The sequence below is a fragment of the Sphingobacterium siyangense genome (assembly GCF_023277505.1).
Classification (GTDB): domain Bacteria; phylum Bacteroidota; class Bacteroidia; order Sphingobacteriales; family Sphingobacteriaceae; genus Sphingobacterium; species Sphingobacterium siyangense.
On the sequence record NZ_CP080574.1, the window covers coordinates 4,610,374 to 4,668,044 of the forward strand.

Sequence of the window (57,671 nt, forward strand, 5' to 3'; positions counted from 1 at the left end):
CCTACAGCCGTGATCATAATAATATCCGTTGGTTTGATATCGTAAATCAGAAAGCGGCCGTTTTCATCACTTTTTGCACCTTTCCGCGTGTCTTTTACCCATACACTCGCTAACGGTATAGGTTTACCTCCTGTGGAAAGCACGGTTCCAGCGACCCGGTCCATCAATTCATTATCGGCCCCATACTTTACAGGGCTGGCTTCGCGATCCTCCGTAGCGCGACGAACAATTGAATAAGACCTGTCATCTACATAAAGAAATACCAACTGGTTGGGGTAAAGTACTTTTTTAAGAACTTCTTCCAGACGATTTCCTTTCAGCATTTCGGGGTCTACAGTTTTTCCATTCAACAGGTTATGCTCGTAGCTCAAATTGGCGTTGAAGCGCTGTTCGATCTGTTTGATCGCTTGCGCAAGGGATAATTTTTGTTGGCCGAGTGCCTGTTGACCAGCAGTAAATAGTAGCGAAGTGACCGGGACCATCAACAAGCACCGTATCGGTTGCCACCTGTTTTCTGTGATTTTCATTTTTTGTTAGGTTAGATGTTTATTTAGTATAGATTGATCGTGTTTTTCTTATTTTGGATCGAGGTAAATGGTATCTTTTTCCATCCGGATATTCGCTTGTAATATATTCGCAATCGAATAAATAATGCTTTCTTGGGAATTGAGGGATATGCGACCGTCGATTTTTCGGTTCAAAAGCGTCGTATCGCTTAAAATGATTTCTTTACCGTATACATAGCGAAATTCATTGATTAGATCAGCCACCATTAAGTTTTCGCCTGTCAAGCTCTTCCGCGTCCATGAAACCGATTCCTGCGCTGCTTTTCTGTTAGCGCTCAAATTGCGGAAGCCCGGGCTTCCGTCGACAACGACATCTCCTGGTACGAGTATTTTGGTTTCGCCGCCATATTTGTGGTTGCGTAGTGCGATGCGTCCTTCCAATAACGATACGATCACTTTATTGTCCCTATTTTTAAGGTTAAACTTTGTTCCCAGCACCTCCACGGTGATGTCGCCGGTGTAGGCCATAAAGCGCTCCCCTGCCTGAATGTCTGTCGTATCTTTGTTGAGATGTTTAACCTCCAATAGAACCTCGCCGGTTGTATATACTTCGCGTTTGGATAACCATTTCCAAGCACGACGATAAGCAACAGAAGAATTCGCATTTAAATGTACAGTACTGCTATCAGGCAATACCACTGTTTGTAAGACACCGCTTCCGGTCTGTATCACAATCATGGATTGGTAATACCAAGCTGCAGTTACAAAAAGCGCTACCGCAGCTGCAGCAACAGTTGCGGCCCACAAACGGATAATCTGATTTTTTTGTTTCTTTCTGTTTCCGGCTATGCCCCGTTCAATATCGCGAAACAGATTCTCCGCAAATAACTGGCTAGGTTTTATGCGCGAAATGCCATACAAAGCACGAAGATAAGCGAGCGCTTCATCATATGCAGCAGCATTTTCTGGATTTGTAGCACGCCATAATTTCCAATTCCCGAAATCATCCCGGTCCGGATATTTAGCAAAGCGGACAAAATCCAGATCATCTAAGAAATCCTGCGTACTGTAACTCGTATATTTCTCCATTATTAAGCCTTTGTTAAATACAAGACAAATGGACATTAAATTTTATCCCATGGATGTTGATTTTTTTTTAAAAAAAATCAAAAGACGATTTCAATACTTACCAATTTCATAATTTAGCACGCAAATTAATGTTCAAAAGCCTATTTTTGAACCAATGAAAGATAATAATGTGCTACTATTATTATTTAAAATAAGCGTTTCATTATTGTTATTAAATCTTTACTATTTTTGGAGAAGCAAATGATCTATTTCATTTAATGGTATAAATTCGGAGATGAACAACACCATAGATCGGTACTGGAATGAATTCATTGAGGGCGACAAACAAGCTTTCGAGCAGATCTATCGTGCGTTATTACCCAGTCTTTATGAATATGGCATGCGTCGGGTAAAAGACGAGGATTATGTCAGAGACTCCATTCAGGATGTATTTATCAAGTTTTGGGAAAACCGGAGCAAGCTACGAAGCATTTCCAATCCGAAACATTATTTGCTTGTCGCTTTAAAAAATAGCCTACTGAATACCCAATTGCGAGACGGCAGACTTTCTTCGTTCGGCGAAAAAGATGATTTCCAGCTCACCTATGATGTTGAATCCACTTATATCGCTGCTGAAGAACAACAAGCCACAGCTTTAAAGCTAATTCAAGCATTAGAACAGCTAACAGCCAAACAAAAAGAAGTTATTTTTCTTCGTTATTTCGAAGAACTGAGCTATGAAGAAATCAGTGTACTGACCAACATATCTGTCAAAAGCTTATACAAACTAAATAATCGTGCCATGGAAGCGCTGAAAGATATCATGGGTATTCCAAAGCAGCATCTCCTCGTCCTGCTCTACATGATCAAATTTTTGCACTTGTAGCGAAAATAATCCCTTTCAATCTGTTGATCTAAACAAATACCCAGCAATCCCCTTCTAGCTCCCATTAATATCATTTCAGGGTAATAATAAAAGGTAAAAACTGTGCTTTCGTTCGTTAAAACTTACTTTTGGGTTCAAAAAGTCAATAAAAGAATTAAAATGAAAAAGCGCTATAAACTCATCGCACTAGCTTCTCTCTCTTTTCTTACCAACAGTTGCAACATGTTTGACATCCACCCTTATTCAGGAAAAATCGATGGAAGGAAACATATTAATGCAGATAATATCGCCAAAATCGAACATGATTATGCTAATCAGGATACCATCCGCTACGCTTTTATCAGTGATTCACAGCGCTGGCACGATGAACTTGACGATTTTGTAAAAATAGTCAATAAAAGAAATGACATCGATTTTATTGTACACGGCGGCGATATTAGCGATTTTGGACTTACCAAGGAATTTTTGTGGCAGCGCGATATTTTGGATAAGCTGAAACAGCCCTATGTCGCCCTTTTGGGGAATCACGATTGTCTCGCCAATGGCGAAGAGATCTTCGAACAAGTGTTTGGCACAGCCAATTATAGTTTTATTGCAGGTAAAACAAAATTCTTATGTCTAAATACCAATGCGCTGGAATCAGATTACTCTAATCCCGTTCCCGACTTTTCATTTATTGAGCAAGAGCGTCAAAAAGATACCACACGTTTTGAACAAACAGTTGTCGTCATGCACGCCAGACCCACATCCGATCAGTTCAACAACAATGTAGCTTCGGTCTTCCAATACAGTATAAAACAATTCCCCAATCTCCTTTATTGTACCAATGGCCACGATCATATCTATCAAGAAGAAGATATTTTTAAGGATGGTATCATCTATTACGGTACTCCCAATATCGGTAAACGTCAATTTCTAATTTTTACAATCACTAAGGACCACTATACCCATGAACTTGTTTCTTACTAAATCAAAAATACGATCTTTCGCGCTTGTTACCCTTTTCTTTTCAGTTCACAATATGGCTCAGGCTTCCGAACACCAATATCTCCCACGAACAAGCTTGGCTGGCAACAAAACGGACACCCTCCAGGAGAATAACATCACAACGGACAGCATCAAAACGGGAAACATGAGCACTAAAGAACTAAAAAAAGCCGCCTTTAGCCTTGTTCCATCAAGTTATATGCTTCAATACGCAGGATCCATAGGACTGCTTTCTGCCGGAGCAGGCTGGGATTATGGCCGACGTAAGCAGTGGTCGACAGATTTCCTGCTTGGCTATGTACCGAAATATGATACAGACCGGGCAAAACTTACCTTAACGCTGCGTCAATCGTATACACCTTGGGAAATTAAACTCAATAAACAGTTTACCTATCATCCCCTCCGTACCGGCGCTTATCTCAATACGACCTTGGGTAAACAATTTTGGTATAAAGAACCTGACAAATACCCGAATAGCTATTATCGGTTTTCGACCAGGCTACGCATCAATATCTTTGTGGGACAGGACTTCAGCTATAAAATCAAATCCAACAGTTCTTATTTTGAAGGCCTAAAATTCTATTATGATCTTCATACCAGTGATCTTTACCTCGTTAGCGGCGTACAGAACAAGTATCTTAAATTTGATGATTATATTGGACTCGCCCTAGGTGTCAAGCTACAGATTAGGCGAAAATAATGCGCAAAAAAGGCTAGATCGATATCGATCTAGCCTTTCTGTTAAAATACAATCAACTCACTAACTTACTTAAGATATCATTTAAACAAAAGCTACGGTCAAAACGTTTTAGAATTTACGGTCTGTACGTTTAATACCCCCTCTTTTAAACCTTTGCATTTCGCCTTTATCTGAATCTTTCCCGATTTTTCGCCTGCCTGAACAATCAAGGTAAGCTGTCCATTGAATAAATGCATCTGCGGTTTGTGAAAAGCTTCTAGATTCGTTGGATCACCGTTAGCCAAGGCTTTAAATGTACCATCGCCAACTACGTCAAATTGGATCAGTTCTGCGGCCCGTGGGCAGAGGTTCCCCGCTTTGTCCACTGCTTTGACACGGATGTAGGCTAATGCACGGCCATCAGCAGAAATGGAATCATGAACCGCATCCATTTCAATCCTGAACGGTTTTCCCGCCGTCCGGATTATTTTTTCGGCCGCTGGTTTTCCAGATTCATCGTAAGCCACGACTTTGACTTCTCCGAGTTCGTATACCGTATTCATCCACATGAGGCGGTAACGCTCCTGTAAAGAAGCCTTACTCTTGCGCTGTATTCCCTGACTTTTCCCATTGATAAAAAGTTCGGCACTTGGATAATCTGTATACACGAAGACAGGGGTTTCTTGCCCCACACGCTCAGGCCATGTCCAATGTGGAAGTATATGCAGGGTATGCTCATTTCTATTCCATAAACTTCGGTACAGATAATAACGGTCCTTGGGAATGCTTGCCAGATCAATAATACCGAACATGGAACTATGGTTGGGCCAGGCATCTGTATCGTAAGGGGAAGGTTCGCCAAGATAATCAAAGCCTGTCCAGACAAATTGCCCCATGGTCCAATGATGATCTTCCGCCAGGGCAAAATCCTCATCCGGAAGGTTGGACCAAGAGCAATATTCCATATCGTAAGAAGACGACTGATGATCGGAATACAACATATCACCTTTTTTTAGCACCGGAAATTTATAAACGCCCCTTGAGCTCACTGTTGATGCCGTTTCAGAACCCAACACTAGATTTTGGGGTAATTTGGCATACGCCTCTTCGTAACGGTGCGCGCGATAGTTTAATCCCGGAACATCCAACAGACTAGCAAAACCATTTTCCAGCACACAGCTTACCTGATCCATACCGCAGGTCACTGGTCGGGACGGATCCTCACGATGGCATATATCCTGTAAAAACGAAGCTACTTTATAGCCTTCGGCACTACATTGTGTGGGCACTTCATTTCCAATGCTCCACATCACGACAGATGGGCTATTTCTAAAATGACGGATCATGTTGACCATATCCCGTTCGGCCCAATCAGCAAAAAATCGATGATATCCATTTTTACATTTCGCAATATCCCATTCGTCAAAAGGTTCAATCATCAGCATAAAGCCCAATTCGTCACATAGGGCAACCAATTCCGGAGCCGGCATATTATGTGCCGTACGAATGGCATCGCAGCCCATATCTTTGAGTAATTCCAATTGATAACGAAGAGCCGAAACATTGATTGCAGCCCCCAAGGGTCCAAGATCATGATGATTACATACCCCCTGAAACTTTCGGACCTTTCCATTTAACATAAATCCCCGGTCGGCAATGATACGTACCTCCCGAATCCCAAAACGGGTTTCAAAACTGTCTGTCAATTTACCGTCTACAAATACTTGCGTGGAGGCCCGATACAGATTTGGATGTTCGGGGCTCCAGAGAGCAGGGTTTATCACTTCAAGATTTTGCACGAAAGGCTTGCCATAATTTAGTTTCTGTTGGTTTTCCTTTTGTGCAACCACCTGTCCCGCCGCATCCAGAATCGCAGTTACCATACGTACCAACTTACCATCGGCATTTTTTAAACTTGTTTCAAGCTTAACTGAGGCTAGACTGTCCGATACAAAAGGCGTCGTGATATACGTCCCCCAAACAGGTACATGGATCTCCTCCGTCACGATTACATGCACATTGCGATAAAGTCCTGCACCGGGATACCAGCGTGATGACTGTGCTTTATTTTCCAACCGCACAGCAACCGTATTATCCATCCCGTCCTGATGTAGAAATTCGGTCACATCACAATGAAAAGCATTGTAACCGTAGGGCCAAAAGCAGGCTTCCTTTCCATTGACATAGACCCGGGCTTCGCTCATTGCACCATCAAATTTCAGGACCACGCGTTTATTGACGGGATTGAATTGTGGAATATCAAAGTTGGTACGATACCAACCCACCCCCACATAAGGCAAACCGCCAGTCCGGCCCGTTTTTACAGTTGCCTTTTTCTCTCCATTTTGTGTCACAGCAACATCCTGCAGATCGTGTGACCGGTCAAAGGGCCCGAAAATAGCCCAATCATGCGGTACAGTGACCTTCTTCCAGGCCTTATCATCTAGTGCTGCTGATTCCCCATGAACAACCTCACCCTGAAAAAAACGCCAGTTTTTCTCCAACAAGAAGGATTGGCGTGCAGACTGTCCGTGCGAATTGCCCGGAACAAGTAGGAATAAAAGAAACAAAAAGTAAGTCGTACGCAGTAATCTCATCATCAAATCAGGTGTTTATAGTCTACAGTTCAATTTTTTCATTGTCATTCAGCGGTTTAAATATACCTTATTTAAAAGCATTCAATGCTTTTGTTGGGCGCCCATTATTGTCAAATGCGCCTAGGGTATAACCATTCCAGCCACCATACGCCAAAGGCTCCCAATAGAATATACCCAGTACTTTCTGATCGGGCACACTATTGACCGCGTTGAAGAGATCCTTTAACCATATTTCAGCAATATCTGCTTCATCCCAGCTCATCCCCACCTCGCAGATCATCACTTCTGAATTGTATCGGGCAACCATATCTTTGATGTTGCTGATGCAGGCCGCATTGCGCTCTTCCCAGTTTTCTGGGGTCGGATAAAGTGACATGCCAATCACATCCCATTTCCCACCGTTGTTTTTCAGACCATCGAACATCCAACGAAACAAGTTATTGTCAAATCCATTGTGCAGATGTACGATCACTTTTGCTGCCGGAAACACCGCTTTTACCGCATCATAGCCGGCATTATTCAATGTGGCATAATTAGCCATACTGACAGAGGCTTTTCCATCTTCCCAAAGCATTCCGTTGCCCGTTTCATTACCGACCTGCACCCATTCAGGTGAGATACCGCTATCTTTTAGCAATTGAAGCACCTCCGTTGTATGATCACTAACAGCCTTCTTTAAACCATCAAACGATAAGCTCTTCCAGGCTGCAGGCTTTGTCTGCTGTCCCGGATCCGCCCAGGTGTCACTGTAATGAAAATCCACCATAATACGCATGCCCAGATGATGCGCCCGACGAGCTTTCACCAGTACGTCATTCTTGTTGCACCAGCCTTGTTGGGGATCCACCCAAACACGCAGACGTACCGCATCCATGCCCAGTCCACGCAAGATTTTCAGCCCATCCACTGCGCTGCCTCCTGCATTAAAAAATTGCACACCTGAGGCTTCCATTTCAGTAATCCAGCTCACGTCCGCACCTTTTGCCAAATGTGTTTTAGGTACATCCACCTTAAGATTATCTTTGTCGTTGCAGCCAGACAAGCCCAAACACAAGCCTATTAGGGCCAACATTATTTTTATTTTTTTCATCCGATTATTTCATTTAAGAACCCGTCCCTATCTATTTTATTCCACATAATATTTGAATTGTTTTGGATCGCTTAGATCAAGAATCAAGGTATGTGTACCGATCTTATCATAAGCGAAGCCAGTTCCATCGGCCGTATACAAAGCACAGTTTCCATCGCCCTCTGCTGCGCCAAAAAACCAAGTCCAGCTGCCATTGATCAATACCTTAATTCCCCATTGTTCAGCTACCGTTGTCGTGATGGTTGCTTTCCAAACCTTCGCCGTCTGGTCATATATCATTGGTGTTGCTGTTGCACTCCAACCATTAAAATCGCCCGTTACGGTCATGGATTCTACGGATGTCTCTTTCCAGGCCAATTTATTGACATCGGCTGTCAAGTATAAGTATCCACCTTTACTCGTCCAGCAATTCCAGCGATCAGCTCCGCTATACAAGATATATTGGCTACCATCCAGGGGATAAGAACCATAGATGAGCGGTGCACTCGCACTTTCCGCATTGGTTAAATAGAAGTTGTACCATTGGTCGAGACGCACAAAACCATCGTAAAAACCATCTTCCTTTCTCGAACACAGTTTCCATGGAAATTGCGTAAACTCTTTATTCGATAGATAGAGATAGGCAGCATCCTGAACGGGCTGGTAAGCGGTCACAGTCAGGGCGATCACATTGCTGTAGAGCCAATCTGTATTGGTTCCCAATCGCGAAGCAATACGTACATAAAACACGTTCTTTTCATCGGGCAAAAATCCCATTCCCGTGACAAGGCTATTCAATTGTTCATGCGTATAGCTGAGCGAGCTTGCTACCTGCTCGATACTTTTGGTGACAGCAGAAAAAGATGGATCAGCAGCAATTTCTATTTTATTTTTTAAAGCCGACTGCGCCATTGGTTCATCGCTGGCCAAAATCGCCTCATCCCAGACAAGCTGCAGGGCCACGGCCTTTCGGTCAGTAGATTTTAAGACCAGTTCTGTTGTACTGCTGTACAATACCGCAGGTTTTATCCCACTGACAGCCGGTGTCCCGCCCTCCTTTTTACAGGCAACGAAAAGCAACACCAGAATATAGAGTGTCAATTGTTTCATAGGTATCATTATCTTTAAAAGTCCATATGGGAATACCTGGATACTCTCCGCAGCATGTGTGCTCAAATAGCCGTATATCCCCATAGATTTAGTTATTAATGCCAGCCACCGCTAGTAGCCAGGATTTTGGATCAAATTCGGGTTAGCGCTCATATCGGTGGTTGGAATCGGATACAGATTGAAGTTCGCATCCACAGAGCGGCCGTTCATGTCACCGCCTTTCCATTGCCAGAGGTAATCGCTACCGGTAAATTTCCCAAATCGAATCAGGTCTGTGCGACGCGTACACTCCCAAAACAGTTCACGGCCGCGTTCTGCAAGGATAAAATCCAGTGTCAGCTGCGCTTGGTCAATGGCTCCGGCCGAACTACCATATCCCCGCTGACGGATACTGTTTACCAATTTGATCGCTTCCTGTACACTTCCTCCCCCACCGCGCAGTACAGCCTCAGCATACATTAGATACACGTCGGCCAAGCGGATCATCGGGAAATCAGTACTTACCAAACCTTCATCTGTGGTATAGGTACCATCATCTTTCAAATTTGTAAACTTAACAAGCCCATATCCCTGGCTCGAGGCAGCGGGGTCTTCGACATCCAGGGACTGGCCGTTTTTCCAAAAATCACCTCTTTTGTCTTCCGCCTGAAAGAGTGCCACAAATTCGCGAAGTGTACGAAAACTATTCCAACCGGAAAGCACACCGTAATCCGATGATTTCATGCTTCCAACAATAGGTCCGTTGACAAGATACGTTGTCGCTCCCCAAGTCGTTGTATGTGCTACGTCGGCCTCTATCGGGAAAATAATTTCATTGGTCCGTTTATCATTATCAGCATTAAATACCTGCTTATAATTCGCATTTAAGGAATATCCGGCATCAATCACTTTTTTAGCATAATTCAGGCATTCCGTATTTCGTGCTGTACCCGTATAAACCTGAGCATTCAGATAATTTTTGGCCAATAGGGACCAGGCGGCAGCACGGCTTACCCGGCCATACTCATTTTGACGTGCTTCCGGTAAGATCGTTTCGATCTCTGTCAATTCTTTTTCAATAAATGCAAAGAGATCAGCTCTCGTCATCCGTGGTGGAAAAAATGCAGCAACCGGGTCCTTTTCAGTCACAAAAGGAACGTTCCCATAAAGGTCCATGGCATGACTATAGGCCAATGCACGCAGAAAACGCGCTTCGGCTGCAAACTCCAAAATTTGTGTCTGCTCGGCCGAATTAAAAGTCGCCAGCTTCTCTGTTGTTGCATTCCGTAGAAATTCATTACAGATGGCTACCGTATAATAGATCCGATAATACATGGCATTGACCCAGGTATCGGAAGCTCCCCAGGTCATATACTGGATATCGGTCATATTGTCGCCTCCTGCCCAAGTATAGATCACTTCATCAGTCGGTACCTCCTGCAAGTTAAAGTAAACCCGAAGGTAACCCCAAGAGGCCGTGCTGCCCGCCATATCCGGATCGGCATCACCACGTCCATTGCCCGCAACGGCAAATGAGGCATACAATTTAGCAAGTACAGCCCGGTAACCATCCACAGAGGTGTATACCGACTCCGAAGTAGTTTCTACAGTGGGATACTGGTTTAAGTCTTTTGTACAGGATTGCAGTAATGCGATTATACTCAACAATCCAAAACAATATCTTTTTATATTTTTCATCGCTATATAAGTTTTCTTTTTTGAGACAGCCATTAAAAATCCATATTGAGACTCAAGGAGAAAGTTCTTGAGCGTGGGTAGAACGAACTGTCGAAGCCACTCGGAACCTCAGGGTCCATACCGCTATATTTGCTCACAATAAAAACATTCTGAGCTACCGCACCCACACGTAGATTGGAGATCTTCCCCACCTGACCAAAATTATAGTTCACCGAAAGGTTTTCCATCCGAAGGAAAGATGCATTTTCGACATAATAATCCGAATAATATTGTCTGGTCTGGAATTGGGTATTCAAGTAATCCCGATGTAAGTTATTGATAGACGCATCCACATATTGAACTGTCTCCCAAGCACTAAGATTCATTTTGGTATTATTGAATACGTAGTTACCCAAATTTGCGCGTAGCGTCGTTGCTGCAGTCCATTTTTTGTAGGTTAACTGCGTATTGAAACCGAAGAGCCATTTTGCCGCGGGCGATTGATAGCGGTATAAGTCTTTTTCGTTGATCGCTCCATCACCATTCAGATCCGCATATACACCTTCTAGTGGCTTGCCAGCCTCATTGTACAACTGTTTGTAGACATAAAACATGTAAGGCTGATACCCCGTTGTCAGAATCTGTATACCACGACCACTGACATTCGGTCCCACATAAGTTCCCACGGCATTGGCATCCTGCACCAGAGCTATATTGGTCACTTTTGTATGTTGATTAGTCGCATTGAAATTGACTTCCCAGCGCAAATCATCCTTTTGTATGGGCACGGTATTCAGTTGAAATTCGAAGCCACTGCTTTCGACATTACCTACGTTAATAGTCGCATTCTGATCAAAATTGGTTCCCGCGGCTACAGGCACATTAGCCAATAGATCATGCGTTTTTCTTGTGTAATATTCTATTGCACCAGACAGCCTGTTTTTCCACAAAGCGAAATCCAGGCCGTAGTTAAATGCTTTGGTCGTTTCCCAGCGTAAGTCCCTATTGTAAACCGATGGTCTATACACCAGATGGTACTGATCGCCGAAACGATACTGTGCATAGGCTGTTCCCAAATTGTATACCGGCAAATATTCGTAATTTCCGATCCCTTCCTGCTGACCTGTAACGCCGTAACTCGCACGGAGCTTTAGATCGTCCAGGAAAGAGATTCCTTTCATGAAAGACTCCTGCGAAAGACGCCAGGCCAAGGCGACTGACGGAAATGTTCCCCAACGATTTTCGGGGCTGAATCGGGAAGTTCCATCCTTACGGACCGTAGCGGTCAATAAATAACGGCTATCGTAATTGTAGTTGATCCGTCCGTACCAGGAAATCAGCGTATGTCGTTCGTCAGATGCAATAGCAGTCGAGCGTATATCACCAGCTTCGTTATAGTATACTATAGGTGGCCGTCGGGCACTCCAATATTGATAATCGTGACCTGCTGTCACGTCAATTGTACTTTTAATTTCCGGGAAGAACTTGTTGTAGTTTAGATAGCCTGTAAACAATTTATTTTTAAGCGTCTGTTCATAACGGTCAAAAGCACCTCCAATCGTAAAATTATTGGCCGCACTTGCCGGAATAAGATTCGATCCATTTCCTTTGGCATAGTCATATCCGAGTGTTACGTGCGCTTTCAATTCAGGCAGCAGATGGAATTTATAATCGAGGTCAAGATTACCCACGGCTCTATTGACTGTACTACGGTGTTTTTCCTGCTTGAGCAATCCAAGTGGATTGAGGTTTGCACCTGTTGCCGGAAGACCGGCATTATCCAAACTCTCGTAATAACCACCATACGCATCTGCCCCAGAATAAATCGGTTGTGTTGGATTAAAAGCTACAGCAGACCATATCGCATCGGTATTGGCAAAACCGTTGTTGTTATGGGCACCTTTAATATTTAAATTTACGGTCAGGTGTTTATTAAAAAAAGTGGGATTTAACACCAAAGCGCCCGTCACGCGCTCCGTTTTGTCGGTACGCAAAGTCCCTTGCTGATTATAATAGCCCACTGATGTACGAAAAGGCAAGGTTTTGCCGATCTTTCCCTGTAGACTTAAGTTATTATCCGTCCCGATGGCATCCTGAAAAACCTCAGACAGCCAATCTGTTGAGGCATTGCCCAATAACGCCTTTTGGGCAGTGCTCCCTTTGGTATTGATGAGCGAGGCAAATTCATCGCGCGACATCATATCAGCCACTCCCATAGCCTGCTGCATGGACACGATTGAAGAGAAAGAAAGCCGTAAAGCATCTCCTTTACCCTTCTTTGTTGTTATCAATAATACCCCGTTTGACGCTCGGGACCCATATATTGCGGTCGATGATGCATCTTTGAGCACCGTCATGCTTTCGATATCATTCGGATTGATCAGACTGAGAAAATTGCCACTATTGCCGCTAATACCACCAGTCTCTAGCGGTACCCCGTCCAATACGATCAATGGATCGTTGCTGGCACTCAAGGAGGCTCCCCCACGGATACGTATCGTACTCCCGGAAGAAGGAGAACCGCTGTTGGACATCACCTGCACACCAGCTGTTTTTCCATTGATCAGCTGTTCGGGAGAGCCGACAAGTCCACTGTTAAAATCCTTGCTTCCGACCGTATTTACGGCACCGGTTAGATCCTTTTTTGTTGTACTACCATAACCTACGATGACGAGCTCTTCCAGCACATTTCCCGCAGGCACCATGCTGACATCCACGGATGTTCCCCCTGCAACCGTCAAGGTTTGGCTACTGTAGCCTACAACAGAGAATAGAAGTTGGGATTTACCCTTGGGCAATGAGATACGGTACGAGCCATCGCTCGCTGTTGAAGTACCCACCGTAGTTCCGGCCACCAATACTGTAACACCTGCCATCACCTGCCCATGCTCGTTGCGGACCACCCCACGGACATCCTGTTGTTGCATCGACCTGATCCACTTGCTTTCCCCTTTCGTTGCAGCATAAAGCTGCGTTTCCCCAAGACAGGATAGCAAGGACAAGCCCAATAAACTTGTTTTAAATGCAAAACCCTTCATTGTTTAAAATTTAGATGTGTTTATAATTGTTTTCTTTCCCTTTATTATATTTTTTGTATTCCTTATCGCTTTGTTAAGCCTTCCCCTAAAAAACGTAGCCGTTTTTTTCAGGTCGTCGTCCTGCTCCAAACCTTGATCCTTACAGCCTGACGGATTATTATCCATGCCCTACTAATCGGTGGCATTAAGCAGCTGTATCGCTATTCGAGCCATATCGCAGCTATGGATAGTGCCACCCCTTCCATCTTTTCGCCTGAAACGATTAGTTTTTCGATATCCCTTTTGTCAAATTGAACCGGAACCGTGGGCTTAAAAAACCGTTCAAGAAATACAGGATAAGGAGCAGGTAGCAAAGCCGTAGGCACGAGCTTTAAGTCGGCTAGATCCATACGGACCACTGTTTCGCCGGATGCCCCAATAGCTATATTATCCACATAGGTATACCCTTTTTTTGTCACAAACCCAGCATTCAGTAGCGGATTCCCGCCCTCATGTTTCAAGAGTATACAGAGCTTTGTGGCAGCAGCAATATCCGCAGGCCGTTCAGCAATTGTCGATTTGATATCTTTTACCCAAAAATACTGTACCCTCGAATCCTTGGCATGAAAGGTATAGGTCCAAAAAGGAACTTTACTGAGATCATGATGCTCCCGTTGCGCAGTCATGTAAGCCGTTTCTGGAATAGCGAAAGTTTCCAAAGAAGAGACTTTGGACAAGGACTCAAAAAGCCCTATAGATGCGCGCTGTTCATATAAGCCAACCGTCCAATAACTATTGACGCGATAATTCCATTCCAGTGGGGCTCCAGTCTGATTGTCTGGGTAGGTGATTTTTTCACCACCCACAAACACAGTAGCTGTATATTTCAATTCATTGCCCACTAATAAGGATGCCGGGATGTCCGCTTCATAGGTACAGTTATCTTTGGAGATCAACTTGATGTAGGGATTATGATCTTTCCAAAACGAAACCTGATCCGTTTGTATAATAATGGAATCGGGCTGTTTTTCAAAAACATAACGGAACTGCAATTTAGTAGAGCGCCCTTTTTCCAATATTTCGGGCTGCTGGTGTATCAATAAAGGCTGCTTCAGCGCTTCAGTTTTTGGCGCGTAATATTCGCCCAAATGGCCATTTTTCCAGGGCGAGGAAGCTAGCCAGCTATTTTTCAGCTGGAGATTCTTACGTTTTAACAGATATACTCCAGGCTCAACGCTAAAACTTGTTTTAGCGACTGAAATAGCTTCATCGGTGTCATTTTTCCCTAACAGTGACCGGACGGTAAAAAGGTCGCCTAGATCAGGAATCCGAATATCGATCATCTGTGACCGGTACAGGATATGTACCACCTCACGATCGAGCGATGGCTTTGCAAAAGGATCAGCGATTTTTTCTGCATCCGGCATAACCTCCAAACGCCATAGACCATCTTCCAGACGATCTAAAAAATAAGCACCAGATCCGCCATACTCCACCACAGGTGATGAACCATGACCGGCAATATGTTGCAATTTTGTTGGATTTAAAGGGCTTACAGTCGTATTATTGGTGTAAAAATACTTATCCTGCGCATTCATCAGGGAGAGATCCTGCTCATAACTAACGCTAAAATCGCCAAATAGGGTGTCTTGAGGGTAATGTTCAAACTTTTTATTTCTCGGTATCGTATAAGCCACCTCTGCAGCAATCATGGTACTCAGTGCTTTTGCCGGTGTATAAGCCAAATTGAGATAATGTGTCTGATATTCGGTATTATAGGCTGCAATATCCATCGGATCGTAAGCAAACTGAGTGATCCACTGAAATCCCGCCGAACGAAATGTGCGGCTCATCGCGGGATGCATATAGCTGTAAAGATTATCAGCAGGATCATATTCGTAAACTGCTTTCGCTTTGTTGGCGAAGCCTTTCAAGTTTGAAAAAGGGATGTCGTACTGATCAATGTAAGGAAGAAAATTCCCTTGACGTTCCCGTCCAGCAACCAGTCCCACAGGATACCATTGATAAGTTGTGCCTTGGATATCAGCATCAAAATAAGCCTTAACATGTTCCATATTATGACTTACATTGTAGAAAATCGGTTTTTTATTCCCGCTTTTCTTCATGGCCTTCACCATTCGACCGATATAGTCCGACGTCGTCTGAATGGCACCTGTATGGCAAGGTTCATTATTTATTTCAAAGCCTATGATGTAAGGGTCCGTCCGATAAGCATTTCCGGTATACGGGTTGACATGATGAAGTAATTGGGTAATGTATTTTTCCTGTGCAGCTATCGCCTGTGGGTTAGCATGAACCGCACACTTATCATAATGGTACGTAAATGCATCTGTATTTATATTTCTTTCTGGATAACCATTACCAAAATTGGTCATTCCCGTAATCAGGATCCTAATTCCCCTCTCCTGAAGTTTAAAGAACAGATAGTCCAATAGATCAAGGTGCTCATTGTTGATCAGGTTACCATTTTTATCGGAGATTTCTACATCCCAGATATGGATACGATAAGCATTATATCCCAAACGGGCGAAGTGGTAAACGTCGCGATCAATAGCCTGCTTTCGATCGAAGCCTTTATCGTGCAAAGCCCGAAAGGCATGGGCAAAAGGAACGGTATAATTGACGCCATAAAATGAAGCTTCAGCTTTGGAGTCGGACCAGCGCATGACACCTTCACGGTCGACAAAAACTGTAGGGACCTTTTTAATAGCCTTCGATTGAGCGTAAGAATTGACATAGCCCAAAAGAGCAAAGCAGCATAAAATAATTACACGCATGGATTGTATCGATTTATAATTTTTTGGTTATTACTCTTACAAACCTATCAAACGTGATTATTTTTTAAGGCCACATATCGGACAAAGAACAACACAAATTGGACATCTCTCAGCACCCAACACAACAAAAAGCACTAAAAATCAGTAATTTACAAATAACCCTCCATATAAACCTTTGGTGACATCCCAAATTCCGATTGAAAGCATTTTGAGAAATAAGAAGCATTGGAGAATCCAACCATATACATCACCTCGGAAACGGTAAACTTTTTTTGCTGTAAAAACAGCGCTGCTTTTTTGATACGAATGCTGCGTATATACTCCACCGGTGTATAGCCTGTTAGTTGCTTAATTTTACGATGGAGTTGTCTGGCGGCGACATCAGTGAGCTCACTGAGCCGCTGTACCGAAAATTCCGAATCGTCCAAATTTTCTTCGATCAGCTGCGTCACATTAGTCAGGAATTTCTCATCCGGTGAATGTACAGCTATTGCTTCTGTGGGTTTACTGATTTCGTCGATACGCAATTGAGCGACAATCTTATCTTTCCTATCCAGGAGCTGCAATAGCTGTATCTGGAGCAGGTCCAGATCAAAAGGTTTCGCCATATAAGCATCTATGCCGACGGCAACCCACTCGCGTCTGATCAGCTCATCGTCTTGTGCTGTCAGCAAAATGATCGGAATAGTTGCCGTCACGATATTCTGTCGTAGTTTTTTCACCATTTCAATTCCTCCCATATTGGGCATCATGGCATCCGTGAGAATAATGTCGGGCACAAAACTATGTCCGTCGATCAAGCGTAAGCCCTCGCTACCATCACTCACAATGCGGCAATCGTAATGCGACTGCATGGCATTTCGTAAAAAATCAGCGAGTTCGGCATTATCTTCTACGATGAGCAGTTTTCGTTTACCCCCTACCGGTATGCTATCGGTCGCATCCTTATCGTTTACATGGTCATGTTTCCAACTAAGCGTTACGGCTGTGCCCTTTTGATCGCTCGCTATATCAATGCTCCAGCCCAACTGCTCACAATAACTTTTGACCAGGTACAGACCAACGCCCGTCCCCTGTACAGCACTCACTTCTTTCAGGGAAGAACGATAGAATTTGCTGAAGACATAAGGTAGGTCTTCAGGTGCTATACCAATTCCCGTATCCCGAACGACAAGCTTTACATCCGGACCAATTACTTTCAGCCGCAGTTCCACGCCACCCTCCGGACGATTATACTTACAGGCATTAGCAATGAGGTTGTTGAGAATCGACCCCAATTTGGCTACATCGGTCTGTATAAAAAAGCTCTCTACATCGGCAACAAAGTCAATATGGACGGTACTGTACTCCGGAACCTGCTGCCAGTCAGTGATAATTTGCCTGCTATAAGCGACCAGATCCACCTGAGAGGTAAGCAAGCCCTGCAAGGGCGTCTGCTGCTGCTCGACCTGATCAAAAGTCATCAATTCCTGAATGAGATGGCTTATTTTTAAGGCATTTCGATGAACACCGTCCAACTGCTTCTTTTTGTCACTGTTTTTTGTCTGCCGAATCATTTGGCTGACAGGAGCCAAAATCAGACTTAGCGGGGTTTTCAGCTCATGCGACACAGCTGTCAGGAAGTCCATTTTCATCTTTGTGAGCTCAAGTACCTTCCTCCGTTCGCGCCTTTCCCATTTTAGCGTACTGCGAACCCTGAAAAAATTGACAACCCAAAATAGCAGGAAAATAACAATGAGGGCGTAAGCAGTTTTGGCCCAATAGCTTGCATACCATGGATAACGGATCTGAATATGGTAGGTATAAATCTTCGACACAACATGACCGGCGACATCCACTTTAGCCAACTGAAGGTCGTAGTTACCCGAACTTAAGTTGGACAGGAGCACTTTGTTATCACCCCGTTCCATCGGAATCCAGGTTTCATTTTTTCCTTTAAAAGCATAAGCTAGGCGATAGCCCAAATGATTTCCATAATCCAAATCGGAAAATTCAAGCCGAAGGTTATTCTGATCATGCGCCAAAGCAATCTCGTTTTTATACCGTAAGCCATAGTCGTAATTACCGAAACGTTCATTATTGACATACATTGCGGTGAGCACAATCTTTTTGGAACCATCCAGATCCGATAGCTCATTTTGCGCGGGCAACAGGACCAGCTCATCAATTCCGCCCAGCACCACTTCCTCCCGATCTGCATCGTAATACATCGAGGATATCCTTTGCCCGTATCTTAATAATTCAGTTTTTAAACTCTGCTTATTAACCTGCCACACTCCAGTACTCGTTGCTAACCAGATGCTTTCTTTGACCTCGGTCATGGCAGTTACTTCTCCTTTACCAACAGGATCAAAACGAACCAATGTATTTTTCCCGTCCGGAGCAATACGCCTCAATTCGCCATGTTCTCCTACCCACACCGTATGCTGCCCATCCTTCAGCATAAAGGTCGCCTGATCCAATGCATGCCCAGCGCTGTCTTTAAGCTCCGTTATTTTCCCTGTGGCCACATCAATGCTACTGATCCCCTTATTATAGAACAGCGCCAAGATCTTCCCCCTTCCATTGTCAACGATCTGATTGGCAAAATCTTCCAGAAGACCGTCAGCTTTACTGAAATTACGGTTTGCTATGACCGGGCCCGTCGCCTCCAATAAACGACTTCGGTTGACGACAAATATTCCACCCATATAGGAGGCCACCCAGAGATTATCCTGTCCATCTTGCAAGATGTCGTACGACCATTTCGCATTTCGTCTTCCACTGGCATCGACAATTGTAAAGGTTTTAAACTGTTTCGTATGTGCATCAAACACATTGACGCCACCGTCGGAGGCTATCCACACCAATCCCGTATGATCCTCAAATATATCCCGGATACGGTTGTGTGCCAGACGATAGGTCTTGGCATCCATACGGTACCAGTTGCTTTCCGTATTTTTGTCGTCCAGCCCACGTACACGGATCAAACCATTATCGCCTCCCAGCCAATACCAGCCATTGCGATCCCTGTTAATTTTATAAAAACGGTTGCCGTCGCTGCTCGCTGTCAATTGATAGATCGGCAGTATTTTTTCCACCTTGCGGTTGGACCATAAGGAAAATCCCAGATCGGTACCCAGCCAGATATTTTCCGACCTATCCTTAAAGATACTCCACACTATATTATTAGCCAGCGAGTTTCTATTCCTGGAATCATGTTTAATCCGTTTGACCAACTGCTGATCCAGCTGATACGTAAAAAGACCATCATCCGTACCGACAAGCAAGGTATTGGAATCCTTGGAAGCCATCGCTTTGATGGGATGATTTTGTAATACCGGAGTTTTCTGAAGCGTATGGTTCTTAGTATTATAGCGATACAGGCCGTATTCTGTTCCAACATAGGTACTTGCCGATTCCGGAATAGAAAATATAGAATTCACAAATTGATTACTCCCCGGCCTATAATCTGGGAGCGGTAGAGGCACAATATCTTTTCTCGCTGGATTTAACTCAAAAAGTCCATTATAGGTACCGATTAAGATTCTATCGCCCACCTTTTCCAGTGCATACACGGCGGTTTTTGATTTATTTTTTGGAAATAAATTATGATAATCAATAAGTTTACGTGTCTTGGTATTATAGCAATACAAACCACTTATTGAACCTATCCACAAGGTGTCGTCAACAAGTAGCAAAGACCTGACATCTCCAGGTCCCCCTGCCGGAAAAGATTCAAATCGGTCGAACTGATAGTTATAGAGCAGCACCCCCTGCCCCGTCCCCAATGCGAAATGTTTATTATCGATCAGTGCAATGCAGTAAACGAAAGTCTGAAAAGGAGATTTGGTCCCCGTGAGCGGCTGCAGCGCATAGCCATCATAATTAAATAACCCATTGTTACTTCCCAGCCAAAGCATCCCCAAGCTATCCTGTGCAAAAGAATGGACTGTATTTGCATTCGTTCCCAAGGAAATATTCCGAAAAGAGGGATAATCCAGCGATTGCCCGAAAACAGCCGTACCCACGAAGGAACAGACAAGTAACCAATAGAAATAAAGAGATTGCATTTTTTATAAGCGCTATACCACAAACTTAATTATTTCAAATGGAATACCGCTTATCCAATCAATCGTCTCAAGCGGAAATAGCATCCTGTATGCCGATGATCCGTTTCTGACTTTTGGACCGTTTTCCAGCTGATATTCTTTACCCGGCAATCCTGCCCAACTCAAAATTTTTCAAACGAAGCCAAGTAGCGGTTGTTCTTTTTAAAAAAGTATATATGGCACATTTAGAAGTAAAACCGAGAAACGGAGCCCCCTGGTGGCTATGGCTGCTGCTTTCACTTATCGCGCTGGGCTTGGTCCTGTATTTTATAAACCGTTACAACAGTGACGCTAGGTTAGATAAATCCACTCCCGATACAAGCATTAACACAACAGCGCCGCAAAGAGATACCCTTTAGACCTCCGTTGCATATACGAATTGATCACCAAAAAAAATTGAAGACATGGCATTAGAAGAAAAAAAATATAATCATTTAATTGAACTCGGTGGAAGCGATTACGAAATTGTCGAGGGCGAACCTGATATCCGGGGCTGGAAAGTAAAGAATGAGGCCGGTCAACTGCTCGGCAAGGTAGATGATCTGCTCTTTGACCCTGAAAGCCAACAGGTCCGTTACATTATAATCGATCTCCATGACGCCGAATTTGTTATTGACGAAGATAAAAAGGTATTGGCTCCCATTGGGCTGGCGTCACTTTACGATGGCACACAGATTCAGCCCAGCAATGAAGAAGCTTACACGACCCCAGCTGTTGAGCCGATCGATCATAGCGTAATCCTAACGGTAGACGAAATCCCAACAGAGGAACCCGCAACGGATTATCTGTATAATCCTGCCGACGATGGCGAAGTGGTGGTGATATCCGTCAGTGAAGATCAGTTAATCCGATTGCCTGCTTACCAACAGGATCAGCTCGATCCCGAAACAGAACTTAGTATACGTCATGTATTTGAAGGCACCGGCGATGTGGGTTTTATCGTGAGCGACATCAGCTATCACCCGACTGAATTCTATGATCATTATCACTTTAGTGAAGATACGTTCTACAGCGGCGGGAAAAAGACGGAAAGTCTTCCTACAGATCAGAGGCAGCGCACCCGTAGAGTGGCTGCCCGATATGAGCAAGGTACCGGACATGAGCCGGGTACGCTTGACAATAACAGTGAACTATAGGACAATCAGGTATAACTATTACATCAGGTATAGATAACAGCACTTATCTATACCTGATGTCTATTTATAGCTGTTTTATCGGGCCGTATTTCCTGAATTGACTCGTTAAAATACCCAAACCGCCAGTATTTTATAACCTATCTCACAAAATAACTACTGAAATCCCTTTAACGTCATATAAACTGCATTAAAATTGCAGGATTTGTAGAAAATCAATACAAATCGGTTATGAAAGCAACATATAAAAACATCCACGCAAAGAATAGACAAACCATCAGGAGATATTATGAAAAATATAGCTGGTATAAACTTGACCGGGAAGAGCTGACACAGGAATTACTTATTCGCGGCGGTTTTCTAGCAATTCTTACCTGGCTGCTGTGGTAAGCTAAACATACATCGGCGGAGATATCAATTCACAATATCCAAACCATTTGCAGTTCTGTGTTGTCCTATCTGTAAACTTAAATCAACAACACATTGAACAGATTTGCCCGGATTGCTTTAAAAACAATATTGTGGATTATCGGAGGAATAATTACGCTTTTTATTCTTATCGTTTTCCTATTACGCCTACCCAAAATACAGAATTATATTGCTGGAAAAGTAACGCATTATGTCGAAGGAAAGATCGGCACCCCTGTCAAAATTGGTTATATCAATATTGACTTTCCTAAAAAATTGGTTTTGGAAGATATCTATCTCGAAGATCGAAGTAAGGATACTTTAGTTGCCGGCAAAAGCATAGCGGTTGATATCAATATGCTGAAACTATTAAAGAATACTGTGGAAATCCAAAGCCTGGAAGCCGATGGAATTACCGCCAAAATACGTCGCACCTTGCCAGACAGTGCCTTTAACTTTGATTATATTGTTAAGGCCTTTGCCTCTGAAAAGGAAAGTGAGCCTACCGCAGACACGACTTCGACACTGCTGTTTAACCTGGATAAGGTTAAGTTTTCAAAAATACATGTGGTCTATGCCGACGAGGTTATCGGCACCAGTGCAGATGTATATCTCGGCAGCATAAATACCAATATTAAAAAATTTGACTTGACCAAAAACATGGCCTTTGACTTACCAAAAATTAAAGTCGACGGGCTAAATGCAACGGTAAAACAATGGAAACCAACAACTTATAATTCTAGCCCTTCGGTTGAAGATTTTGGGATCAGCGATAAAACTGCACAAACCACATCCCTCCTTCCTGATGTAGGCATACAGGTAGCCGAGCTCAGTAATGTGCTGGTTCGTTATGAAGATGAATCGAGTGCACTTAAATCTCAATTTATCCTGAAAAACTTCTATGCCGCTATCAATAAGATTGATCTCAACAAAGAATTTGTCGACATCCAAAAGCTCGATCTCGACGGTTCGGATAATAATGTACTGCTGGGAAAAATCCAAAAGTCTTCGGTCTCAGCAGCAAAAACCAGCGAAGTTGAAGCCGACAGCAGCAGCGCCACAAAGATGAACTGGGTCGTTTCGGCAAAAGACATTAACATCAATAATACCAGTATCCGATTTAAAGACGACAACCAGCCCCGCATCAAGGGATTCGACTATTTTAACATCCAAATGCCGGGTCTCAAAACCAGGCTGACTGATCTCTACTACAGCGCCGATTCCATCAGTGGATCATTGAAAGAGCTTATCGCTGCCGACCATTCCGGTTTTGTCATCAAGCAGCTGAAGGCTGATTTTAACTATAGCAATACCGGTGCGGAAATTAAAAATCTATATGCCGAAACTCCCCGCACCCTGATTCGAGATTACGTTAAGCTAAGTTATCCTTCTCTGGATATCATCGGCAAAAAGCCAGAACTGATCACGGTCAATGCCAACATCACAAAGAGTTATATTGATATGCGCGATATCCTATTTCTCGCGCCCTTCCTGGACACCATGCAGGTAATGAAGCCGCTGTTGGACAAGAAGTTTTATATTGATACCCGCGTAACTGGCCGTGTCGATGATCTGCATATACCGAATATCGATTTTAGGACACTTTCCAATACCCGACTGATTGCTAGTCTTCATTTAAAAGGACTTCCCGATATGAATAAATTGTCGGTAGACCTCAACCTGAAAAAACTTACCACAGGCCGTTCCGATATCGAGAAACTGGTTTCCAAGTCTATGCTGCCTCAGGGTATCGAGCTACCTAACACCATTGGACTTAGTGGCACATTTAAAGGCGGAATGACTGCCTTCAATACAAAACTTGCATTGGTGACCGAAAAAGGCACAGCCAAATTAGACGGAAAGGTCCAAATGACCAAGCGAGATACCATCTATGATGCAGCAGTAAGCATTCGCGACCTCAACATCGGTCAAATCATGAAAATGGACAGTACGCTGGGTATTCTTTCTTTCGAAGGCAAAATCAAAGGCAGAGGCACAGATCCAAAAAAACTGATGGCTAACTTTGATGGTAAAGTCACCCGCATGGATGCCATGGGCTACCGCTATCATGATATCGACATGAATCTGTCTGCCGATAAAGGCGCCATAAAAGCTTATATTCTAAGTCCTGATCCCAATATTAAACTAAAACTGGATGCCACGGCCAATATGAATTCTACCTATCCCAAAATAGCATTCGAACTAGTGGCCGACAGCATCAACCTACAAAAGTTAAAGCTGATGCAGGAAGCTGTCAGCTACCGGGGCAAGCTGAGCGGTAACTTCAGCACTGCAGATCCAGACTTTTTGAATGGCGAAGCACATATTACTAATTCGTTGATCCGATATAACACTGATCGTTATGCACTGGATACTGTCTCCCTCTTGGCCAAGGCCGATACTAGCAGTAATCAGTTGGTATTGCGGTCCGATTTTTTAAATGCTCACTTGGTCGGCAAGTACAAAATGCTGGAACTGCAGAGTGCGGTCCAAGATCTCCTGCAAGTGTATTATAAACCCGAAAAGCCGGTTAAGATTCCGCCCTACTCGCCGCAGGTCATCGAATTTTCAGCACAACTTACCCGTAATAAACTCATTCAGGACTTTCTTCCTGAGCTGACGGAAATGAAAGCCATTACCCTGGATGGTCTCTTTAACAGTACATCGAAAAACCTATCGGCCAAATTAGATGCACCACGCGTGGTCTATGGTGGTACCGAGATCAACAATGTTACCCTAGATATTAACAGCCTGGACAGTGCCCTCTACTATTCGGCCTTGATCAATAAAGTTAAAGTCAGCAGCATTGAACTCACCAACACCGTTTTTAGTGGAAAGGTCGCGCAAAATACGGTTAATATGGGGTTGTGGATCAAGGATAAGCATGATAAAGAACAATATCATCTGGGAGCCGATATGCAAGCCAAAGATGGTGTATTTGTATTCAGCTTACTACAGGACGGCTTAATGCTCAACTACGATAAGTGGGATGTGGCGCCCAACAACACCTTAAAATTTGGTAGCGCCGGCCTATTGGCTAATAATTTTGTCCTCAGCAACAAGGGACAGGAACTGCGCATCGCTTCTCAGGACAGCATCCTGAACTCACCAATTGATGTGGCTTTTAAAAACTTCCGCATCGAGACCCTGAGCAAGATGGTTATGAGTGATAGTCTGGATCTTGGCGGCGGCATAAACGGACAAACGACGCTATCTAGACTGGAAAGCAGTCCGGTTTTTATTGCAGATATGACCGTAGATAAGTTTTACTTCGGAAAAGATACCGTGGGCAACGTCAATATCAAAGTCAATAATGAACGCGAAAACACCTACAATGCCCATGTGAGCATTACCGAAAATGGTAACAACCTCGTCCTGAGCGGTGATTTTATCAATCCGCCGCAAGGCGACGCAACGCTCGACTTCACACTGGATATCGCGCCACTGACGATGAAGACGGTACAGGCATTCAGCATGGGAAATCTGAAGGATGCCAAGGGCAACCTGGAGGGCCAGCTAAAAATAGCAGGATCGCCTTCAAAACCACAGATTAGGGGTGACCTTAATTTCAGGGAAGCCGAGTTCAATGTGGCCATGCTCAATGCCCTATTCAAAGCAAAGGATGAACAGATCCGTTTTGATCAAAATGGAATATCGTTTCCCAAATTTGAACTCGAAGACAGCAGAGGCAATATTGCCCAGGTCAGCGGTTCTGTCAATACCCAGACCTATACCGATTTTGACTTTGACCTCAACATCGTCATGGACAATTTTGAAGTACTAAATTCCACGCAGGCAGACAATGATCTATTTTATGGAAAAATGTTTCTTGGCACCGATCTGCAGATCGGCGGAAATCTAGACAAACCGGTTGTGGACGGAACCATCAAGGTTCTCGACAGCACTGATTTTACCATGGTGATGCCAAACAATGATCCTGGCATGGCCGATCGGAAGGGCGTGGTCGAATTTGTGGATAAACGGGATACGGCTACCGCAAATATGCTTGCCAGATTAGATTCTATGACTGTAACAAAGCTTACAGGAATAGACGTCGATCTGAATCTGCAAACTGATAAGGACGCCAAGTTTAAGATTCTCCTTGACGCCGGTTCGCAGGATGCCCTGAACATTCAGGGCGAGGCTGAATTGAATGCAGGCATGGATGCCAGTGGTAAAATAACGATGTCGGGAACATTTACCGTGGAGGAGGGAAGCTATTCTTTCAGTTTTGGACCTGTGAAAAAAGACTTTACCTTTCAGAAAGGAAGTACGATTACCTGGAATGGCGATCCATTGGATGCACAGCTCAATATTACCGCAGCATATACCTTAAAAGCTCCTACCCTGGAACTTGTCGCACCACAGCTCGGCACGCAGAATGCCAATTTATACAAACAGAAGATCCCTTTCGATGTGCTGCTGAAAATTTCAGACCAACTGTTTCAGCCACAGTTGAATTTTGATATCGACCTGAATGCTAATAATGCCATCGTATCACAGGACGTCATCAGTAAGGTAGACAATGCACTGACCACCTTACGTGATAATCCTTCCGATCTCAACAAGCAAGTCTTTTCACTGATTGTGCTAGGGCGTTTTATGTCTGCAAATCCATTTGAGAGCCTTTCCGGAGGTGGCGGCACAGAAGCTCTTGTGCGAAATAGTGTCAGTTCGTTTTTAAGCTCACAGCTGAACAGGCTGGCCTCAGATTTAATTACAGGCGTTGAGCTTGATTTCAACCTGACATCAGAAGATGACTACAGCACCGGAACGGCCCAGACGCGTACCGACCTGAATATCGGCGTCTCCAAAATGCTGCTCAACGACCGCCTGAAGGTCAATATCGGATCTAACTTTGAAGTAGAAGGAAATTCACGTCCCGGTGAAGCTGCCAATAATATCGCCGGCGACATACAGCTGGATTATCAGCTTTCGCAGGACGGGCGCTACTTTGCACGCTTCTACCGCAAAAACCAATATCAGGTTACTTTGCAGGGGCAATTTGTCGAAACCGGAATCGGTTTTATCATCACGATGGATTACAACCGATTTAAGGAAATCTTTATGCGTTCCAAAAAGCTCAAAGAATATTACAATACCAGCAGCAAGAAATTCAGGAAACGTTTTGACGTAGACCGCATGGAACAAGATTCGGCCTATCGGGACAGTGTCCGCACGGTGATCCGTGATAGCCTGATGCTCCATAGTCCGGAATACAGAAAACAGCTAGAAGATCAGCAAAAAGAACAGCAGCGCCGCCAGCAGATAGACAGCACCGCAAACAATGGGCAAAAAAATAGTATGCCTACAAATTCAGATACCATCAGAACCACAGCGATTAAAAATGAAGACGAGGAAAGGAATTACCATGCAAATTAAATTAAAATCGATTATTGGCCTGCTTGCCTTTAGCGGGCTGATTGCTTCCTGTTCGTCGACTAAAAACCTGCCCGAAGGTGAGAGCCTGTACGTGAAGGGGAATGTCAACATCGCATCCGATACCATTTCAAAGAAAAACAAAGAAAAGCTGGCGGCCTACCTAGCTGAATCGCTACGTCCGAAGCCCAACAAGCGCGTTTTGGGGTTGCCCTACAAGCTGTATTTTAACAATATGGCCGGCGACACCGCCAATAGCAATTTTCTGAAACGTTTTCTTAAAAAAATAGGTGAAGAACCCGTACTGCTGAGTGAGGTTAACAGGGAGTACAATGAGAATCTGCTGCGCAACCGGCTTGAGAATATCGGTTTTTTCAATGCGGAAGTTACTTCGGATACAATCGTCGAAAATAAAAAAGCTACGGTAGACTATACCGCCAAGCCCAATCTGATCTACCGGATCAGATCCGTCACTTTTGATGTCGACAGCAGCACGCAGCTGGGACGCGATATCCGCGCAACTTCTGATCGCAGCCTGTTGCAGGTGGGCAAAAATTATAGTCTTGATGTCGTGCTCAATGAACGCGACCGCATCGACAACGTCCTTAAAAATAAGGGTTATTATTATTTTAGCCCAGACTATATCCTGGTGCAGGTCGACAGCACTATCGGGGATCATAAAGTCAACCTCTATGTGACCGTAAAAAAGGAAACGCCCGAACAGGCAAGAACTGCCTCCAAAATCAACAAGATCTATATTTTCCCAAACTATACCGAAACCGGAGCTGGCTACCAGCAGTCACCGCGGCATGCCGAACTATTTGACAGCAGTTATTATTTTATTGACCCAAATCATACCTTCCGCAAACCAGTAATTGCCAATCATATCTTTTTCAAGGAGGGCGATCTGTATAACCGCGACGCCCACAACAGGACCATCAGCCACTTGGTGAATCTCAACAGCTGGAAATTTGTCAAAAATAACTTTGTGGACAGCAAGGAAGTACCCAATGCGCTGGATGTATACTATTACCTCACTCCCCTGCCGAAGAAATCCATCCGTGTAGAACTGCTGGGAAAAATGGCTTCCGTCTACAATGGGACCGAAGTGAATGTCAACTGGACTCTTCGGAATGCCTTTAAGGGCGCCGAGAAGCTCAATATCAACGTATTTGGTGGTTACGAAATACAAACGGGTGGTAATGCCGATCTGAACTCCAGCTATTTCCGCTACGGTACCGAGGCAACCTTGACCTTCCCGAGGATACTGACACCATTTGGCACCATTAATCCTTCCCGTCAATATATTCCGAATACCTATATCAAGGCACGCTATGAATTTTTAAACCGGCGCAAAGCCTATACGCTCAATTCGATGGCGCTGAGCTACGGTTATACCTGGCAAGAGAACGAAGAGAAACAGCATGATCTGGCGTTGATGGAAATCACCTATGTACAGCCGAGAGGTATATCGGAAAGCTACAAGATGCAGATGGATACCATTCCGGCGCTGCGGCATGTAATCGATCCCCAATTCACAATTGGACCCAATTATAACTTCACCTTTCAGAACACCATGAAAAAGCACCTGCGCAATACGTTTTATTTTAAGGGAAACCTGGATCTGTCGGGAAATATCCTGGGGCTTATCAAAGGGGCGGATTTTAACAAGGGGAAAACGTTTAAACTCTTTGACGCCTACTTCTCGCAGTATATCAAAGCCAGTGTGGATGGCAGGCATTATTTCAAGCTCAGCGAAAATTCACAGATCGCATCACGGGTGAGTATAGGGATGAGCTACTCCTATGGCAATTCGCGTTCCCTGCCCTATCTTAAGCAATATTATGTGGGCGGACCAAATAGTATCCGTGCCTTTGGCGCACGTGCGATCGGACCCGGCACAGTAGCTCCGGAAAGGCTGGGCAATGGACTTTTCTATGCCGATCAGACAGGCGATATCAAGCTGGAGCTGAATACCGAATACCGGGCAAAAATTGCTGGTCCTGTCCATTGGGCCGCCTTTATCGATGCTGGGAATGTATGGCTGCAGCGGGACGATGAGACCAAGCCAGGCGGTAAATTCAGCAAGGATTTCCTGCAGGAACTAGCCGTCGGCGGCGGCTTGGGATTACGGTTTGATTTTACCTTTCTGATCCTGCGTACCGACTTTTCCATCCCGTTCCGTATCCCCTATTTACCGAAGGGCGAGCGTTGGATATTTAAGGATATCGACTTTGGAAGTTCAAGATGGCGAAAAGATAATCTGATGTTTAATCTTGCGATCGGTTATCCATTTTGATCTAGTCATGTCAACGTAATGATCACATAAAACCGAAGTCCTTATGATCAATGAAAACTTTTTGGGTATTATTGCGGGTATCCTCACATCTATTTCTATGCTGCCGCAGCTCATCAAAGTGCTAAAGGAAAAGAATGTGGATGACCTTTCTCCGGTTATGCTACTAACATTAATCATAGGACTTTCCCTATGGGTATGGTACGGCACAATGAAAAGCGAAGTACCGATTATCTATTCAAATAGCTTTGCTGTTCTCGTGAACCTTTGCCTGCTGATCAGTTATTTGTTTTATAGAAAAAAGACCTAAAAAAAAGGCGGATAACATTGCTGCTATCCGCCTTTAACACGAAAACACTATTCTACAAACCGTTCAACCAACTATTCACCTCATCTTGTGTTTTACCTGTTTTCTTTTGAAGTTTACCTACCAACTCATCTTCCTTGCCTTCTGCATATAGTAAATCATCATCTGTAAGATCCGCATATTGCTGTTTTACCTTACCTTTAATTTCGTTCCAACGACCTTTCCATGTTAATTCGCTCATAATAATTTTCCTTTCGTTTTTTATAAATAGAACAGCCTGCAGCTGGAATCGTTTTAAAAAAAATGTTATCAAATGTTAAAAAAAATTCACGGTGATTTTACTCCGTTTTATCAATGGTCGTTTCCTCTGGATCGAGTGGTGCCGGTGGAATTTCATCCACATTCCGCTCTATTTCCTGCGTTTCCACATGTACCGCAAACTCAGAAGGTTCGATCGGAATAGCCATTTCCGTTGCGTACTCTCGAGTAAAAATAGCACCAAAATAAAGAATTGCAGCGGTATAGTATACCCAAAGCAAAATAAGCACAAAAGAACCTGCTGCTCCATAAGTATCCTGCGTTGCCGAATGTTCTAAATAGATTCCGATCAAGTAACGGCCAATCACAAAAAGAATGGCTGTAAATAGAGCTCCGGCGCGAACAGTCTTCCATTGAATGTTGACATCGGGTAAGGTCTTGAAGATCACGCTAAAGAGGATCACAATGACCACAAAGGAAATGACAAAATTGATAAGATTCATGAGCACCACAGTGATATCGGGAAAGTAGCGCTGCAGCTGACCTGTCAAGGCCAGGATCACACCATTTATAATTAACGTAACCACCAATAAAAAACCCAGACCAATAACGAGCGACGACGACAGCAACCGGTCCTGGATTAACTTCAGCCAGCCCTTTTTTGGTTTTGGGCGCACATGCCAGATCTTGTTGATGGAGTTTTGCATATCGCCAAAAACCGTGGTTGCCCCAAGAATCAAGGTCACCAAACTGATCACCAATGCCATATTGGATTTGCCGGATAACTGGAGGTTTTGAATGACCTCTTCAATCTGTTTGGCGGCACTATTGCCTACCAAGCCGTTAAGCTCGGCAAAAACCTTTCCCTGAATAGCATCGGCACCATAAAATATGCCGGCCAGTGCGATCATTAAAACTAGGATGGGGCCGATCGAAAAAACGGTATAATACGATAATGAAGCACTATATTTCATGGAGTCTTCATTCATAAAACCTGATACGGTATTTTTAAGTATCGTCCAATACGTTTGCAGCTTGTTTGTATTTTTCTTTTTTACATCCATTTCGTTCTTGTTTTTTAAGGAATTATTTTTTTAAAAGTTGTTATCGTTTTAAAAAAAGAAACTCCTTAAAGAGCCAGAAGGTTTGTTTTTAAAAAAAATTAGGCTTTTACGATGCGCTATAACCATAGGCTCCAAATGCGTCTTTAGCCCAATTAATCAAATCTAAATATCCTAGAAATCAAGCTGTAAGACAAAGATTATTATCATAAAAGAAATAAAGCTAAACTATTGATTAATCTAAGTTGTTCCTCCTAAAAACAACTATTTAGAGCATATGAAAAGTAATCAGAATGACCCCAATATTTTAAATGACCTTATTAAAATCAATAATGACCGCATCGAAGGATACGAGCTGGCTATTGATCTGGCCAACGAGCAGGGCGAAGGTGCCCGGGAAGCTGTGTTCAGAAAGATGATCGGGCAGTCTGAAAAGTTTATTGCCGAACTCAGTCCACTGGTTGAGCTTGCTGGCCAATACGCGACTGACCGGACAAAATTAAGCGGCGAGCTTTTTCGGCTGTGGATGGTGATCAAATCAAAATTATCGGGAGGTAATATGCAAGATTTATTGGAGCATTGTGAGCGCGGCGAGGCAGCGTTCCGAGAGGTTTACAACAAGGCGCTGGCAGAGGAAAATAAGCTCTCCATAGGAGCCAAAAACCTGATCCAGATTCAGCTGAGCCAGCAGCGTGAAGCCCACGAAAATATTAAAATTCTGTGCGGGATCTAGATTTTTTTTGCATCAATGAGTCAATGCAAAAATAGTAAGAAAAAAATAGGCTAGGGAACCAATACCTAGCCTATATAAATACAATAATCTAACTTGCCTAAGTTATCCAAAAAACCACTGTCAGCGCAAGAATGTTTTAAAAAAATTTCGAAACTTCCAAGCAATAGCAACAGTTACCAAAAAAAATCCGATGAGCCAAAGATCAAGGCCTCCCCATGCGCTCCTTTTCTCTGTGTTAAGCTTATGCTGCGTCTGCAGGAAGCTATCGCTGCTGTTAATGGAAAGCTTATTTTTGGTACCTGTATTTACCTTTGATTCCAGCATCGCCAGTTGACCCCTATGTCCAATCAGACCACTATCGGGGTGAAAGCTGAAATTGCTGTCCGTCCAAAAAAGCCAATACCGCGATTGACTGTCTTTCAGTCTACTATACAGAACATCCGCTTGCTGATTATAATTTGACCGAATTCGTTCTTCGCGATGATCTTCCTTCTTCCCGCTTTGATAAAGTTTACAGGAAGAGAAAAATAAGAAGACTATAAAAAAAAGTAACCGCTTATATATATACCTTACCATATCCCCTCCACGCAGTCCAGCCAATTTGAAAACGCATAAATTGTAGTCAAGGGACGCCGCTTGCACAACACACGATTATCCACATTTCCCTCCACAGTCAGGATCCAATTACCCTCCTTTTTGCGCACAATCCCTACATGGTTGATACGCTGGAGACTGGAGCTATAGATCGCAAAGAGATCTGCCTGGCGGACAGTCCCCTGGTTGATCTGCTGGGCCGTATAACGACGCGCCAACGGAAAAAGTGCCGGACTCCAGGCATTGCGCGGAACAGCAAGGCCCGCCTGGCCATAACACCAGGAGACAAAAGCCGCACACCAGGCATGGCCCTTTCCAAGACCAGTATACGCTAGGTATTCCTCGACCCGCTTGCCATCGTTATTGCCTGTGGCTTCCTGCACACCAATTTCTTGTACCGCAATATCGACAATGCGTTCGCGTACCCCCGAACTGCCGTAGCGTTTCACTGATGGGTCATCCACCTGCTCCAGCCCAGAGCTGGTATTTGGGAGCTCAGCATAACTGCCTGACTGCTCCTTATCGGCTATAGCAGCATTGCCAGTACGGCTAAGAAAGAGAACAGCGACAGAAAGAAAACCGAAAAATAAATAATGCATTGTTGCCATGATGTCAATTGATTAAAGTGAACACTAAATTGCTGACGAAAGAGCTTAAAAGGCTGCCAGAGGATCTCCTGTAACCAAAAGCAGCAGTAGATGATCAATAGTGCCGCCAGTACGGCAAAGAACAATACCGAAAGTATACCGATATCCAGTACCCCTGCCGTGGGCTCTATCGCTTGCAACAGAAAGCCTGCAGCAATAAAAAACACCATAAGACATAACAGACTGATGCCCAGTACCCATCTCCCTGTCAAAGGCCAATAGATATCCTCGATATCTGCGACCAATTGTTTTTGTACTATTTTCATTTTTTGTTTTTAAATTTTACCTAATCGAATCAATTCGTTTCAAAAAAAGAGCTGCTCCCGAAAGAGCAGTCTCCATAAATTCACACAGCTAGGTGAGCACAAATTCACCTAAATACTGGCTGCTTGATGTCATCACTCCGTCCCGATGGATGTTAAATGTCCAGCCGACTATTGTCTTACCGGTATAGCTGTCTGGCAGCGTAATATCCATTGCGGCATCAAGTCGTGTTGCACCTTCAAATGCAAAAAAGAGGTTTTCTATTACGTCGTACAGAATCACAAGGACCTGATCATCATCAAACGCATTGAAGCGGTTTCCGATCGGATCCCAGGTTAAAGACAATACCTTCGGAAAAGATTCAACTGTCTGCAACCCTACCAGAGCGGCCAAACCACCGCTTGCGATTTTCACGACACTATAGTCGATCGTAAAATTGGGATAAGCCCCTTTAAACGCATTATTGATAAATTGTTGGAAAGCTACATTGTAGCCCGTTTTGTTTCTTTGTTTGCTGTCCGAAAAACCCAGCATCAGGATATCTTTAATGGATTTGAGAAAACTGGTTGTCATCCCAAATTTCATGCGCTGTGCCAGCTGATCTTCCGATGCTGCCTTTGAACTTTTCTTTGGCAGTGACCGTACATAGTCTATACCCCGCCACGACGAACCTACGATGTTGCCGACCTTACCTTGGTAGGCCCCGTGAATTCCTTTTATAAATCTTGCCATACTATTATTTTTTTAAAATATTTAACCATCATGTGGCGCTGCAGGCAGCCACGATATCGATATCATGACACTAAGGTAAAGTGGTTTGTAAGCGCCGTTTGCCTAATGGCGCCATCTTGCGCCATTTGCCTGAAAATGCCATTTTTGGCGACATAAAAACCGAGCTATAGGTTGGGAAATACTGTATTTTTCGAGCGGTTTCGATACAGTCTCGCCCGCTTCAGGATTAGTCATTCCTTGTCCGTTGGAGGCTATTTTGAGGCCATTCAAAGGCCGCTGCATTACCAATATGACAAGGTCTAAGCAGATAAACAGCAAAGAATCACCAAAGAACAGGCAGAGAAATGGCAAAGAAATACCAGAGAATAGGCAAAGAAATAGCAAAGGATATGCAGAGAAAGACCAAAGGATAAGCAATGAAGTAGCCTAGTATGGGTAATCAATAAGTAAGGAAATACCAGGTCAGTATACTAGCAATACCAAACCAATGCGCCGCAACAAGTAAAGAATTGGCCATAAATCAGCAATTAAAAAGAGAATGAAAAAAGGCCAACCTTTTCATAAAAGATCAGCCTACTAAACACTAGGACTCAAATTAGTCCCTTAGCGATACTCCGCTTGATCGCATCCTGTAGATCCTCTTCGCGGTAATAATGTTTGTTACCCAGATAAATGGGCTTAAGTACACCCGATTTCACCCAGCGGTTGTAGGTTCGTTCGGAGATACCTAATCTTGACACCACAGCCATGCGGGTCATCAATTCATCAATGTTCCACTTTGTCATTTGTCCAGACTCCGAAGAGAGGTGGTGTGCTGATAGTTTTGCATTGATTTCTCGCAACAATTGTACGATTTCATCCAATTGTGACATAAAATATTCCATTGGTCGATACCATGAAATGAGGGCAGCCTACCCTTTACTTATTATTTTGTCTATACACTTCATATTGGTGTTTAAAATTCTCTTTATAAGATCTCGTCATTAAAATAGGAAAAGTATTTCTTGGTTTCATCAAGTATAATTCATCTGTGCGTACTAGATCAACCTTCGCTAAATTAACCAAAGTATTACGTCGTGGACGCGCAAACTTAGCGACCGGAAGCTCGGATTGTAATGCTCTAAGGCTTCCTCTATAGCGATGGCTCTCCTCCTTCATAAAAATATCAACCAGAAGATTGTTAACCGTGGCATAAAAAATTTCTTCCACCTCAATATCAATTATTTTGCTATCCAAGGTTTTCACCCTCAGCGTTTTTACATCACGCGTTTTCATATCCAATCTTTTGTCGACCATCTCGACTACATCTTCCATTTTCGCCTTTAAGGCGTTAAAACTAATCTTTTTACTGAAATAAGTATAGATACCGGCCTCATTGGCTTTAAAGACATAATCTGTATGCGCAGAACAAGCCACCATCAATGGCGGATTAGGGATCAATTTAGCCAGTTTGATTCCATCGATATCGGCATCGCCAAGGTCCATATCAAGTATCAAAATATCCACTTCACTTTCTTTCAAATATTCAATGGCTTGCACGGGATTATTCACAATCTCGATATCCTCATTGATAAAAGGAAGCTCTTTTAAGGACATCAGCACATATACCAACGAGTCGGGTTCATCGTCCACAATCAATACCCTGTAATTTAGCTTATTCATTTCTTTTCAAAAAATTTTAGTTTAATATGTATAGAAAAGATCCCATTTTGCTGCTGTGTCTCCAATACGGTCTCATAATCTACTTGTTCCAGTTTCGCGCGCAGTAATCCAAAGCCAGTTTCAGCGCTGATTTTATCACTTTTGGGCGCCCAATGGTTTGTGCAACACAAAGACATTTCTACCCCGTTGCCAAGGAGCGTAAACACGATTGGATAATCTGCCGAAATCAGCGCATGTTTTAGACAATTTTCCAGCGGGAAGAATAATATACCTGTTGGTATTGCCGGATAAGTAGCTTTTCCTGTTAGAGGCTCATAGCGAACGGCTCTTTCTCCATAGTAATCCTGTAGCAGTCGAACGAAACAATTGAGCTCGTCAAGCTCTTCCTCAAAAGGTTTGAGTTCACCATTTTTCTCGATTTCCAGCAAATAACCCAAAAACTGGATGATATCCCGTTTGGTACGTTTATCGGATGGCTCCCCGTCGATCAAGATTTTACCAAAGCTTGTCAGAAATATCGTTGTCAGGAAATGCGAGGTGTATTGAATACCCAAAGCCCTTTCCCTAAATTGTTTCAGGTCCTTATTCAGCTCATTTCTTTCCTTTTTTAGCAGCGATGCTCTATAACGAAAGAAAACTCCAGCCGCCAATAAATTAGCGACCAGATATCCACTGATAATCCTAAAATAAAACTTTGGAAGATTAGCGGATTGCACATGACGTGAGAAACGTATATCAACCTTCGGAAGTATCGTGTAAATTAAGCTATGGATGCAGGGAATAACAGTCAAGGAAATAAGAAGATACAGCACTACGCTTACTATTCTTCGTTTATTCCCTTCTTTCCAGCTATAGAAGTACAGTACAGTAATTACATAACTGTATACCGCATACAAAGATGCAGCGATTACAATCTGGATAAAGGGAATAGCTTCTTCACTCCATAGCAAATTTGTCAACCCAACTAAAGTCAACATAAAAGCAAAAACAAGCATATTTTGATATGCTAAATGAAGTATGTTTCGCATGGCAACCCGTCATTTTACTTAACAAGTTTAAGTTAAAAAAATATTTTTATACAAATTGGTAACAAAAATATTTTCTGTTAAATATTCCATTCCTTTCTTCGAGTTGAACATGCATATTTTCTGCTAGTTTCAAACTAAAGTTAGGCGTTATATATGTTTTGATTTTATAACAATTGAGAACATGTAGATATGCCCAGCATTCCCAACGCCAGGGTTCATCCTTGATTTGATTGGCTAAGAATTGAAACAGCAATTCCATACTGCGCAATAGATAATCTTCTCTACTTTCGTGGCTCAATCGAAAAATCTCTTCCCCCATAAAAAGGTAATAGCGGCCGTCTTTGACGGAATGGGATAGTGGGACAATCGGCATTTGAAGTAAAAAACTCAGTACAGCAATACCTTTGCGTACATAGATAGAGCTTTCCAAAAAACTAACTTTAAGTTTTCTCTCCAGCGTATCTTTAGTTCCACTATTTCCATCGGCAAATATCAGCAAGTGTCTCCCCGCACGCATCGTCGTCCTGGCCTTCAATAGTACACTTGGATCGTCGCTCATCAAAAAACTGTGTGATGTCCCCTTTTCATGACATAGATCACGAAGTGCTGACATTTCTTCCTGATGCTTTGCAAATACTTTTCTATCCATTAAGATATCGAACTGGATGTTATTTTCAGCTAGTACCTGGGGGATATAGGCATGCATCCCCAAGTGATACAATACCAAAATACTGGGTTCGGCTTCAGGTAGCGTTTTTATTGCGTCAGTATTCCAAATCAGATTAGAATGCAAGGGTTTGGGCAAATGATAATTGCACCATTGTTGGTAAATAAATTGGTGTTGCTCCCATTTCAATCGGGGCATGTAGCGGTGCAGATGCGCCGAAAATATCGCATAGCTCCAGCTATGGTTGTCTTCTGAATATATCATTTAAGGCGATTTATTGAAGGGAGGAAGAAAACATCCCTATTTTCATTCCTCCCTCAAGGGTATTTGGCTGCGCGAATTAGAAAGTTAAGATGGGACAACTTTCCTCATCTTTGATCTCACCGGAAATAAAAGATTGCAGCTCATCCCATTGTAAAATAGGCTGCGCTTCCATTGCCTGATCTATGCCATTGAATACCTGATCTTTCAAGATTTTCATTTCATACTATCTTTGATTTACAATTGGTCCTTCAAAGGATTGTACCTTCCCTTTGTCGAACACTTGACTACTCCATATCGGATCCGACGGTGGCAAATATGTTAGAACAAATAAATCCTTTCAAAAAAAATTGTACATATACCGGTTAATGTCAATTACAATTCAAATACAGCTTAGATCTGTCATCCACAATCAAAAAATGTCATCTGAAATTTAATTCCGTCAACTGCATTAAAAAACAAGTCATGTACAATTATATTTGGCTCCCTCCAATTAAACTTCATAAAATCATCTTTTAACTATTTATATAACCGAGATGAAAAGAACTTACAAATTTTCTTTAGATGAGGGTTTTAGCGCAGTCAACCAACCTCAGCAAACATTGAGTTACCCCATCCGCAATGCAGAGCAAATGCATTGGCAATCTACCGACAACCAGATTAGCGAGCAGATCTTCGATGGGCGGTATGCTTACCTCTATTATTACGAGTATTGGATCAACGAGGCAATGGACCTCCAGGTGGAGATGACGATGAACGACCTGCATCTCATCTATCCCCAGTTAAGCACAGGGCATATTTACGGCAAACGTATGGATCAATCTTTTACCTTCGAACTATCAGAAGCAAAAGGTGCATATTTTTACCTCGCTAAAGGCATTTACAAACTACACCTGCCGGTCGGCCACCACATTTTGATTGGCTTTATTGTCGATGCGGGCATGTTCAGACCACCTGTCCTACAGCAATTCTCTTTTATCAGACATCTTATACAAGCCAGGAAGGAACAGTCGGCGGCAACACTTAAAAGTGCAGACTTTAGGGTAGGCCCGCTAACCATCAAATATCTGCGCATCCTATTTGGCAAGCTTAACCCCAATACCCTCAACAACGAGCATATCCTGCTCAGATATTTAATTTTTCTGGTTCATCTCAGCCGTTTTAAGCTTATCGAGATAGAGGATACGATCCTTCCTCTCCCACAGAAAGCGAAAGAACTGCTCGAAGTGATCGTCTTTCATGAAGGCGCGAAGACGCGTATCCATGAAATTGCTGAGGTTCTAGCTGTCGATCCAGCGAGCCTAAGCCGCCGATACCATCAATTTTACGGTATCAGCATGCAGGACGAGCGCAATATGCGCTTGCTGGCCTTCGTACAATTAACCATCGTGGAACATGATAAATTGGGGGCTACCGCAGATGAGACCGGATTTAGCGGTCCGAGTGAACTGAACCGATTTATCAAAAAGTTGACCGGCAAAACTGCATTACAGTTTAAGGCCGAAATTGAAAAAAATCTCAAACGCTAAAAACAACCGATAAACTTAAACATGAAATTTAACAACAACAAAAAAAAACTAGGCACTAAAATCACCCAAGCCATTCTTCAAGATACTTATGAGGCCGTACCGCAACTGATGACCTTGTTGGCTCCGGAAGGATGGCGAGAAAGTTCCTTCCATCAGGAGCTTATGGTCTGTCGCTATGAGTTCTACCACGAATTTCTCCATGTGGATGATTATCCGTCCACAGAGATCGATTGTAGGCGATCAGAAACGGATCAGGAAATCAGCTCCGAATCAGCGCTCAGTTTTGATGAATACCTCTACCTCACCTTTCCTCCAATTGGCAATGATCATCTGGAGCTCTTCTATATCCTATCCAGCATATTGATTGAAATTACCTTTACTTCTGCTCTCTACCGAGACCATGAGTTCGATGCTTACTATTTTGACGAAGTGCAATGTGAAGGCATCATGATCCAATTGGCTTATGTCAATAATCAGGTCGACAAAGAATGGGCTAATATCGCTTTCACTGCCATTCCGCCCCCCTATCTAGATGAGATGGACGTACATCACTGTCTGGAACTTTTGTTCACAATTCTAAAAAAACATGGCTTTAAGCTGGATTATTGGCATGGTGAATTACTTTACATTGTAGAGTTGCAAGATATGTATTGGGCGATTTTGTATGGGGATCTAGACTACGAAGAAAAAGATAGTCGGTGCCAGCAGATTAAATCCGATATCAGCGAAATCCTCGAGCGTTATGACAGCTCCTACATTGATCCGCTTAACCTATCGTCAATTGTCGACCTACTCAACCGGCGCTGGGTATGCCCTTTTGTATTGGCCTACCTCCATGTTTATGATGATTTTCCAAAAGGCTACCCCTATCTGCTTTCAGACTATGAAGGCTACTAAGAGCTGATCAAACTTGGCATATCGCTCGATCAAAGTTGGCCTAACGCATGCTCTTTACAACAGTGTAACTTAGCTTCAAATAAAGGATGATGATATGAAAGATTCTAAATCGATAATAAATACAGGTATAAAATCTGTAAATAAAAATAACAGATTTATGCAATGGGTCAAATTTAACTTGTCAGTTTCAAATGTATCAGCGGCTATGCTCATTCTATTGTTTGTCTATACTGTATTATCAAAACTTGCTGACCTTAATTTCTTTCGTTATCAATTGGATAATCAGGTTTTTCGCCCGGAGGTTTCGGCGGTACTATTTTATCTTTTACCACTTTCGCAGATCGTGGCGATAATACTTCTTTATATCGAACGGTATAGAAAGATTGGATTTATTTATTCCTTCGGTCTACTCAGTATTTTCACTTTTTACATTCTATTGATCCTACGGGATTATTTTGATCACATTCCTTGTATTTGTGGCGGCGTAATTACGACCATCAGCTGGAAAGCCCATTTTGTATTTAATCTATTTTTTCTCGGAATAGCGATTTTGGGATTTGTATATCTAATTAAAGAAAGGAGGTCGAGCAAACAGTATGATTAAGCCCCCGATCACTTTACGTAAGAAGATCATTATCGGAAAGGGGAAGCGTAGAGCAGCTAGTCGATCCCCATCAACAATTCGGCAGACAAACAAATTATAAATTTAAAGTTTTGTGTTTTTTAGCAAAAAGGCACCAATCATCATGAAAACAAAAAAATTAAACCTTGCATTGATCGCAGTACTTTTAGGTACAGGTTTTGTATTCGCAACTAACAATCCCTTGAAACAATCGCAACGCTATTATTTTTACGATAGCGAATGGCATGACACACCACCCGCTCCTGGAAGCGCACAATGTCAAACAAACCTCAACAAAATCTGTTCGGGTGAGTTTGAATCGATGCCAGAAACCACTTCAAACGATGTTTCCGCCAATCCAGGCGCAACACTCATCGTACGAGGAAACTATCAATAGTTAAACCACAACGTAGTAAAACAGAAGAAGGCGTTTACAATACGCCTTCTTTTTTTATCTGATATTTTGTGTAATTCCGGTCATCTGGACTTCTTGAAATGGGATCAGAAAAACATACCTATCATCATTGGGAGGTAAGCTATAGTCTAGACCATTGGCTTTCCTTGTCAAGGTCACCGCCCTTTCCGGGTCCAAATTCAGACGTCTAAGATCCGAAAATCTTAAACCTTGTCCTATCAGCTCTTTCCGCCTTTCTTGAAGAATCATTGACAAAGCTTCCTCTTTGGATCTAGCCTTTAGATTGACAAAACGATCATCCCACCTCGTTACCAACAATGCATTCAAATCGGCCATCGCCAAATCCACATTTCCTGACCTCGCATAGCATTCAGCTCGAATTAAAAATTGTTCTCTCGTAGTTAAACCCGCAAAATATTCCGAATCCCCGGTATAGCTCCCTTTAAAATTGTAAAATCCCAATCCGCTATCTTCAAAATATAAATCCTTCCTGAGATCCCCATCGCGATATTCCCCAAATAATTTAGGGTCTACTCCAATTAAGGTTGATTGAAGAAAAATACTGCGCGTCATACATGTATACAGTAAGATTTCGGGATTATCACCACTCAAACCTAGCGGAAAAGGTCTTGTCGCAAGGGGATTCAAAGTACGATAATTCAATAATGCATGATTTTCCTTTAAGCTTAGATCGGCGTACTCTCCTGCATTCACATAGTCACCCATTAGCAAGTATACACGTGCCAATAATGCTAATGCACTATTCCGCGTTGGTCGGGTCTTATGTTTCTCTACGTTAGGCAAAAGATCTACGGCCTGCTTCAGATCGGTAACAATTTTTTCGAATCCTTTCTGCACAGTTTCACGATCAAATTTTGCATTGACATCCGAAGTTGTCCGCAAAGGAATACCAAGATCATGATTGGCTGTACTGCTATTGAAAGGTTTTGCAAATCCTTCCAGCAGATTTAAAAAAGCAAATGATCTCCAAAAAAGTGCTGTACCTTGCAGATTACGATAGGCTACACTCCCAGTATCCTCTTCTTTTAATTTTGCTAATCCGTCCAATACTAAATTTGAATTAAAAACCTGCTGATAGCCATAGTACCAGTCATTATCATTTCCATCCATAGCTTTTTCCCAGAGATATGCACCCCGTTCTGCTGTTGACAATATCCCAATAATATCATCGGATGCAACAAAATCATCGGATGATATCGTCCCCAACATGGGAACACCATAATAGATGAAAATATAGGGATCATCCATTAAGGCCCTAAAGTCTGAAATTTTTGTCGGAACGATAACCGATAAACTCGGTTTCTTATCCAAAAATTCTTTTTTGCAGCCACAAAAAAAGAAGCAAGATATAATGCTAAAGGTTATTATATAATTTTTCATGTGATCTATTTTTGATTTACAAACCTATTTTAATACCCAAGGACAGTATCAAGGGCAAGGGCATATTCCGATAATCAGGATCTATATGTTGCTTGTTGGCTTTCCAGATCAACCCAATATTATTGGCATAAGCATATAACCCCATTGTACGAAATGGCAGATTCTGTTTATTGGAAAACATATAATCCAATCGGATATCCTGAAATCGTATATGATCCCCTTTCTCCACCAATACCTCTGAATATTTGTAGAAATCATCTCTTCCACTAACATTGCTCGAGGGTACGGACGGCACCTGCGTATGGAGTTCATCACCTATTGCCTTCCATCGCTTGCCGTAGTCGCCATGGGTAGGTGTGCCACCTGTAGTAGAACCCAGTCCAAAGTTATTACCGTAAACTACTGATTCACGATGGTAGAAATAGCCCAGTCTATAGCTAATCAAAAAGGATAGCGAGAAATTCCTATAGGCAAACGTGTTTCTCAGCGAGCCATAATAAAGTGGTATTGCCGACCCATTAAAAACAATATTCTCTAATGTCGCAGTACTTATGATCTTACTGTAACTTTTACTCTCCAAGCCGTTTAAATAACCTATAGGATCTCCATTTGATGGATCCAAACCCGCCCAACGATAGCTAGAAATGCCATAGAGAGGCTGACCCTTGATCGGCACTAGATTGCCATCAAGAAAACCCGAGGAAATGGACTGTTCTTGGACATCCACTACAATATCCTTTGTCCAGGATAATAGGCCTGTCGCCGACCATTTAATATGTCTCTCTAATATTTTAGCATTTATAGTCAGATCCAAACCGTTTCCCTTTGTACTGGCTACATTTCCCTTAAAAAACATTACACCCGTAGAGTACGGATAAGGTACCGATCCATAGAGATCGTGGTTACGTTTTGTATAGTATTCAATGCTTCCTGTTATGCGATCAGCCTTCATTGCAAAATCGATTCCGATATTAAACATGGCCATTTTCTCCCAACGTAAGCTAGGATTTGGCGGGTTTTCAACAACGGCATACGGTTCACCTATCGGTGAAGATGAAGCGTTAGCGAGAGACGTTATGATATTAGCCGAATAGAAGTTGGACGTATTACCGCTCCTTCCATAGGTCGCCCTCAACTTAAGGTAAGGGAGAAAATCAAGTGAATAGAATGGTTCAGAACTCAAAGTCCAGGCAGCACCAACGGAAAATAATGGAACACCTTTCTCATTGGTCTTTACTCCATACAGATTACTTTGATCGAAGCGTGTACTGGCAGAAAGACTGTATCTATTTCGGTAAGAATAGCCAGCATTCATATAATACGATAAAAATCGATCAGAATTCCCTTTATGGTCATCAATATTAGGTATCTGGGAGGAGCTTGCTGGATTAATGTATTGCGGAAAACGCGTTAGATAATCTACTAAAATTCCCTTACCTGTATCTTCTTGATATCCATACGATCTATTGATCCAATTCTCCGAGTTAATTGCCCTTACTTCTATCCCTCCGATTGCATTTAGATCATGCAAGACTCCAAACTTATGTTGAAAATCAAGCTGCCACCTGAAATTATGAGCATCCATTTTGGATAAACAGCCATCTACAACCGAACCTATGGGAACCGCCCGGCTCAGGCTTCCATCTTTATTGATTGTCGTGTAGCGGTTGATCAAATCCCGACTGAAGTAAGATTCCTCATGCTGATTATTGATTCGATTACTTCTACTACCAGTATAGTTATATAGAAATTGGGTTGACAATCCGTTCCAAATTTTATATTTCAGGGAGGTATTGATCCGATAATCAGACACATTAGTATTATCATCATTCAAAGCAAGTTCGTCTAAAGGTCTATATTGCCAGTCGAGCAAACCCTTTGTTGACTGTTCCAATATATAGGGCTGTCGCAGTTTACTGGAAGACATATTATTTCCACTGTCATCCTTTAATCTGCCATACGGATAAAAAGGAACAAAATTAACATTATTATTTTCAGCTAGAGTTTTAACAAAGTTGACACCTAGTCCCAGTTCCAGCTGCGAATTTAACTGATAAACATTGTTAAGGCCTACCGTATATCGATCATGCTCTTGTCCACGCTGATTTTCGAGCGCACGGTCGTACCCAGCAGAGGCCCGATAAGAATACCCTTTAGTTCCACCGGAGATATCGAAAGCAACCTGACTGGCCAGACTGTTGCGTTCAAAATATTTTAATTGATCATCGCGGATATCCTGTTGCCGGTATTGCGCTATGGCCGAGATGGCATCGTCCTCAGAAAGTTTACCATCTCGAGCGAGTATTAACATTTCTACTACAGGACTAAGTGCGAGTTTATTTTTATTGTTTTCTGTGTTTTTGAAAAAGCCCTTCTTAAAAAGCTCTTGTTCTAGATCGATGTAATCATCTGCGCTGATACGTGGTCTATAAAATAGATCGCGCTTACCCCCGATCATCAAGTTACTGTTTATATTAATTTCTACAGGGCGATCATTACTACCTTTTTTGGTCGTAATTACCAGTACACCATTCCCCGCTCTAGCTCCCCAGATAGATGCTGCTGAAGCATCTTTTAAAAGAGTGACACTCTCGACATCATTCGGATTGATCGCGTTTAAGTCGCCATCGTAAGGAAAGTTGTCCACGATAATAAGCGGTTTACTACCACCAAAAAGGGTATTTTGTCCCCTGATATTAAACTGGCTTTTGGTAGTAGACGTTCTATTGATCGACAATCCGGCACTCATATCCTCCAATCTACTGAGCACATTTTCACCAGGCCTGCGATTTAATTCCTTATTGTCAATCGTCGCAAATGAGCCTGTAGCCCTTTCTTTCGGTAGTTTTTGGTAGCCCGTTGATACCACCTGAACCTCATCGATTCTAAGATCCGAAGGAAGAAGCTCAACAACGAGACTTTTATCAGCCTTTAGAAGCGTAAAACTCTTGCTTTCAAAGCCCGTAAAGCTTACACTAATATAATCGCCCGACTTGCTCTCAAAACTAAAATTCCCATCCTTGTCGGTCGCAATCACTAATTTTGTAGCCTTTGATTTTACTGTTGCACCTGACAAAGGTTGTTTATTTTCTTGTGAAATAACCTGGCCACGAATAACTAGATTTTCCTGTGCTTTTATGGGATAAATATATATTACCAATATCCCCATCAGTATCATGGCACAGCATTTTATTGTTTGTTTCATTACTTTAGCTATCTATCTTTAAACACCAATACCTCTATTTCCTTATTCTTTTTTTGGAGTGCCAAGCCATATTTTGCCAGCGCCTGATTGAGACTGCCGACATCAGACATCTTTGCTTCTATTTTGATATCCACTGCTTTTGCATATCCGGTATCGTCTACGATTGGTAAGGGATAATTTTGGAGGTATATCATACCAAGTTGTTGGGAAATCCATTTGATCGAAGCATTTCTCAACTCAAATCCAACGCCTGAGAATGTGGCTATTTCCTTTCCTCCGCCAGTCCTAATCCGATCTATGGTATCCAATCTTACGAGTGCTAACACCTCAGAAAGTTCCTTTTGGACGTAGACTTCATACTGGGGGAAAAATTGGTTAAGTTCATCCTTCATGATCACATATTTCTCAGCGTTACGCGATTTAGGTAAGATCAATTCATAACAATAGGTGTTCTTTTTGGCCCACTCCACCATATATCCGCTAGGCAAAAGTTTTGTCGTATCCTTTACCAAAAAGCGCATATTTTTTTTACTAAATTCACCCCGATTGCCACCAAATGCACCACCAAAAAGATGTGGAATAATGTCATTGGTAAACGTCAAGCGTATTAGCGTGCTATCTTTAAGGGGAGCTTTGGTGAAAATAGAACTCAGGCCACTTTGATATCCGGTCAGCACCGAATAGAAATTGAGGCTAGTGGGGATACCACCATTACTTCCGATAAAAAGAGGATCAGAATAATCATATTCGATCTTATAATCATGCTTTCTTTTGAGGTTTGTGTTGCCATCTTTTTCCAGTACTTGAATAATATTGTCGCGAGAAATTTCATCTGCACCGGTAAAGGCAATCACTTTGCCCCGAGCATCTATCCAGACAAAATGAGGTAAATAGACATGAGGGAAATAGCTAGATAACAGTTTATCATCTGTAACCACAGGAATATCACCCCGATATTTGGCATCTAGTTTTGAGATAAAAGCAAGTACATCTTTTGCTTTCTGATCGGTGATCGATATAAATTGTACTTTGTTTTTAAACTCTTTCTGGAGCTCTTCCATCTTGGGAATCATGGCAACGCAGGGGCTACACCATGTCGCCCAAAAATCAAGAATCAGCAACTTGCCTTTAAAATCTGATAGCTTTGCGGATTTAGTTTTGTAATTGTGAATTGGCGTAATTGACAGATCAGGGACATAGTCTCCGATACGCAGGCCGTTTTCAGTGATATCTTTTGCTTTCATTTGCCCATCAGCCCCGCTGTCCTTGCGGGGCGTCTGAGCTGATAAACTAAACATAGAAACTAAGAAGTATAAGATCACAAGTACCGTGATCTTTAGTATTTGAATATATAGCAATGTGCTACTATTGGATTGTAATTTTAATTTTTTCATGATACTAGGAATTAGCATTGGATTGGGATACGCGATGGAAGAAATCGGAGATTTCCTTGGTTAACTTTAGCTCATTTTTGTTCGTTTCCATTGCATGTAATAGAGCAATTTGAGAAAGATCCAACTTGTTAATGTGCGCTGTTAAATAAGCTGCAAGAGCTCTCAATAAGTCTATTGAGAATCCAGAAAGCTGATCTGAATTTACTGTTGATTGGAGCTCAATAATATGGTCTTTGATCATACCAATTGGATATTGTTTCCAAAAATCTTCAATATCTTTTAGCGGGTAGTAATCAGATTGATGAACGTCATAAATCGTTCTTTCTAAGGCGAGAATGGAATTGCATTTGGGTTTCATTTTTTAAGTTTTTAGGGCATAACTTTAAGCAAAAAGATCCCATTGCGTTAAATTAACGCATATGATGCCCCTTTTGAAAAAAGTTACGCGAGTGAAATAAAATGGCGTCTCAAATGCGGTTATAAAACAATTACACGGAGATTAATAGAAACGATACCGCATCAGTTTAAGAAGTTCAGACTTTTGTAGACTGATTTATTCCTTTTCAAATATGAATTCGACAAGGAATAATTTCTACAAACTATTCTGGAGGGCATTTTTTAAGATCCAAAGGATTCTTAAATGCTATTGTCCCTATATATAATAGATAGAAGAGAAACCTCCCTTGCTCAAAGGTTGAGCGTGAGAAACTACGCGACCCTATTATCAAATTAATAAGGGAGGTCCTCTCTACGAATTTTTTGTATTTTTTTAAGTCTATAAGTTTCATTCATTTTTGGTTTTCAGTTTCTCACGCTGTTACCAATGAATGAATATACAAATATATAAAACCAATCTATTTGTTGCAAGATCTTATAACAAATTATTTTCCCAGTAATAGTTAATTGCCTTCAATGAATGAAGAACGTGATTTACCAAGATTAATTGAAGTAGGAGCTTTTCTTAGACAACTAAGGGAAAAGGCTGGACTTAGTCAAGATCAACTTGCTACGCGCTGCGATTTGACTAAAAGTAATATTAGCAATATCGAAAATGGTAAAAAGGATTTTAATTTCACTACTTTCTTAGAGTATGCGAAAGGACTAGGTAAGCAACCTCAAGATCTTCTAGATAATGATTTTATTTTTTCAAAAAAATGGTAGTTGAGTATTAATTTAAAATTGAAATATTTTAGGTTAGTTTAAGCTTTTTATTTTCTCTTCACATAGAGATATTGAAATTTCCTCCAATATCTCGACTTTGGATATTAACTTTTTCAGATCCTCAATATCAATATAATAATCGTCTTGGTATCGAGCTTCCAAATAGCTCTTATTTAAAATATCAAATAATCGATACTCTTCACTATCACCAATCGGATAATTAAAAATTTGATTGAGCTTATCAGATATATTTTTAGAATATTTCCGATAAACTTTTAGTCGATGTGTCTTTGGCTTGTACCCAAAAAATATCAGAAGAATTCCACCGTAGAACTTTTCAGCAGTTTGATTAAGGTTAAAAATAACTTGTCTAAAGTTTAGCCCTTTATCTAATGCATTTTCCAACAGTGCTTTAGTACCATCAAAAAATGAACTACCTGCCTTAATCCAACTCTCAAAATTCTGTATTGCAAATTCCCTTTCTTGCTGTTTGCTCAATGATTTAGGTTTTGAAAAGATAAATTCTCCGGAATCAAAAAGAACAATCCCCTCTTTGATGATATCCCTAAAGAAGTACTGCCCCATCTCTAACCCTTTATTTACATAGTTAAAGCTATGTACAATAGGACTCACATCATTCTTATATTTTAGCGTTCTGTTTTCTATCTTGCTAGCAATATCATGCTCTTTATCCTTGTCGCCATCAGGTATCACCACCAGGATATCATAGTCGCTGATGTAAGAATACTTCGCTCCTCTCTCCTCGTATTCATCCTCTACCCACTTATCAGTCGTGTGACTGCCAAATAAGATAACCTTAGCCGGATTAGTGATCTCGCAGATTATTCCGACAATTTCAGCTAATTCGTCTTGTTTTTGTTGTGGTAAATGGGAAAGTTGGTTCATAGGGTAAATTTACGAAAATTATGACAAAATTGCTCCCGATGGAATAAGGAACATTCCTATAAGCGTAATAATCAAACAGATCACTAGTAGTATGTTTAAAAACACGTATTGAATCCCACCATTCTTATAAGAAAGTGCCAAAGTCTGAAGAGCTGCAATAGCTAAACTTAAGAGCATGAGCCAATTCCATATTGTTATAATAGTGGATGCTACACTAACATTTTCTACAGTACCATAGATTACATTCGTTCTAAACGTAATTGTTACAAGAAACGAAGATATCCCGAAAATTAGGTTACACTTGTAAAATGTGTTTGGTTTTCCAGTCATGTTTGGCATTGCCTTAAGTACTGACTTATTTTTATACATCAGGGTATTATTATCAATCATATTAAATCTCAAATTCATCATCCTTTTTGCACCTATGATACCACTAATATATCTAAATTGGGGACATAGGGATATATTGTTCCTTTAACGACATACTCGTCCGAAAATTAGTTCTTATCACACGTTATCACCTAAAACTAACATCGCATTTGCTACACTCGCAGTAGTATCATCATACTCTTCGTGTTGATATTCATGTCTTTCGTTGAGCATATAGAAATCACGATAAAGTTCAAAAGGATTTTGCGAACTACCTACCCATTTTATAATGATATCTAAGATCTCGTTCATAACTGGCTGAAAAGTCATGCGGCCATCAGAGCCACGTACTCCTCCGCCATCACATTTGCGTTTACCAAGATTTAAGAAGATATTCTTTTCATCATAGATAATACTACGCAGTTCCTTGGCTTCCTCTCCTTTTGGCAGATGATCCATTAACAATTTCCGAATACCTCCGTAATAAATATTATATTTTTCCTCAGGATTCTCTAATTGTTTACCAACCAACTCTCGGAGTTCGTCAATTTCCCTTAAGCTTCCAGATTGACCATCAATAGTTAATTGCTTCCCCTTTTTCTCATGGGCACGCTGCAATAATTCTAGACGCTCTAAATCTGCTTTACTGACAATTTCGTCCTGTTGTACTTTCTTTTTGTTATTATCTTCCATAAAATAGTATATTAATTGATTTCAAATACAGCTTTTATTTTTTCACTCGTTACTCGTACACTGTCCTCTTTCCAAGCAATTGGATTCAGCCGAGCAACCGCAACTTTATAATCGGGATAAAACTCTTTAAAGGCAGCATGGTAATTTTTATCATAAAGTTCCTTTTGGTACCACGTATAAAATGAATATACCAACGACGGATGGATCTCCTTGTCTTTAGCAAACCGCTCTACAACATACGCATTTTTGATATAGGTCTTGATATAATCAAAATCTGCCTTAGGCAAAAAATAATCCCGAGCAAAAGTATTTGCCTTTTCTTCAATTAAAAACAGATCTTCATCGTCAGATAAGTGGTAACTATTGGTATTGATTGCATCATAATCGAACAAAACATGATGCAACTCATGTAGTAGTGTAAACCAGATGGTAGGATATTTTTTCAGATTATCTGTTAAAACTATACAAGGTTTATTATTGATGATAAAAGTAGCACCTCTAACATGAGTCGTTGTCAAATAATTTTGAAATATTACAGTAACTCCAATATTGTATAAAGCTCTACATACTGTATAAAGACCATTCTTAACATCTTGTGAATACGGTTTCATATTAACGACAACGTCCTTAAGCCGTTCACGATCGTATTCATTAGGATTGTTTATCAGCTTGAATGTTTGATAAGCAGAACGTACCCAAAAGTCTTTCATCTTATCTGAGAACTTACGTTTAGTCCTACTATACAAAGGTGTTACCAGTTCGTCTTCAAACGACCTAATGGAATCATAACCAAAATAATGTAATACTCGTTCCACTAGTAGATCAACGTCATCAATGTTCTCAAAGAAACCTTCTTTAGTAAGCGTCTTCACATCAAAGTTTTTCATTAAAAATCTCACTTTACGCGCACGATCTATTGAGGTGATATTTTCCGTATTCTGATTCTTAAGGACCATCTGGATAAAGTCGTCCACGCCGACTTCCAAGAACTCCGCTATTTTGACAACATGAATAAGATTTGGCTGTTTGGCTGTACCGCTAATAATATCCTCAAATACATCCTTGTCTATACCCAATAATTTAAGTGCTTTTGTCTTTGTGATCCCGTATTCCTCTATCTTTTCGTCAAAGCGTGATTTCAAATCAAATGATACATCATCATTGAATATATCTTGAAGGAGTTTATCTACATCTATATTTTTCATTTCTGAAAGTATTTACCCTCAAATATACAGTAAATTTTCTATATAAAATAAAAATAAAGGGTAAATACCCTCTAATAAAAGAATTTTATAGTCAGAGAGTTCGAATCTCTCCAGGTCCACTTGACGGGATAATTGAAAAATTACCCCGTTTTTTTGTATAATCTAAATAACCCATTTCTCTCATTTTCAATTCATTACGAATAAAAGGTTCCATAATATACGGAGTTCGATAGATACCATTCTCATAGTATAAAAAGTCGTCGAACACCATTTTAATGAGTTCTTGCTTTTCTATTGTGTTAGCTTCTGTATAAACGTAATTAAGGTCTGAAAGATAAAATAATTGATCTCGTAGCAATAAAAATGTCTTATCTCCATTATGTCTTAACTTATCAATTTGTTCTTTAAGAGATTCTTTTTTTATAGTCAACTCATTATGCCATCTTTCATAAGTATCGTGTTGAATCCGATTTGTAATCCATTTTTCTTCGATTGACATAAGCTTTTCTCCTACCTGCTCGTATTCGATTTGGCGTTGTTTTAATAATGTTTTATGTTCTTTTAAAGTTATCTCCATCTCGATCTCACTCTTCTCTTTTATACTAGATATTAGTTTTTCAGGAAGACTCATTAATTCTAAAGCGCCGGATAATTGTTTGTGAGCTTTTTTAGCACTTATATTATTATGGGCACTAGCGATACTACATTTATAATAATAATAGTATTTCCCCATTTTCCCTTTACTAGCAGCACCAGTTAATAATTTTCCACAATGGCAGCGTAAGGCACCACGTAGTGGAATTAGGTCGTCATAAATTTTCCTTTCTTTATTACCTCTTTTTATTTTTTCATTAACTAATTTCCAAGTCGTTGCTTCAATAATTGGCTCGTGATTTTTTAGAGGGAATAACCCTCCTGGATTTTGTTTCCACGCTTTGACTTGTTGAAATCCATAATATAAAGGGTTTGTTAGTATTCGTTCAACGGCAGTAGTTGCCGTGCGTTTTAACCCCATTTCTATAGCCTTTTCCTTAATTTTGTATAAAGCAACTCCCGCTATATAAGCATCATAAATATATCTAACGACAATTGCTTCACTTTCATTCACTACTAGACGACGTGCCTCATTCTTACCCTCCTTTTTATAACCAAATGGAGCCCGCCCTCCTTGAATCCAAAGTCCTTTAACTGCTTTGGCTGTATAGATTCCTGCATTTATATCATTCTGTCTTTTTATATTTTCAGAATTGCCCATTAAAAATTCAAGCCCCATTATAAAGAATGAATTATGATCCATACAATCATAAATTGATCCTCTACTAGCGCTTACAATCCTCACATCATAAAGTGCTTGAATTTTTGTAACCATATTAATGGCGTCGCCTGCGATCCTACTGAATCTTGTTAACTCAGCTACGACCAAGTAATCAATTTGATCATGGTTCTTTTTGATAAACTCAAAAAGAACCTTAATATCAGGCCTATCAAAGTTTCGTGCAGTGTGTCCTTCGTCGATAAATGTATCCACAATTTCCACACCGCTATTATTCATCCATTGGCCTGTTATTAAATCTTGACGTTCGATACTATGTAAACTTTGACCATCACTGCTGAACCTTAAATAGCGTATACCCTTTTTCATTAGCCTCCTTTATTGCTTTGTTAACCAAAATTTTAACTATTAAATTTACTAAATTTTCTTCGTTTTTCATTTTTAGATCTGCGATAGTATTGTCTTTTTTATCCACTTTACCAATATTACTGCTATTTTTTAAAGCTGTATTTTTTGACATAACTTGATATTTTATTAATTCCATTTTTAAATCGAATCTCTTTCCCAAACACCTTAAGTAGGGAGTTGAAGGACACATATCACTGTAAACCTAAATTTTCAATATTATTTCTTTTAGTAATCGAACAATCTCAAATTGCCTATTTTTCGAATTTAAAATCATAAAAAAGTAGTCTAGATATTAGAGGTTATATAATTAGTGTTGTTGAGTTCTGACAAACTGTAAAAATATATTAGTAAAGAAGGTGTTCGTATTGGTCAAAATGCAGTTGGTCGAGAATTTTTGGTCAATCAAGGCTTCAATTGTATCTTTTAGCATTCAATCAGAAACTCATGAAGAAGCCAAATAGAAAAATAGAGTGTTCAAAGCTTGTAATCGGGTACGTACTAAAAAGACATAGAATACAACATGGATATACACAAAACGAAATAGCTGATTTAATACATGTATCCAGACCGTGTTATTCGTCATGGGAAAATGATTATCATGAAATCCCATTATCCAAATTACTTCAACTCGCTGAATGCTATAATTTGGAATTTATATCATTGATTGCCGAAATCATACAAGAAGATTCAAGGGTTCATAACAATCAGGAAAATATAATAGCTAAACAAATAACGAATTTAAATTCGGACATAAATCAAATGAAGAAATTGTTAGGTGAGATCCTAATTAAACAAAACGATGGTTACTTCATTTAGATTAATCATAATCTTCTTTATTCTAGGTTTCATAAGTATATTTTCTATAAGAAACTTAAATTTTCAATTGAACAAAAACTCAGCTGAAAGATCGTTAGAAATATCCTTTTCAACATTCAAAACAACACCTGAAGAAACTGAGCAATATGTCACATCAAAAATTGAAAACGCTTTATCAAGAATAGATAATATCAAAACAATTAGCTCCTTTTCAACCGAAGACAACGGCTCTATAAAAATTTCTTTTAATACCTCTTCCAACCTAACGCAAAAAAGATTCGATATACTATTAAATCTAAGGCAAGTTTTTGAAAACTTACCTCCGGGAACAACATTTCCGATCATATCACAAATAGGGCAAGGATCAGAAAAACAACCCTTAATATCCTATTCCATAAGCGGAATTAGCAATTCCGAGATCAATTCTATAAAAACAATTTTTGAAAAAATCTTTAGAAACAATGATATCCCGGCTACATTGGAAGTTACTGGAGGAAGCAGAAAGATTATTCAAATCGAATACGATAAAAATCGAATGTATTCACGAAAGGTTGCAATTAGTGATGTAATTTCTTCTCTTCAAGGTCTTACAAACGAAAATTATCTTGGAAATGTCACTGAACATGGCATGAATTATTTTGTTAGACTAGCGTCGCACTCAGTTGGCACCTCAGCATTAGAAGAGATCGTTTTAAAAAATACTCCCTTAGTCAAATTACGGGACATTGCCACTATTTCTGAAACTTATGAGAAAAATGATTTTTCATATCGAATCAATGGAAAAAACACAGCATTGATCCATATTTATGAGGATCAATCAGAAAATGTTTTAACGACCTATTCGAAAATTTCCGAAGTTTTGGATAAGATCAAAAAAGAACTTCCAGAAGGAAGTGAATTAAGGTTAGAACAGGATAATTCCAAACATTTAAGGAAACTCGTCAGAATAGCTATGATAAATGGCGCAATTACTCTTTTACTTATTGCTTTGGTATTACTATTATTTAAGAACTGGAAATACCTCCTAATTGTAATTACAACCATAATAATCAATTTCTGCATATTAGTTCTAATTTATTCTTTATTTAAGATTCCAATTGACTTAATTACATTAAATAGTATCTCCTTCATTTTATCACTTTTATGTTTTAACCTACTAATTGCGTTGGGACAATTTGATAAAATAGGCAAAAGACGAATACAGCAATCCCAAATAATTATATTTCTTATTGCTGCTTCTATTTATATGGCGATAGAATTTTTAGATTATCAAGATCTTCATCAACTTCAATCCATTCTAAAATTTTCAATAATTGTAATTGCAGTGGGAACAATTACTAATTTCCTTTTTGCCAACAGTTTACACAATTTGCTGACAAAAAATTCGAACAGACAAAAGAGCAGCAAAAATCTAACAGTTTTTACGAATGTTAAAATAATAAAGTTCAGATATATTATTTTATTTCTTGTTCTTTCCTTTACAGGAATACCTCTCTTTATGCTTCCTTCCAAAATAGAGGGCAACAACACTTACAATAAAATTTTTGGAACGACCCTTATACAGGATAAGATTATTCCGGTATCCAGTTTAGCACTTGGAGGTATGTGGAGATTATTCCATGAAAATATTTATGTAAATACAGATTTTGAAGATTCGCAAGAAACTTCTTTGAATATTTATGCTGAACAGCCAATTGGCGCAACAGCAGAACAAATGAAAAGCTCACTGGAATACTTAGAAAAATTTCTTTCAGACACCGAATATATAGAACTATATGTCTCACAGGTTTTTTCTGGACAACGAGGAACTATTCGAGTCAAATTTTTAAATGATATACCTATTCATTACCCTGAAAAATTGAGGCAACAGTTAATCAATGCATCTCAAAACTTAGGTGGTGTTGGTTGGACGTTTTTTGGTATTGGCAAAGGGTTTAGTAATAAAATGACTAAGGAACATCCTAGTTTCCAATTAAAAATAAGTGGATATAACTTTGCCAAATTAAAAGAAATAGGTGAATTTGTTAAAACAGAGATTTCCAAAAATGATAGAATCAATAGTGCCTCATTAGCTTCTGATAACCAATTTATTTCAGATAATAATCATGAATACAAAATGTCTGTAAATGACAGACAACTGGCACAGTTAGAACTAGATGATAAGAATGTTAAATCGGAACTTATCCTGAACAATTCGGAAATCATGGATAAGAAAATGATTGTTAATATATACAACGAAAATATTCCAATAAAAATAACTGCAAAAAATCAAGATAATCTGACGATTAATGAATTTTTAACCCACTCTATAAGACTTGAAGATCGTTATATCAAGCCAAATTCGATAACGACCTTCCTAAAAGCAGACAGAGTAGAATCAATCGTCCGGGAGAACAGGCAATATATTCAGATACTAAATTTAAAATATGTAGGATCTCTCGAAACGGGATACAAATATCTTTTAGAAGAAACAGAAAGAATAAATAAAAATCTTCCAGAAGGTTACTTAATAGATGTCTTAAGCGATCATGAAAGTTCGAAACCTCTGACGACAAAATTGCTAATATTTCTTTCTACAACATCCTTTATCTTTATCCTATTAACAATTCGATTGAATAGTTTTAGAAAAGCAGGATTGGTTTTCCTTATGGTTTACATATCTCTTTCGGCCATCTTTGTCACCTTTTATATTGGTGATTTTAAATTTGATGAAGGGGGGCAGGCCTCTTTTATATTTACCATAATAATTGGATTTTGTTATCTTCTTTATTTTTGGGGAGATTTAGGTGTAGTAGTAAAAATAGAAGGTAGCAGAATCCATCTCCGCCAGAACATTAAATTAATAAGCCTATCCTTTCTTATTGTGAATATTGGAAATCTTACTTACCTAATCACTCAATTTAACGATCCTTTTTGGTCAGCTTTTTCCATCGGAATTTTAGCATCATCCATTGCAATTGTTTTTATTACCACATTCGTAATTCCATTATTTTCAGTAAATAAGGATACACTTAAATAATGATTTTTAAATTTTCCCGGGATTTTTAAAAATGAAAAACTTACTATCAGAATGTCAAAAATGCAATCAAAACCCTGAATGTCTTTTAATTAAATTTGATAGTACAGTAATCAATTACGGGGAAGCCTAAACCCATAATCGTAGGCATTATTTCATTAATTCATTTAACATGAAAAAATCAATTAAAAAAGTAGCAGCATTTGCTTTGTTGCTTGGTGGTATTGCAGGTTCAGCTTCTGCGCACATCGCCGTTGGGACTTATTGTTTAAGTCTTGCCTCAGGACCATCAATTGGTAAATGTGTAAGTGCCACGTATGGAGTGGAGTGTAACCGCTACGCTACATCGGGATCAGATTGTGCTGGTAACAGAACGGTAATTGACAACATTGGTGGTTAATTGCCTTAGAGAACTGTTCAATTGAGAACAGTTCTCTTTATTAAAATCTCAAAAATCTAAAAATCAG

47 protein-coding genes (1 of these 47 running past the window's edge) are annotated in these 57,671 nt (G+C 41.0%); 18 read left to right on the forward strand and 29 right to left on the reverse strand.

Translation table 11 applies throughout. The features are described 5' to 3' along the window. Together K2F45_RS19335 and K2F45_RS19340 are read right to left on the reverse strand one after the other, a co-directional pair. Positions 1-527 carry the 5' portion of a SusC/RagA family TonB-linked outer membrane protein gene (locus K2F45_RS19335; RefSeq protein WP_248932116.1) on the reverse strand. The gene continues 3,094 nt to the left of window position 1, outside the view, so only the first 527 of its 3,621 coding nucleotides appear in the window; its start codon is at positions 525-527; its stop codon lies off the left edge, out of view. A gap of 48 nt (positions 528-575) precedes the next feature. After that, on the reverse strand, positions 576-1,595 hold the full coding sequence (locus K2F45_RS19340) for a FecR family protein (RefSeq protein ID WP_248932117.1): 1,020 nt from the start codon (positions 1,593-1,595) through the stop codon (positions 576-578). A 274-nt stretch (positions 1,596-1,869) separates the two neighbouring features. Between K2F45_RS19340 and K2F45_RS19345 the strand changes: the two genes are divergently transcribed. The 3 genes from K2F45_RS19345 to K2F45_RS19355 all read left to right on the forward strand — a co-directional run bounded on the left by K2F45_RS19345 (position 1,870) and on the right by K2F45_RS19355 (position 4,147). After that, positions 1,870-2,460 carry an RNA polymerase sigma factor gene (locus tag K2F45_RS19345; RefSeq protein ID WP_248932118.1) on the forward strand — a complete coding sequence of 197 codons (591 nt, stop codon included), beginning with the start codon at positions 1,870-1,872 and terminating at the stop codon, positions 2,458-2,460. A 159-nt stretch (positions 2,461-2,619) separates the two neighbouring features. After that, positions 2,620-3,429 carry a metallophosphoesterase family protein gene (locus K2F45_RS19350; RefSeq protein WP_248932119.1) on the forward strand — a complete coding sequence of 270 codons (810 nt, stop codon included), beginning with the start codon at positions 2,620-2,622 and terminating at the stop codon, positions 3,427-3,429. Beyond that, positions 3,410-4,147 (forward strand): hypothetical protein, encoded by a 738-nt coding sequence (locus K2F45_RS19355; protein WP_248932120.1) that lies wholly within the window; start codon positions 3,410-3,412, stop codon positions 4,145-4,147. Before K2F45_RS19350 ends, K2F45_RS19355 begins: the two co-directional genes overlap by 20 nt. Positions 4,148-4,245: 98 nt before the next feature. On the opposite strand, the gene K2F45_RS19360 is transcribed toward K2F45_RS19355, so the two are convergent. From K2F45_RS19360 to K2F45_RS19390, 7 genes are all read right to left on the reverse strand, one after another. Next, positions 4,246-6,726, reverse strand: coding sequence for a glycoside hydrolase family 2 TIM barrel-domain containing protein (locus tag K2F45_RS19360; protein ID WP_248932121.1), 2,481 nt, complete (start codon positions 6,724-6,726; stop codon positions 4,246-4,248). Positions 6,727-6,790: 64 nt separating this feature from the next. After that, positions 6,791-7,813: a glycoside hydrolase family 53 protein gene (locus K2F45_RS19365; protein WP_248932122.1), complete on the reverse strand. Its 1,023-nt coding sequence runs from the start codon at positions 7,811-7,813 to the stop codon at positions 6,791-6,793. Between the two features lie 36 nt (positions 7,814-7,849). Continuing rightward, positions 7,850-8,902 carry a DUF5111 domain-containing protein gene (locus K2F45_RS19370; protein WP_248932123.1) on the reverse strand — a complete coding sequence of 351 codons (1,053 nt, stop codon included), beginning with the start codon at positions 8,900-8,902 and terminating at the stop codon, positions 7,850-7,852. 111 nt (positions 8,903-9,013) lie between these two features. Beyond that, entirely contained in the window at positions 9,014-10,579 is a 1,566-nt protein-coding gene (locus tag K2F45_RS19375) for a RagB/SusD family nutrient uptake outer membrane protein (RefSeq protein ID WP_248932124.1), read from the reverse strand. A 32-nt stretch (positions 10,580-10,611) separates the two neighbouring features. Further along, a complete protein-coding gene (locus K2F45_RS19380; RefSeq protein ID WP_248932125.1) occupies positions 10,612-13,596 on the reverse strand; it encodes a SusC/RagA family TonB-linked outer membrane protein in 2,985 nt (994 codons plus the stop codon). A 200-nt stretch (positions 13,597-13,796) separates the two neighbouring features. After that, positions 13,797-16,373, reverse strand: coding sequence for a glycoside hydrolase family 5 protein (locus K2F45_RS19385; RefSeq protein ID WP_248932126.1), 2,577 nt, complete (start codon positions 16,371-16,373; stop codon positions 13,797-13,799). Positions 16,374-16,522: 149 nt separating this feature from the next. Continuing rightward, entirely contained in the window at positions 16,523-20,425 is a 3,903-nt protein-coding gene (locus tag K2F45_RS19390; protein ID WP_248932127.1) for a hybrid sensor histidine kinase/response regulator transcription factor, read from the reverse strand. A gap of 215 nt (positions 20,426-20,640) precedes the next feature. Between K2F45_RS19390 and K2F45_RS19395 the strand changes: the two genes are divergently transcribed. The 6 genes from K2F45_RS19395 (at position 20,641) to K2F45_RS19420 (ending at position 29,990) form a co-directional block, all read left to right on the forward strand. Further along, the gene (locus K2F45_RS19395; protein ID WP_248932128.1) at positions 20,641-20,823 is read left to right on the forward strand and encodes a hypothetical protein; all 183 of its coding nucleotides are present in this window, start codon (positions 20,641-20,643) and stop codon (positions 20,821-20,823) included. 45 nt (positions 20,824-20,868) lie between these two features. Continuing rightward, entirely contained in the window at positions 20,869-21,600 is a 732-nt protein-coding gene (locus tag K2F45_RS19400; RefSeq protein ID WP_248932129.1) for a PRC-barrel domain-containing protein, read from the forward strand. Between the two features lie 228 nt (positions 21,601-21,828). Next, positions 21,829-21,987, forward strand: a complete 159-nt coding sequence (locus tag K2F45_RS19405) for a hypothetical protein (RefSeq protein WP_182983870.1) — start codon at positions 21,829-21,831, stop codon at positions 21,985-21,987. A gap of 93 nt (positions 21,988-22,080) precedes the next feature. Further along, on the forward strand, positions 22,081-27,387 hold the full coding sequence (locus K2F45_RS19410; protein ID WP_248932130.1) for a translocation/assembly module TamB domain-containing protein: 5,307 nt from the start codon (positions 22,081-22,083) through the stop codon (positions 27,385-27,387). Beyond that, the gene (gene tamL, locus K2F45_RS19415; protein ID WP_248932131.1) at positions 27,353-29,683 is read left to right on the forward strand and encodes a translocation and assembly module lipoprotein TamL; all 2,331 of its coding nucleotides are present in this window, start codon (positions 27,353-27,355) and stop codon (positions 29,681-29,683) included. The genes K2F45_RS19410 and tamL overlap by 35 nt, the downstream gene beginning before the upstream one ends. Before the next feature lie 43 nt (positions 29,684-29,726). Then, on the forward strand, positions 29,727-29,990 hold the full coding sequence (locus tag K2F45_RS19420; RefSeq protein WP_248932132.1) for a SemiSWEET transporter: 264 nt from the start codon (positions 29,727-29,729) through the stop codon (positions 29,988-29,990). A gap of 52 nt (positions 29,991-30,042) precedes the next feature. Here the strand turns inward: K2F45_RS19420 and K2F45_RS19425 are convergent, their stop codons facing one another. Next, positions 30,043-30,228 carry a CsbD family protein gene (locus tag K2F45_RS19425; RefSeq protein ID WP_046675215.1) on the reverse strand — a complete coding sequence of 62 codons (186 nt, stop codon included), beginning with the start codon at positions 30,226-30,228 and terminating at the stop codon, positions 30,043-30,045. A gap of 97 nt (positions 30,229-30,325) precedes the next feature. Further along, positions 30,326-31,309 carry a YihY/virulence factor BrkB family protein gene (locus K2F45_RS19430; RefSeq protein WP_248932133.1) on the reverse strand — a complete coding sequence of 328 codons (984 nt, stop codon included), beginning with the start codon at positions 31,307-31,309 and terminating at the stop codon, positions 30,326-30,328. A 274-nt stretch (positions 31,310-31,583) separates the two neighbouring features. Between K2F45_RS19430 and K2F45_RS19435 the strand changes: the two genes are divergently transcribed. Further along, positions 31,584-32,039, forward strand: a complete 456-nt coding sequence (locus tag K2F45_RS19435; RefSeq protein WP_182983866.1) for a PA2169 family four-helix-bundle protein — start codon at positions 31,584-31,586, stop codon at positions 32,037-32,039. Positions 32,040-32,159: 120 nt separating this feature from the next. Here the strand turns inward: K2F45_RS19435 and K2F45_RS19440 are convergent, their stop codons facing one another. From K2F45_RS19440 to K2F45_RS19480, 9 genes are all read right to left on the reverse strand, one after another. Further along, complete coding sequence (locus K2F45_RS19440; RefSeq protein ID WP_248932134.1) at positions 32,160-32,615, reverse strand: hypothetical protein; 456 nt, start codon at positions 32,613-32,615, stop codon at positions 32,160-32,162. Next, the gene (locus K2F45_RS19445) at positions 32,609-33,241 is read right to left on the reverse strand and encodes a CHAP domain-containing protein (RefSeq protein ID WP_248932135.1); all 633 of its coding nucleotides are present in this window, start codon (positions 33,239-33,241) and stop codon (positions 32,609-32,611) included. The genes K2F45_RS19440 and K2F45_RS19445 overlap by 7 nt, the downstream gene beginning before the upstream one ends. Beyond that, positions 33,160-33,546, reverse strand: a complete 387-nt coding sequence (locus K2F45_RS19450; RefSeq protein ID WP_182983865.1) for a hypothetical protein — start codon at positions 33,544-33,546, stop codon at positions 33,160-33,162. Before K2F45_RS19450 ends, K2F45_RS19445 begins: the two co-directional genes overlap by 82 nt. A gap of 88 nt (positions 33,547-33,634) precedes the next feature. After that, on the reverse strand, positions 33,635-34,276 hold the full coding sequence (locus K2F45_RS19455; protein ID WP_075993616.1) for a DUF6266 family protein: 642 nt from the start codon (positions 34,274-34,276) through the stop codon (positions 33,635-33,637). A 590-nt stretch (positions 34,277-34,866) separates the two neighbouring features. Beyond that, entirely contained in the window at positions 34,867-35,160 is a 294-nt protein-coding gene (locus K2F45_RS19460; RefSeq protein ID WP_153847824.1) for a helix-turn-helix domain-containing protein, read from the reverse strand. 34 nt (positions 35,161-35,194) lie between these two features. After that, positions 35,195-35,938 (reverse strand): LytR/AlgR family response regulator transcription factor, encoded by a 744-nt coding sequence (locus tag K2F45_RS19465; RefSeq protein ID WP_248932136.1) that lies wholly within the window; start codon positions 35,936-35,938, stop codon positions 35,195-35,197. Next, positions 35,935-36,966 carry a LytS family sensor histidine kinase gene (locus tag K2F45_RS19470; protein WP_248932137.1) on the reverse strand — a complete coding sequence of 344 codons (1,032 nt, stop codon included), beginning with the start codon at positions 36,964-36,966 and terminating at the stop codon, positions 35,935-35,937. Before K2F45_RS19470 ends, K2F45_RS19465 begins: the two co-directional genes overlap by 4 nt. 46 nt (positions 36,967-37,012) lie before the next feature. Next, positions 37,013-37,897, reverse strand: coding sequence for a lysophospholipid acyltransferase family protein (locus K2F45_RS19475; protein WP_248932138.1), 885 nt, complete (start codon positions 37,895-37,897; stop codon positions 37,013-37,015). Between the two features lie 76 nt (positions 37,898-37,973). Continuing rightward, positions 37,974-38,114, reverse strand: coding sequence for a hypothetical protein (locus K2F45_RS19480; RefSeq protein ID WP_157626165.1), 141 nt, complete (start codon positions 38,112-38,114; stop codon positions 37,974-37,976). A 316-nt stretch (positions 38,115-38,430) separates the two neighbouring features. On the opposite strand from K2F45_RS19480, the gene K2F45_RS19485 reads away from it, so the two are divergent. The 4 genes from K2F45_RS19485 (at position 38,431) to K2F45_RS19500 (ending at position 41,339) form a co-directional block, all read left to right on the forward strand. Next, positions 38,431-39,423 carry a helix-turn-helix domain-containing protein gene (locus tag K2F45_RS19485; RefSeq protein WP_248932139.1) on the forward strand — a complete coding sequence of 331 codons (993 nt, stop codon included), beginning with the start codon at positions 38,431-38,433 and terminating at the stop codon, positions 39,421-39,423. Positions 39,424-39,444: 21 nt separating this feature from the next. After that, positions 39,445-40,320: a hypothetical protein gene (locus K2F45_RS19490; RefSeq protein WP_248932140.1), complete on the forward strand. Its 876-nt coding sequence runs from the start codon at positions 39,445-39,447 to the stop codon at positions 40,318-40,320. Between the two features lie 94 nt (positions 40,321-40,414). Continuing rightward, positions 40,415-40,924: a MauE/DoxX family redox-associated membrane protein gene (locus tag K2F45_RS19495; RefSeq protein WP_248932141.1), complete on the forward strand. Its 510-nt coding sequence runs from the start codon at positions 40,415-40,417 to the stop codon at positions 40,922-40,924. Positions 40,925-41,066: 142 nt separating this feature from the next. Next, a complete protein-coding gene (locus K2F45_RS19500) occupies positions 41,067-41,339 on the forward strand; it encodes a DUF6520 family protein (protein WP_248932142.1) in 273 nt (90 codons plus the stop codon). A 54-nt stretch (positions 41,340-41,393) separates the two neighbouring features. Here the strand turns inward: K2F45_RS19500 and K2F45_RS19505 are convergent, their stop codons facing one another. The 4 genes from K2F45_RS19505 to K2F45_RS19520 all read right to left on the reverse strand — a co-directional run bounded on the left by K2F45_RS19505 (position 41,394) and on the right by K2F45_RS19520 (position 47,715). Further along, a complete protein-coding gene (locus K2F45_RS19505; protein WP_248932143.1) occupies positions 41,394-42,689 on the reverse strand; it encodes a RagB/SusD family nutrient uptake outer membrane protein in 1,296 nt (431 codons plus the stop codon). A gap of 85 nt (positions 42,690-42,774) precedes the next feature. After that, on the reverse strand, positions 42,775-45,963 hold the full coding sequence (locus K2F45_RS19510) for a SusC/RagA family TonB-linked outer membrane protein (protein ID WP_248932144.1): 3,189 nt from the start codon (positions 45,961-45,963) through the stop codon (positions 42,775-42,777). An 8-nt stretch (positions 45,964-45,971) separates the two neighbouring features. Beyond that, a complete protein-coding gene (locus K2F45_RS19515; RefSeq protein ID WP_248932145.1) occupies positions 45,972-47,357 on the reverse strand; it encodes a TlpA family protein disulfide reductase in 1,386 nt (461 codons plus the stop codon). A 4-nt stretch (positions 47,358-47,361) separates the two neighbouring features. Then, positions 47,362-47,715, reverse strand: a complete 354-nt coding sequence (locus tag K2F45_RS19520; RefSeq protein WP_248932146.1) for a hypothetical protein — start codon at positions 47,713-47,715, stop codon at positions 47,362-47,364. A 554-nt stretch (positions 47,716-48,269) separates the two neighbouring features. Here K2F45_RS19520 and K2F45_RS19525 point away from each other — a divergent pair. After that, positions 48,270-48,518, forward strand: a complete 249-nt coding sequence (locus K2F45_RS19525; RefSeq protein ID WP_248932147.1) for a helix-turn-helix domain-containing protein — start codon at positions 48,270-48,272, stop codon at positions 48,516-48,518. Between the two features lie 33 nt (positions 48,519-48,551). Here the strand turns inward: K2F45_RS19525 and K2F45_RS19530 are convergent, their stop codons facing one another. From K2F45_RS19530 to K2F45_RS19550, 5 genes are all read right to left on the reverse strand, one after another. Further along, the gene (locus tag K2F45_RS19530; protein ID WP_248932148.1) at positions 48,552-49,424 is read right to left on the reverse strand and encodes a HEPN domain-containing protein; all 873 of its coding nucleotides are present in this window, start codon (positions 49,422-49,424) and stop codon (positions 48,552-48,554) included. A 507-nt stretch (positions 49,425-49,931) separates the two neighbouring features. Further along, positions 49,932-50,486, reverse strand: coding sequence for a hypothetical protein (locus K2F45_RS19535; protein ID WP_248932149.1), 555 nt, complete (start codon positions 50,484-50,486; stop codon positions 49,932-49,934). 11 nt (positions 50,487-50,497) lie between these two features. After that, the gene (locus K2F45_RS19540; RefSeq protein WP_248932150.1) at positions 50,498-51,691 is read right to left on the reverse strand and encodes an ImmA/IrrE family metallo-endopeptidase; all 1,194 of its coding nucleotides are present in this window, start codon (positions 51,689-51,691) and stop codon (positions 50,498-50,500) included. 91 nt (positions 51,692-51,782) lie between these two features. Further along, on the reverse strand, positions 51,783-53,333 hold the full coding sequence (locus K2F45_RS19545; protein WP_248932151.1) for a recombinase family protein: 1,551 nt from the start codon (positions 53,331-53,333) through the stop codon (positions 51,783-51,785). Next, positions 53,296-53,484 (reverse strand): hypothetical protein, encoded by a 189-nt coding sequence (locus K2F45_RS19550; RefSeq protein ID WP_248932152.1) that lies wholly within the window; start codon positions 53,482-53,484, stop codon positions 53,296-53,298. The genes K2F45_RS19545 and K2F45_RS19550 overlap by 38 nt, the downstream gene beginning before the upstream one ends. 332 nt (positions 53,485-53,816) lie before the next feature. Between K2F45_RS19550 and K2F45_RS27520 the strand changes: the two genes are divergently transcribed. From K2F45_RS27520 to K2F45_RS19560, 3 genes are all read left to right on the forward strand, one after another. Continuing rightward, positions 53,817-54,188 carry a helix-turn-helix domain-containing protein gene (locus K2F45_RS27520; RefSeq protein ID WP_410240486.1) on the forward strand — a complete coding sequence of 124 codons (372 nt, stop codon included), beginning with the start codon at positions 53,817-53,819 and terminating at the stop codon, positions 54,186-54,188. Further along, the gene (locus K2F45_RS19555) at positions 54,172-57,207 is read left to right on the forward strand and encodes an efflux RND transporter permease subunit (protein ID WP_248932153.1); all 3,036 of its coding nucleotides are present in this window, start codon (positions 54,172-54,174) and stop codon (positions 57,205-57,207) included. Before K2F45_RS27520 ends, K2F45_RS19555 begins: the two co-directional genes overlap by 17 nt. 169 nt (positions 57,208-57,376) lie before the next feature. Then, complete coding sequence (locus K2F45_RS19560) at positions 57,377-57,604, forward strand: hypothetical protein (protein ID WP_120262032.1); 228 nt, start codon at positions 57,377-57,379, stop codon at positions 57,602-57,604. Positions 57,605-57,671: the final 67 nt, after the last annotated feature.

Bases quoted from the DNA above. Each gene is read 5' to 3' on its own strand.
- K2F45_RS19340 (WP_248932117.1), bottom strand. From the start codon at position 1,595: ATGGAGAAATATACGAGTTACAGTACGCAGGATTTCTTAGATGATCTG.
- K2F45_RS19345 (WP_248932118.1), top strand. From the start codon at position 1,870: ATGAACAACACCATAGATCGGTACTGGAATGAATTCATTGAGGGCGAC.
- K2F45_RS19350 (WP_248932119.1), top strand. From the start codon at position 2,620: ATGAAAAAGCGCTATAAACTCATCGCACTAGCTTCTCTCTCTTTTCTT.
- K2F45_RS19355 (WP_248932120.1), top strand. From the start codon at position 3,410: ATGAACTTGTTTCTTACTAAATCAAAAATACGATCTTTCGCGCTTGTT.
- K2F45_RS19360 (WP_248932121.1), bottom strand. From the start codon at position 6,726: ATGATGAGATTACTGCGTACGACTTACTTTTTGTTTCTTTTATTCCTA.
- K2F45_RS19365 (WP_248932122.1), bottom strand. From the start codon at position 7,813: ATGAAAAAAATAAAAATAATGTTGGCCCTAATAGGCTTGTGTTTGGGC.
- K2F45_RS19370 (WP_248932123.1), bottom strand. From the start codon at position 8,902: ATGAAACAATTGACACTCTATATTCTGGTGTTGCTTTTCGTTGCCTGT.
- K2F45_RS19375 (WP_248932124.1), bottom strand. From the start codon at position 10,579: ATGAAAAATATAAAAAGATATTGTTTTGGATTGTTGAGTATAATCGCA.
- K2F45_RS19380 (WP_248932125.1), bottom strand. From the start codon at position 13,596: ATGAAGGGTTTTGCATTTAAAACAAGTTTATTGGGCTTGTCCTTGCTA.
- K2F45_RS19385 (WP_248932126.1), bottom strand. From the start codon at position 16,373: ATGCGTGTAATTATTTTATGCTGCTTTGCTCTTTTGGGCTATGTCAAT.
- K2F45_RS19390 (WP_248932127.1), bottom strand. From the start codon at position 20,425: ATGCAATCTCTTTATTTCTATTGGTTACTTGTCTGTTCCTTCGTGGGT.
- K2F45_RS19395 (WP_248932128.1), top strand. From the start codon at position 20,641: ATGGCACATTTAGAAGTAAAACCGAGAAACGGAGCCCCCTGGTGGCTA.
- K2F45_RS19400 (WP_248932129.1), top strand. From the start codon at position 20,869: ATGGCATTAGAAGAAAAAAAATATAATCATTTAATTGAACTCGGTGGA.
- K2F45_RS19405 (WP_182983870.1), top strand. From the start codon at position 21,829: ATGAAAGCAACATATAAAAACATCCACGCAAAGAATAGACAAACCATC.
- tamL (WP_248932131.1), top strand. From the start codon at position 27,353: ATGAAGACGAGGAAAGGAATTACCATGCAAATTAAATTAAAATCGATT.
- K2F45_RS19420 (WP_248932132.1), top strand. From the start codon at position 29,727: ATGATCAATGAAAACTTTTTGGGTATTATTGCGGGTATCCTCACATCT.
- K2F45_RS19425 (WP_046675215.1), bottom strand. From the start codon at position 30,228: ATGAGCGAATTAACATGGAAAGGTCGTTGGAACGAAATTAAAGGTAAG.
- K2F45_RS19430 (WP_248932133.1), bottom strand. From the start codon at position 31,309: ATGGATGTAAAAAAGAAAAATACAAACAAGCTGCAAACGTATTGGACG.
- K2F45_RS19435 (WP_182983866.1), top strand. From the start codon at position 31,584: ATGAAAAGTAATCAGAATGACCCCAATATTTTAAATGACCTTATTAAA.
- K2F45_RS19440 (WP_248932134.1), bottom strand. From the start codon at position 32,615: ATGGTAAGGTATATATATAAGCGGTTACTTTTTTTTATAGTCTTCTTA.
- K2F45_RS19445 (WP_248932135.1), bottom strand. From the start codon at position 33,241: ATGGCAACAATGCATTATTTATTTTTCGGTTTTCTTTCTGTCGCTGTT.
- K2F45_RS19450 (WP_182983865.1), bottom strand. From the start codon at position 33,546: ATGAAAATAGTACAAAAACAATTGGTCGCAGATATCGAGGATATCTAT.
- K2F45_RS19455 (WP_075993616.1), bottom strand. From the start codon at position 34,276: ATGGCAAGATTTATAAAAGGAATTCACGGGGCCTACCAAGGTAAGGTC.
- K2F45_RS19460 (WP_153847824.1), bottom strand. From the start codon at position 35,160: ATGGAATATTTTATGTCACAATTGGATGAAATCGTACAATTGTTGCGA.
- K2F45_RS19465 (WP_248932136.1), bottom strand. From the start codon at position 35,938: ATGAATAAGCTAAATTACAGGGTATTGATTGTGGACGATGAACCCGAC.
- K2F45_RS19470 (WP_248932137.1), bottom strand. From the start codon at position 36,966: ATGCGAAACATACTTCATTTAGCATATCAAAATATGCTTGTTTTTGCT.
- K2F45_RS19475 (WP_248932138.1), bottom strand. From the start codon at position 37,897: ATGATATATTCAGAAGACAACCATAGCTGGAGCTATGCGATATTTTCG.
- K2F45_RS19480 (WP_157626165.1), bottom strand. From the start codon at position 38,114: ATGAAAATCTTGAAAGATCAGGTATTCAATGGCATAGATCAGGCAATG.
- K2F45_RS19485 (WP_248932139.1), top strand. From the start codon at position 38,431: ATGAAAAGAACTTACAAATTTTCTTTAGATGAGGGTTTTAGCGCAGTC.
- K2F45_RS19490 (WP_248932140.1), top strand. From the start codon at position 39,445: ATGAAATTTAACAACAACAAAAAAAAACTAGGCACTAAAATCACCCAA.
- K2F45_RS19495 (WP_248932141.1), top strand. From the start codon at position 40,415: ATGAAAGATTCTAAATCGATAATAAATACAGGTATAAAATCTGTAAAT.
- K2F45_RS19500 (WP_248932142.1), top strand. From the start codon at position 41,067: ATGAAAACAAAAAAATTAAACCTTGCATTGATCGCAGTACTTTTAGGT.
- K2F45_RS19510 (WP_248932144.1), bottom strand. From the start codon at position 45,963: ATGAAACAAACAATAAAATGCTGTGCCATGATACTGATGGGGATATTG.
- K2F45_RS19515 (WP_248932145.1), bottom strand. From the start codon at position 47,357: ATGAAAAAATTAAAATTACAATCCAATAGTAGCACATTGCTATATATT.
- K2F45_RS19520 (WP_248932146.1), bottom strand. From the start codon at position 47,715: ATGAAACCCAAATGCAATTCCATTCTCGCCTTAGAAAGAACGATTTAT.
- K2F45_RS19525 (WP_248932147.1), top strand. From the start codon at position 48,270: ATGAATGAAGAACGTGATTTACCAAGATTAATTGAAGTAGGAGCTTTT.
- K2F45_RS19530 (WP_248932148.1), bottom strand. From the start codon at position 49,424: ATGAACCAACTTTCCCATTTACCACAACAAAAACAAGACGAATTAGCT.
- K2F45_RS19535 (WP_248932149.1), bottom strand. From the start codon at position 50,486: ATGGAAGATAATAACAAAAAGAAAGTACAACAGGACGAAATTGTCAGT.
- K2F45_RS19540 (WP_248932150.1), bottom strand. From the start codon at position 51,691: ATGAAAAATATAGATGTAGATAAACTCCTTCAAGATATATTCAATGAT.
- K2F45_RS19545 (WP_248932151.1), bottom strand. From the start codon at position 53,333: ATGAAAAAGGGTATACGCTATTTAAGGTTCAGCAGTGATGGTCAAAGT.
- K2F45_RS19550 (WP_248932152.1), bottom strand. From the start codon at position 53,484: ATGTCAAAAAATACAGCTTTAAAAAATAGCAGTAATATTGGTAAAGTG.
- K2F45_RS27520 (WP_410240486.1), top strand. From the start codon at position 53,817: ATGAAGAAGCCAAATAGAAAAATAGAGTGTTCAAAGCTTGTAATCGGG.
- K2F45_RS19555 (WP_248932153.1), top strand. From the start codon at position 54,172: ATGGTTACTTCATTTAGATTAATCATAATCTTCTTTATTCTAGGTTTC.
- K2F45_RS19560 (WP_120262032.1), top strand. From the start codon at position 57,377: ATGAAAAAATCAATTAAAAAAGTAGCAGCATTTGCTTTGTTGCTTGGT.